This is a genomic window from Streptomyces sp. NPDC048523, assembly GCF_043199815.1.
Taxonomy (GTDB): Bacteria; Actinomycetota; Actinomycetes; order Streptomycetales; family Streptomycetaceae; genus Streptomyces.
This window is the reverse complement of sequence record NZ_JBICWQ010000001.1, coordinates 1,524,032-1,581,001: the sequence shown is the minus strand read 5'-3', so window position 1 is coordinate 1,581,001 and position 56,970 is coordinate 1,524,032. Positions and strand designations below refer to the sequence as shown.

Here is a 56,970-nt window from a genome sequence, read left to right as displayed (position 1 = left end):
ACGGCCAGGGGAGCGGAGCCAACCTGGCCGACATCCTGGAGCGTGTGCTGGACAAAGGCATCGTCATCGCGGGAGACATCCGCATCAACCTGCTCGACATCGAGCTGCTCACCATCAAACTGCGGCTCATCGTCGCCTCGGTCGACAAGGCCAAGGAGATGGGGATCGACTGGTGGGAGGACGACCCCGCGTTGTCCTCCCGCGCCCGTCGTGACGAACTCGCCCGGGAGAACAGCGAGTTGCGTGAGCGGCTCGCGCGTCTGGAGGAGCTGGAGCCCAGCCGCCGTGCCGAGGAGGAGAGTTCATGACCGGACTGCGGTACGTGTACGCCGTCTGCCATCCCTTCGGCACCCCCTTGCAGGCCCAGCTGGCCGGCGTGGCCGGCGATCCGCCCAGGCTGCTGCACCACCACGGCCTGGTGGCCGTCGTCAGCCATGTGCCGGAGCGGGACTTCGCCGAGGAGCCGCTCCGCAGGCATCTGGAGGACCTGGAGTGGCTGACCGGGACCGTGCGCGCGCACCAGAGCGTGATCGACGCGCTCACCGTCGTCACCACCCCACTGCCGCTCCGGCTCGGCACCGTCTTCCGTGACGACAGCGGCGTCCGGGTGATGATCGAGGAACGCGAGGAGAGCTTCCGGCGCACCCTCGACCGGCTTCACGACCGGGTGGAGTGGGGCGTCAAGGTGTACGCCGAGACAGCGGCCGCGGACCGTGCCGAGCCCGCCGCGACACCCGAGAAGCCCGTCTCTGGCCGGGACTACCTGCGGCAGCGCCGCCAACGGGTGCGTTCGCACGAGGAGATGTGGCAGCAGGCGGAGGCCTTCGCGACCCGGCTGCACGAAACGCTTTCCCGGTACGCGGAGGACGCGCGGCTGCACGCCCCGCAGAACCCCACCCTTTCCGGGGCCTCGGGGCAGAACATTCTGAATGCCGCCTATCTTGTGCCGCGCGGCGATTCCGAGGAATTCGTGGAAATGGTCGACCGTACCAAGGGTGAGGTTCCGGGAATGCGGGTGGAACTCACCGGACCCTGGGCGGCCTATTCCTTCGCGGGGGAGGAACAACAGCCGTGACCGTCATCGAACGCCGCGAGGTGGCCCTCGTCGACCTGCTCGACCGGCTGCTGGCCGGCGGGGTCGTCATCACGGGGGACATCACCCTGCGCATCGCGGACGTCGACCTCGTGCGCATCGACCTGAACGCGCTGATCAGCTCGGTCAACGCTCAAGTCCCCTCACCGTGGGAGGAGTTGCTGTGACGACCCGACGCAACCGGCTGGACCTGGAGCCCGACACGGTCGAGCGGGACCTGGTCAAGCTCGTCCTGACCGTCGTGGAGCTGCTGCGGCAGCTCATGGAGCGCCAGGCGCTGCGCCGGTTCGACGAGGGCGACCTGAGCGAGGAGCAGGAGGAGCGGATCGGGCTCACCCTCATGCTGCTCGACGACCGCATGACCGAGCTGCGCGAGCGGTACGGACTGCGGCCCGAGGACCTGAACCTGGACCTCGGGCCGCTGGGACCGCTGCTTCCCCGGGAATGAGATCCCGGGAAGGTCACCACCTGTACCAGCGACCCCTGCTTCCGCCCGACGTCGTCCCACGCATCAGGAACCCCAGCAACCACAGCACGAGCACAGCCAGTGCGATCCACCAGAGAATCTTCACTGCGAAACCGGCGCCGAAAAGAATCAGTACCAGAAGCAGCACGAGCAGGATGGCAATCATGATGAACCTCCTGCATTCCGGGTTTCCCGGAATCTGCGTTTCAGACTTCCTTTCGGCACAGAATTTCTCCGTGCAGCACACAGAACCAGCCGTCGTCCTGGGCGCCCCATTCCCGCCAGGCCTCCGAGACGGCCCGCAGCTGCTCCACTGTGGCGTGACCGCCCTCGGTGGCCCGCTCCGCGTACGCCGAGGCCAGTGTGCGGTCCGCCCACAGCCCGCTCCACCACTCCCGCTCCTCGGCGGTGGAGTAGGTCCAGGTGCCGGAGCTCGCGGTGATGTCCGTCAGGCCCGCCCGCAGCGCCCAGGACTTCAGCCGCCGGCCGGCGTCCGGCTCACCGCCGTTGGCCCGGGCCACCCGGCGGTACAGGTCCAGCCAGTCGTCCAGCCCCGCTGACGCCGGGTACCAGGTCATGGCCGCGTAGTCCGAGTCGCGGACCGCGATGTGTCCGCCGGGCCTGGTGACCCGCCTCATCTCGCGCAGGGCCCGCACCGGGTCCCCGACGTGCTGGAGCACCTGGTGGGCGTGGACCACGCAGAACGTGTCGTCCGGGAAGTCCAGCGCGTGCACGTCGGCAACCGCGAAGTCGACGTTGGTCAGACCTCGTGCGGCGGCCGTGGCGCGGGCCTGGTCCAGGATGCCGGGCGCGTGGTCGACGCCGGTGACCTGTCCGTCCGGGACCAGGGCCGCGAGGTCGGCGGTGATCGTGCCCGGCCCGCAGCCGATGTCCAGGATCCTCATGTGGGGCTTCAGCGATCTCAGCAGGTACGCCGCCGAGTTGGCCGCGGTGCGCCAGGTGTGCGAACGCAGGACGGACTCGTGGTGACCGTGCGTGTAGACGGCGGTCTCCCGCGGCTTGTCCTGCGGCGTCTCCTGCGATGTCGGCATGGCTGGGCTCCCCTTTGCGACAGATCCGTCGATACGTTGAACCGTACGCGCGCATGTCGCATGGTGAGACCTCAATATCACTATGTGGACTCGCCGCCCCGGGCCGGTTCCGGGACGCCGCGAGCACGAAGAGACGGGAGTCCCGCCGTGCGCGGGCTTGTTCGTCGGCATAAGCGTTTGCCCTGGTCCCGTCGTCGCGCGCACAATGCGGCCTCATGGGACATCTGGAAGCCGCACATCTCGAGTACTACCTCCCCGACGGGAGGGCGCTGCTCGGCGATGTGTCGTTCCGGGTGGGGGAGGGGGCCGTGGTGGCTCTCGTCGGGCCGAACGGCGCCGGCAAGACGACCCTGCTGCGGCTGATCTCCGGCGAGCTGAAACCGCACGGCGGGACGGTCACGGTCAGTGGCGGCCTGGGCGTGATGCGCCAGTTCGTGGGATCCGTACGGGACGAGACGACCGTACGCGATCTGCTCGTTTCGGTCGCGCCGCCCCGGATCCGGGAGGTCGCGCAGGCCGTGGACAGGGCCGAGCACCTGATCATGACCGTCGACGACGAGGCCGCGCAGCTGACCTACGCGCAGGCGCTGTCCGACTGGGCCGAGGTGCGCGGATACGAGTCCGAGACGCTCTGGGACATGTGCACCATGGCCGCGCTCGGGGTGCCCTACGACAAGGCGCAGTTCCGGCAGGTGCGGACCCTGTCCGGCGGTGAGCAGAAGCGGCTGGTGCTGGAGGCGCTGCTGCGCGGCACGGACGAGGTGCTCCTGCTCGACGAGCCGGACAACTACCTCGACGTGCCCGGCAAACGCTGGCTGGAGGAGCGGCTCAAGGAGACCCGAAAGACGGTTCTCTTCGTCTCCCACGACCGGGAACTGCTCTCGGCGGACCGCCAGCTGGTCCGGATCCTCACCGACCCACACCTCGCGGTGCGCGTCGGGCCCGTCCGGGCGGATCAGGAGTTCGTCGATACGGTGCTCACGCGCGGCCTCGACCAGCGCGGGAACGCCTTCCACGGCCCCCGGACGGCCGTCGTCACCCGGCACGCGGGCCGCGAGGAACCGTTCCAGCTCCCGCTCCGCGCGCTGCCGTACGTGCTCGGTACGGGCCCGCTCCACGTCCTCGTCGAGCAGCCGGCTCCCGGCGCCGTGCTCGGCCTCCACGACCCGGCCGTGCAGGTGCTTGGGCAGCCGCTCGTGCACCGCCCGCTTCTCCCGCTCGTCACCGACCAGGATCAGCAGGTCGGCACCGGTCTCCTCCTGGCAGGCGGCGAGCGCGTCGGCGATCTCGCCCGCGTTGTGCTCCCAGGTGTTCTCCACCCGCAGCTGGAAGTGCCGCTCCGACCAGTCGGCGCTGCTCGTCCGGTGGACGGGCCACTGCCTGCCGCTGACCGACCCGGCGGCCTGCCGGTCGAGCGCCCCGCGCAGCTCGAAGTCGGCGCCCTTGCGGTCGACGTACGCCACCACGCACACCGGGTCCTCGCCGGCCAGCTCCAGGAGGGGCGCGGTGTGCGGCAGCGGGGCCCACCGGACCAGGCTGCCGTCGGGGGACCTGGTCAGCGGTGGGTCGAGGACGACCTCGCCGGCCCGCGCGAAGACGGCCCGGCCGTGCGGTTCGGACGAGTGCCGCAGTTCCTCCAGCGCCTCTCGCACGGCCACGCAGGTCGCCTCGTCGGCGCCCTGGGTGGACAGCTCGCGGGAGACCGCGAGCGCCGCGAGATGCTGTTCGTGCGGGGTGTCCTCCGTATGCCGTGGGGTGTCGACGTACACGGAGGCCCACGGGCCCGGATGTTCGTAGAGTGGATGCAGGAAAGCGAGATCCATGTTCCCTCCCGGATGCCGCTCGGGGGCAGTGCGGTATTGCTCGCGGGGCGGGTACCCGAAGCACATGAACGAACACGACGAGCGGGACACCACCATGACCGGAGTCGATCCCAGCACCTTGGACGACCAGCAGCTCATGAAAGAGCTGGAGACGATCCATCGCACCCGGCACGAAACGCTGCTCCACGGCTCGAACGACGCGCTCGGTGCCCACAACGAGCGCATGGCCCGGCTGGAGGGCGAGTACCTGCGCCGCCACCCGCGCCGGACCGTGGCCGCGGGCCGTACCCGTGAGGGCGCCCGGGAGCGCGGGGCGGGGGAGTCGGCCACCCCGGCGCTGGACTGACCGGGCCGACCGCGCCCGGAACAGACGGTGACCTGCCGACCACATGGTCAGCAGGTCACGCCCACGAACGTGTCCAGGCGTCGCTCAGGCGGCCGTCTTGGAGAACACGTCGAGGAAGGTCTCGCAGAACGCCTTCAGGTCGTCCGGCTTACGGCTGGTGACCAGCTTGTTGTTCCCGTGGTCGCACACCTTCACCTGCTCGTCCACCCAGGTGCCGCCCGCGTTGCGGATGTCCGTCTGGAGACTCGGCCAGGAGGTGAGCACCCGGCCCCGTACGACGTCCGCCTCGACGAGCGTCCACGGCGCGTGGCAGATCGCGGCCACCGGACGCCCCTGGGTGAAGAAGTCCCGCACGAACGCCACGGCCTTCTCGTCCGTCCGCAGGAAGTCCGGGTTGGCCACCCCACCCGGCAGCACCAGCCCGTCGAAGGAGTCCGCGGACGTCTCGCCCACGACCTCCTGCACGGGGAACGTGTCCGCCTTGTCGAGGTGGTTGAACGCCTGGATCTTCCCGGACTCCGTCGACACGAGCACGGGCTCGTGCCCCGCGTCCACCGCCGCCTGCCACGGATCGGTGAGCTCGACCTGCTCGACGCCCTCGGGTGCGCTCAGAAACGCGATGCGCATGATGATTCAACGTCCTTTCCTGAAAAGCTCTTCTGTGGCTCCCGGATCCGCTGTTGTTCCCGGATCCGCCGCGACATCCGGATCCGCGCGGCTGATGTCGGCCAGCGCCGACCCCGGGTCCCGGGCCTCGGCGATGTCCGAGAGGCTCACGATCCCGACGGGCAGGCCGTCCTCGACGACCGGCAGCCGCCGTACGGCATGGGCCCGCATCAGCGCGACCGCCTGCGTCACCGGGTCGCCGGGGGCCACCGTCAGCGGATCCGGCGTGCACACCGACCGGGCGCTCACCGTCTGCGGGTCGATGCCGTCGGCGACGGCCCGGACCGTGATGTCCCGGTCGGTGAGCAGCCCCACCACCCGCTGACCGTCGGCCACGACGACATCGCCGATGTCCTGCGCGCGCATCAGCCGCGCCGCCTCGACCAGCGAGGCGTCCGGGCGGACGGCCACCACACCGGGCGTCATCACGTCCCTGACGAGGTCCGCCGTCACCGGGTGCCCTCCGTCCCGGTCAGCGCCCGCGCGAGCTCCTGGACATTGGTGTAGTTCTCCTTGCGCGGGAGTTCCTCCACCGCCTCGACGAGGGGGTCGGGTGCGTGCTCGTGGCGCAGCACCCGCACCAGCTCCACGGGGGTGGCGGGGAACGAGCTGCGGCCCAGGATCCGGGCCAGCTCCAGCCGGACGGTCTCCAGCGACGCCCCGTCGCTGCCCGGCGCCACGGGGCCGCCCCAGACCTGCGGATCGTCGTCGGCGGTCGGCTCCGGGTCGTTCCACTCCTCGCTGCGGGTGGGATGCCCGGAGCGGAGCAGACCCTGGAGTTCGTGCTTCATCTCGTCGTCGCGGTGGCGGCTCAGCCTGTCGCTGCCTCGCTGCATGACTCCCTCCAGATCTTCGGGTCCGCACCGCGTACCCGTGCACCGGGGGCCGACACCGGGTTTGCCGGACCGAAGCGGGGAGACCCGATCCGGACCCCCCGCGCACCTCCCCTGGGAAGGACATGGCGATGGTCGTCCTCGCCGCGCTCATACCGATCCTCATGCTCGCCGCGGTGCTCGCGCTCGGCCGGTACGAGGAACTGATGCTTTCGGAGCCGAAGGGCGACCGGCTCGAACCGGCCGCCCTCCCGGCGGTTACTTCTCCCGCCCCGGCAGGAACTCCTGCACCTTCGCCTTGAAGCCCTGCTTCACCATGGACGCCCGGTCGGCGTCGCCCTTGAGGACCGAGGCGGCCGTGGCCTCCATCTGCTCCCAGGTGGCGTGCGGCGGGATCGGCGGTACGGCCGGGTCGGTGAGGAACTCGAGGACCGCGGGCCCGTCCGCCTGCAGCCCGGCCCGCCAGGCCGCCTCGACGTCCTCCGGCTTCTCCACCCGGATCCCGGTCAGACCGAGGGAGCGGGCGAACGCGGCGTACTGCACGTCCGGGAGCTGCTGCGAGGGCAGGAACGACGGAGCGCCCTCCATGGCCCGCATCTCCCACGTGACCTGATTGAGGTCGTGGTTGTTCCAGATGGCGACGATCAGCCGCGGGTCCTCCCACAGATCCCGGTACTTGGCCGCGGTGATCAACTCCGCCATGCCGTTCATCTGCATCGCCCCGTCCCCGACCAGCGCGATCGCCGGCCGGTCCGGGTGCGCGAACTTCGCGCCGATGGCGTACGGCACTCCGGGGCCCATCGTCGCCAGCGTGCCGGACAGCGACGAGCGCATGCCGGGCCGCATGGTCAGGTGCCGGGCGTACCAGTTGGCGGTGGACCCGGAGTCCGAGGTGACGATCGCGTTGTCGGGCAGCAGCGGGTCGAGGACGTGGGCCACGTACTCCGGGTTGATCGGGTCGGCTGACAGCTGCGCCCGCCGCTCCATCACCTCGCGCCAGCGCTTGACGTTGCCGCACACCGTGTCGTGCCAGTCGCGCCCGCCGCGCTCCACGTCCAGCATCGGGATCAGCCGCTGGAGCGTCGCCTTCGCGTCGCCGACGAGGTTCACCTCGTACGGGTAGCGCATGCCGACCATGTGCGGGTCGATGTCGATCTGCACACCGCGCGCCTTGCCGAACTCCGGCAGGAACTGCGTGTACGGGAACGACGAGCCGATGGTGAGCAGGGTGTCGCAGTCCCGCATGAGTTCGTACGACGGGCGCGTGCCCAGCAGGCCGATCGAGCCGGTGACGTACGGGAGTTCGTCGCTCAGCGCGTCCTTGCCGAGCAGCGCCTTGGCGACGCCCGCGCCGAGCAGTTCGGCGATCCGCTCCACCTCGGGCCGTGCGCCGGCCGCCCCCTGCCCGATCAAAATGGCGGGCTTCTCACCGGAGTTGAGGATCTCCGCGGCCCGCTCCAGCGACTCCTGGGAGGGCACCGCCGTCCAGGCGCTGCGGTCCAGGCTGGAGGGCACCATCTTGAACTCGTGCGTGGGCGCGGAGTAGTCGAGCTCCTGGACATCGCCCGGGATGATGATCGCCGTGGGGCAGCGGCGGGCGTACGCGGTTCGGATCGCCCGGTCCAGGACGTTCGGCAGCTGCTCGGGGACCGTCACCGTCTCCACGAACTCCGAGGCGACGTCCTTGAACAGCGTGTGCAGGTCCACCTCCTGCTGATACGACCCGCCCATCGCGGTGCGGTGCGTCTGTCCGACGATCGCCAGCACCGGCACATGGTCCAGCTTGGCGTCGTACAACCCGTTGAGCAGGTGGATCGCGCCCGGCCCCGAGGTCGCCGCGCACACGCCGATGCGGCCACTGAACTTGGCGTAGCCGACCGCCTCGAACGCGGACATCTCCTCGTGCCGGGACTGCACGAACCGCGGCTGGTTCTCGGCCCGGCCCCAGGCCGCCAGCAGGCCGTTGATGCCGTCCCCCGGATAGCCGAAGACATGCTCCACACCCCACTCGCGCAGCCGCTCGAGGATGTGATCGGACACCTTGGTGCTCATGGGCTGACCTCCCGGACATGGATGGCACAGGCAGCAGCCCTACGAGTCACCCTGCACGCCACCGGAAAACCTGCCCCGGGTTTGTCCCGCGGGGCCGAGGGCAGGCGCACTCACAGTGCTTCGGACCGGAGGCACCTCCGTGAAAGCGGCGATCGACCGCCACGGCCGCGCGCGCCCGTCCGCACCCGGACGCGCTCCCCCCGTTGATCGTCCACCCGAGCACGATCCAGGGAGCTGCGACGCAGATGCCCACTCCAGTGAGCGCGAAGCACCATCCGCACGACGACGCACCCGACACCGCCGAAGCCTTCCGCAGGCTCGCCGAACTGCCCGCCGGACCCGAGCGCGACACCCTGCGCGGACAGGTCGTCGAGGCCTGGCTGCCCATGGCCGACCGGCTCGCCGGACGCTTCCGCAGCCGCGGCGAGAGCTTCGACGACCTGCGCCAGGTCGCCGCCCTCGGCCTGGTCAAGGCCGTCGACCGCTACGACCCCGCCCGCGGCAACGCCTTCGAGAGCTACGCCGTCCCCACCATCACCGGCGAGATCAAGCGGCACTTCCGCGACCACATGTGGACCCTGCACGTGCCGCGCCGGGTCCAGGAACTGCGCAACCGCGTCCGCCTCGCCTCCCAGGACCTCGCCCAGACCATCCCGGGACGCGGGCCCACCGTCGCCGAGATCGCCGAGCACGCGAGCCTGAGCGAGGAGGACGTCCTGGTGGGCCTGGAGGCCCTGGAGAGCTTCACCGCCCTCTCCCTCGACGCCGAACTGCCCGGCAGCGAGGACGGCTACTCGCTCGCCGACGCCCTCGGCTCCTTCGATCCCGCCCTGGAGACGGTCGTGGACCGCGAGTCCGTCAAGCCCCGGCTGGCCGCCCTTCCCGAGCGGGAGCGCGCCATCCTCTACATGCGCTTCTTCAACGACATGACCCAGAGCCGGATCGCCGAGCAGCTCGGCATCTCCCAGATGCACGTGTCCCGGCTGATCAACCGCTGCTGCGGTCGGCTGCGCGAGCAGATCATGCGCGACGCCGCGGGCAGCTGACGGCAGCGCCGGGGCAACGACACCTCCGGCGCCCGGACATCACCCACTCGGCCCTTCCCGTCCCGCCAATGGCCTCCGGCCGCGCGCGGGACGGGGAGGGCCGGGCTGTGATGGCCGTGGGTGCGACCGTCGTGCCCCCGGCCCAGTCGTCGAGACGCCGACGCCCGACGACGGGCCCCGCAGCCGTCGGCCGAAGGAGTCCATCCCATGCGCCGCACCGCCCGTCTCCGGGCCCTGTCCGTCGTCCTGCCCGCGCTCTGGATCACCCTGGGCGCCGCCGCGCCGAGCGCCTTCGCGGATCCGGCCGCGGAGGTCAGCCCGAGCAGTGTCCAGCCGGGCGGCAGTGTCACCGTGTCCGTCTCCTGCGATCCCGGCACCGGGACACCGCCCGCCACCCTCGACGCCACCTCCGAGGCCTTCGAGTCGCAGACCGTACGGCTGCAACTGGTGCCCGGCAACGACGACAAGGTCTCCGGCCCCGCCTACAGCGGCACCGCGCGCGTCGCCGCCGACCCGGCACCCGAGGACGGTGCCGGCAGTGTCGGACCCGACTCGGCGTGGACCGTCGACGGCACCTGCCCGACCGCGGACCGCGCACCGGGCAAGGCCTGGAGCGCCACCTTCACCATCACGAGCGGAGCCGGCACCGACAGCAGCCACCGCCCATGCACCGAGCCACGCACCGAGCCGCGCTCCCAGCCGCCCGTCGAGCCACGCACCGAGCCGCACACCGAGAGCTGCGGCACCGCGGTCATCCAGAGCCCCGTCCACGCCGGTGACGGCGGCAGCTTCACCGACTCCGTGCCCGCCCTGGTCGCCGGCGGTCTGCTGATCGCGGGGGCCGCCGCGGGCGCCGTGTACCGGCTGCGCCGCAAGGCCCCCGCGACGGATCTCTGAGGCCGAAACCTCAGGGCCGTGTGACAGGCGCAACCCGCCCGGCGCCCATGGGCCCGCGGCGCCGTGGGTACTCGGAGCGCGAGGAGCCGCAAGAAGCTGCGAGGAGCTGCAAGGAGCTGCAAGGAGCGCCCCCGGCGCGAGCGAACGAGACGGCGGACCGGACGAGCCACCGGACAGCGGCATACGGAGGTGACCATGCGGACCGACCCGGAGGGCCAGGGCCCCGTCCGCTACGGCCCTCCGCTGCCCGAGGACGGGCTGCCCGTACTGCCCGAACTCACCGCCGTCCTCGCCGCCGCGGCCGCCCGCTCCCACGCCGAACCGGTCGGCGGCGGCACCCCGCTCCTGACGGCCGCCTGCGCCTACGCGGCCCGGCGCGGCCTGCCCGCCGAACCCGACCACATGGCCGCCGCCCCCGGCGCCCCCGCCCTCCTGCTCGCCCTGACCGCCGCCCTCGGTGGCGACGTCCTGGTGCCCCGCCCCTGTGCCGCCTGGTGGGCGCCGTACGCACGCCTGTTGGGCCGACGCGTCTTCCACGTGGCGACACCGGCCGAGTGCGGCGGTGTCCCGGACCCCTACGCCCTCCTGGAGACCGTGCGCCGGGTGCGGGCGGAGGGCGGTGACCCACGGCTGCTGGTGCTGTCCGTCGCCGACGACCCCACCGCCACCGTCGCCCCGCCCGAGGTGCTGCACGAGACCGTCGAGGCCGCCGCGGGGGAGGGCCTGCACCTGGTCAGCGACGAGACCTGGCGCGACACCGTGCACGCCCCGCACGAGACGGTCTGGCTGAGCCCCGCCGAGATGCTGCCCGAGCGGGTCACCGTCGTCACCGACCTGGCCGGCAGCCTGCTCCCGACCGGCTGGCCGGCCGCCTTCGCCCGCTTCCCGGCCCACGGCGACGGCCTCCACGCGCGCGTGCTGGACATCCTGACGGCCCTCGGCGCCCGCATCGCCGCCCCGGTCGCCGCGGCCGCCGCCCACGCCCTCACCGAGCCCGAACCGGTCACCGCCCACCGCACCGCCGTAGGACACCTCCACGCGCGGGTGGCCGCCGCCGCGCACTCCGTGGTCGTCGGCGCGGGCGCGCTGTGTCGGCCCCCGCGGGCCGGCCGCCATCTCTACGTCGACCTCGGTCCCCTGCGTCCCGCGCTCAGCGCGCAGGGCGTCGGCGACGCCCAGGACCTGGAGGAGTTCCTCACCGCCCGGCTCGGCATGCCCGCTCCCGGCGGCCACCGCTTCGGCGACGACCTCGGCGCGCTGCGCGTACGGCTGTCCACCGGCCCCCTGCTCGGCGGTTCCGACGAGGAACGCGCGGAATGCCTCATGTCACCCGCGCCGTTGGAACTGCCACAGGTGCAACGCGCGTTGATCACCCTGGAGTCGGTCTTCGACGACCTCCGCGACGACGCTCAGCGATGGGAGCCTCCTCGATGACGCAGCAGTCCGAGTCGACCACCAGCACGCGAGTGGCCGACGAACCCCCGGCCCCCTCCTCGTTCGCGCCCCCGTCCCCGCCCCTGTCCCCGCCGCTCGCCGAACCCCGACCGCTGGGGGAGCGCAGAGTGTGGCCGAGGTCCTTCCACGACCGTCTGACCGCCCCGCTGCCCGGCCTGAAGGCCATGGCCCGCTTCGCCCGCGAGGGCGCCGTACGCCCCGGGCCCGAGGGCCTCGCCGACATCCCGAAGCTGCCCTACGCACCCGCCCCGCTCCCCGCCGTCGACACCCGCACGGTCGCCGTCTCCTGGGCGGGACACGCCAGTTGGGTGGTGCGGATCGGCGGCCTGACCGTCCTCACCGACCCGGTCTGGTCCCGTCGCATCCTCGGCACCCCGGCCCGCATCACCCCGGTCGGCTTCGACTGGAACGCCCTGCCGCCCGTCGACGCGGTCGTCATCAGCCACAACCACTACGACCACCTGGACGCCCCGACCCTGCGCCGACTGCCGCGCGACACCCCGGTCTTCGTCCCGGCCGGCCTGGCCCGCTGGTTCCACCGCCGCCGCTTCACCGCGGTGACCGAACTCGACTGGTGGGAGGCAGCCGAACTGGACGGCGTCCGCTTCGACTTCGTCCCCGCCCACCACTGGTCCAAGCGCTCGCTCACGGACACCTGCCGCACTCTGTGGGGCGGCTGGGTCCTCACCGCCCAGGACGGGCAGCGCGTCTACTTCGCGGGCGACACGGGCTACGGCCACTGGTTCTCCCGCATCGGCCACCGCTACCCCGGCATCGACCTCGCGCTGCTGCCCATCGGCGCCTACGACCCCCGCTGGTGGCTCAGCGACGTCCACTGCGACCCGGAGGACGCGGTGCGGGCGGCCCAGGACCTGGGCGCCCGCCGGATGGCCCCCATGCACTGGGCGACGTTCGTGCTGTCGGCGGAGCCGGTGCTGGAACCCCTGACGCGGGTGCGGGAGGCGTGGGCGAAGGCGGGCCTGGCCCGCGAGGACCTGTGGGACCTGCCGGTCGGCGGCTCACGGGTGCTGGAACATCCCCTGGAACATCCGGTGGAGCGTCCCTAGGGACGGACCCGCTTCCACACCGTCGGTGCCGCGCTCATCGCCACGGTGAGCGCGACCGCCGCGAGGACTCCCTCCCAGGGCTCCTTGAACAACGACCCGCCCAGGATCCCGATCAGCTGGTACGTCACGGCCCAGGCCAGACAGGCCGGCAGATTCCCCCGGACGAACCGCCGCAGCGGCCACTCCGCCATGAGGCAGGCCAGCATCACCGGAATCCGCCCCGCCGGCACCAGCCGGGACAGCACCAGGACGGCCACCCCGTGGTCGGCCAGCTTCCCCTGCGCCTGCGAGAGCCGCTCCTCCGGCGCCCGGGAGCGGAGCGCCTTCAGCCACCGCGAGCCGTTCTTCGACTTCATCCCGCGCCGCCCCAGCCAGTACAGGGCGATGTCCCCGAGGAACGCGGCGAGGGAGGCCGTGAGGAACACGAACAGCAGGGACAGGGGCGCCGTCTGATGGAACGCCACGACGGCCGCCGAACTCACCAGCGCGCCCGTGGGCACCACCGGCACAAGCGCCCCCAGAAACACCAGCAGGAACAGGGTCGGATACCCGATCGCCCCTCCCGCGGCCACGGGTGTCGCCCCCGTGGTGGCGGCCGCGAGCCAGGTCACCGCGCACCCCCCAGCCGCACGCTCTCCCCGTGCTCCAGCCGGTGCACATCCACCCCGGGCGCGAACTCCGCCGCCAGCCGCACGAACTCCGCGCCCGGCGCGTGGAACTCGTGCGGCCGCACCCCGTCCATCCCGATCGGCCAGTACGTCCCGTAGTGCACCGGCACCGCACTGCGCGGCTCCAGCCGGGCCAGCGCCTCGGCCGCGCGCCCCGCGTCGAGGTGCCCCTCCCCGAGATACGGCCCCCACCCGCCCACCGGCAACAGCGCCACGTCGACCGGCCCGACCTCCTTGGCCATGTCGTCGAACAGCCCGGTGTCCCCGGCGAAGTACGTCCGCGCCGAGCCCTCGACGACGAAACCGAGCGCGGGGGAGCGGTGCGGCCCGACCGGCAGCCGCCGTCCGTCGTGCCACGCGGGCACCACGCGTATCAGGAGGTCGCCGACGCGTCGCTCGTCGCCGGGGACCACCTCTTCCACCCGCAGGTCGGTGAGCCGGCGCAGCCCCGGCACCTGGCGTGGTGCGCCGCGGGGCACGAGCAGGCGCGTGCCCGGCTCCAGCCGCGCCAGCGAGGGAACGTGCAGATGGTCGGCGTGCAGATGGGAGACGAGGACCACGTCCGCACGCCGGGCCTCGGGCGGGGGTACCGCCCCGCGGCGCCGGCGCAGATGCGCGAGCCGGCGGGCGAACAGAGGGTCGGTGAGGACACGAACGTCCGAATCCGTGACCGTGCAGGTGGCGTGCCCCCACCAGGTGATCTCCACCGGCACCTCTTTGCCTCCTTCGCGCGACTCCCCGAAGCCTACGGGCTGGAGTATGGTCGGCGGCGAAACCCGGAGGTGAGGGGGACACCATGGGAGCGGTACGTGTGACGGCGATCGCGAGTCTGACGCCGCTGGAGGAACTCGACGCCGATCCCTTCCTGGTGGACTCCCGCAGCCAGCACGCGATGTGCGCGCGCTGGGCCGCGGAGCGGGGGTACACCGTGCGGCGGGAACTGCTGGTGCGCGGCCTGCGCGCCGACCACTGCGTGCTGTGGGACGGAGTCCGGGCGGGACGGGATCTCTTCGTCGCGCCCAGCCGCCGGGTCCTGGAGAGTGCCCTGTCCTCCGTGGAGGAGTTCACCGCCGAATGCGCCCGCCGCGGGGTCCGGGTCGAGACCGTGGGCTTCGCGGAACCCCTCTACGACGCCCAGATGAAGGCCAGGGTGCACCGCAGGCTGTCGATGCCGACAGCGGGATACGACGGCCGCTAGCCACCCGTGTGACACGCTGGTCCCAGCGCCCGCACCGACGACGGGCCAGGACGTGAGGTGTGCGGGGCGTGGGTGCGGGGCGTTGGCGACGGGTCGCCAGTCAGGTCGGGCGGAGCGTCACGGTATGGGTCGTCTCCACCCTGACCATGCTGGTGCTGGCCGGCATCCTGCCGGACTTCCGGCTCCAGTCCCCGACCGGTGACAGCGCGACCCGGATCGCCGTCACCGCGGCGTTCGGCGCCGGCGCCTTCGGTGTGCTGTCGGCCGTCGTGTGGCCCCTGCTCGTCCGGCTGTTCCTGCTGGTGCCGACGCTGGTGCTCGGGCTCCTCGTCTTCTTCCTCAACGGGGCGCTGCTGCTGCTCGCCCTGCGCCTGAACCCCGCCGAGCGCGGCGACGCCGCCCCGGAGACCGCGGTCGTCGTCGCCGCCGTGATGTCAGCGGTCGCCTCCGCCACCGGCGGCGCCCTCGCCGTACGCGACGACGACGCCTACCGGCGCCGCCTGTACCGTCTCGCCGACCGCCGCCGAAGAAGAGGCCCCGTCGGCCCGGCCACACCCGGCACCGTCTTCCTCCAGCTCGACGGCGTCGGCCACGACGTCCTGCTGGCCGCGGTCGGCCAGGGCCTGATGCCCACCGTCGCCCGCTGGATGGGACACAGCGACACCCCCGGCCGCGCGGTGCGCCCCACCCACCGGCTCACCTCCTGGCGCACCGACTGGTCCAGCCAGACCGGCGCCAGCCAGCTCGGCATCCTGCACGGCAGCAACCACGACGTCCCCGCCTTCCGCTGGTACGAGAAGGACCGCGGCGAGATCGTGGTCTGCAACCGCCCGACCAGCGCCGTCGAACTCCAGCAGCGGGCCGTGGAACAGGCCGGACACGGCGGACTGCTCACCGTGGACGGCGCGAGCCGCGGCAACCTCTTCTCCGGCGGCGCCGAGGAGCAGGCCCTCGTCCTGTCCATCGCCACCCGCCGTCGCAGCCGCGAGACCCGCTCCCGGGCCGGCTACTTCGCCTACTTCTCCGACCCCGCCAACGCCGTGCGCACCGCCCTGTCCTTCTTCGCCGAGGTCGGCCGCGAGATCGGCCAGTCGACCCGCACCCGGGCCCGCAAGGAGCGCCCGCGGGTGGGCCGCGGGGGCCTGTACCCGCTGGTGCGCGCCTTCGCGACCGTCGTCGAACGCGATGTCGTGGTCGCCGCCGTGATGGGCGACATGCTCGCGGGCCGCACGGCCGTCTACGCCGACCTCGTCGCCTATGACGAGGTCGCCCACCACTCCGGGCCGACCAGCCGCGATGCCGCGAAGGTCCTGGAGCGCCTGGACCGCTCGCTCGCGCTGATCGAGAACGTCGCCGAGCACGCCCCGCGCCCGTACCGGATCGTCGTCCTCTCCGACCACGGCCAGAGCCCCGGCGAGACCTTCCGCACCCGCTACGGGCTCACCCTCGGCGACCTGGTCCGGGCCGGCTGCGGGCTGCCCGTGTCGCGCAAGGCCGAGCGCACCCACAGCGGGGCCGAGGCCCGCGCCGCCGTCCGTGCGGCACTGCGCCGGCCGGGCAAGGAAGCGCGCGAGCAGTACCGGCCCGCGCGCGGCTCCGAGCCGATCGTGCTGGCCTCCGGCAACCTCGGCCTCGTCTCCTTCCCCGATGTGCACCACCGGATGACCAAGGAGGAACTGGACGCGCGGCACCCGGCGCTGCTGACCACCCTCGCCAACCATCCCGGCATCGGATTCCTCCTGGTGCGCAGCGAGGAGCACGGCGGGGTGGTGCTGGGACCGTTCGGCACGGAGATCCCGCTCGACCAACTGGACGACAACCCTGGCCCGTTGGCCGACTTCGGACCGGGTGCGGCCGACGCGGTACGCCGGACCCACTCCTTCCCGCACACCGCCGACATCATGGTCAACTCCTGGTACGACCCGGCCGAGGGCGAAGTGCTCGCGTTCGAGGAACAGATCGGGTCGCACGGTGGTCTCGGCGGGGCCCAGGCCAAGCCGTTTCTGCTGTCGCCGCTCGCCTTGTCGGCGCCGCCCGAGGGGCTTGCCGGGGCAGAGCGGGTGCACGACGTGCTGCGGGGGTGGCTCGACGAGGCCGGGGGTCCCCAAGTGCCCCTGGTGACCGGGGCGGACGAGTGGGCCGCCTGAAAATCGGCTGCGCCGACCGGGGCCCGCGCTCACACTGTTCGAGTCCCCCTCTCGAACACTTTCTGGAGCAACCGCTTTGCAGGCTGCCGTCACGGTTTCGCCCTCCCGCATCCCCGACCTCCTCCTCGGCCTCGCCACCGTGCGGCCCGTCTTCGTCTGGGGCGCCCCCGGTATCGGCAAGTCCTCCCTCGTCAGGGAGTTCGCCGCGTCGCTGGGCCTCGAGTGCGTGAGCCTGATCGGCACCCAGCTCGCCCCCGAGGACCTGATCGGGGTGCCGCAGATCCGGGACGGGCGCTCGGTGTTCTGCCCACCGGAGTCCATCGCCCGCGACGAGCCGTACTGCCTGTTCCTGGACGAGCTGAACGCGGCCACCCCGGACGTGCAGAAGGCGTTCTACTCGCTGATCCTGGACCGCCGTATCGGGGACTACGAGCTCCCCAAGGGATCCATCGTCATCGGTGCCGGAAACCGGGCCACCGACAACGCGCTGGCCCGGCCCATCTCCTCGGCCCTCGTCAACCGCCTCACCCACGTCCACCTGGAGGTGTCCGCGAAGGACTGGCTGGTCTGGGCCGCCGAACACGGCATCCACCCCTGGATCCTCGACCACCTCACCGACCGGCCCGACCACCTGTGGTCCAAGCCGCCGAAGACCGAGGAGCCCTTCTCCACGCCCCGCTCCTGGCACATGCTCTCCGACGCGCTGCACTCCTTCGGCCGCGACCTCGACGAGGAGACCCTGAAGGTGCTCGCGCACGGCACGCTGACGCCCCGGCACGCGACCGCGTTCTGCGGCTACGTCAAGATCGTGCGCAGCCGGTTCGGCATCGAGGCGATCATCAAGGGCGACGCCCGCTGGCCGAACCGCCTGGAGGACCGCGACCTGCTCTACTACCTCGCCGAGTCCTTCCGCGGCCGTCTGCTCAAGGAACTCCCGGTCAGCAAGGAGCACATGTCGGCGAACGGCCGCCAGACCGCGTACCGCGCCAAGTCGCTGCTGGTCCAGCTCGCCGAGATCTCCGTCGAGGTGGCCCAGACCGTCATCGCCGCAGACGACGACGGCAACCCCGTACTGCCCTCCTGGTTCCTCGTCGAGGCGGCCCGGGACATGCCCCGACTGGTGGAGGCGCGGCGGTGAGCCGCAGCCCCGAAAAGAAGAAGAAGCGCGACCTCGCGGGCGAGGCGTTCGCCGAGGGAATGCGGGTCATGCGGGCCAACCCGGCGCTCGCGGCCGTCGAGTTCGACGTCTGCCGCCGGGAGGAGTGCCGGTTCGCGCCCCGGGACGGGCTCGTGGTCGTCGACTCCGACGGCGACCTCCACGCGCACCCCGACCGGCTGGCCGAGCCCGCCGCCTGGGCCTGGGCGCTGGCCCACGCCGTCCTCCACCTGGGCTTCGGACACGTCCCGGCGGTCAAGGGCGAACGCACCCAGCCCGACCGCTTCGACCTCGCCGCCCGCTGCCTCGTCGTCAACCGCTTCCTGCTCGGCTTCCCCGTCGGCAGGGCCCCCGAGCACCTGCCCGCCTCCTACCCGGACGGCGACGAGGAGCAGCTCGCCGCGCGCTGGCGGCGCGACGGCATCCCGGCCGCCTACGAACACTGCGGTACGGCGGGCCCCGAGCCCGACCAACTGCTGCTCAGGTGGGCGGGCTGGTCCCAGCCGCCCGACTGGCAGCTGGCGTTCGCCACCGCACTGACCCGGACCATGTCCGCGGCGATGGACATGGCGGGCGGCCGCCGCGACTCGCTCAGCGGGGAAGTGACCCCGCAACGCCCCTGGCAGCAGGCCCTGAGCTGGTTCATCTCCTCCTACCCGCTGCTCGGCGGCATCGCGGCCGGCATCACCCTGGTCGCCGACGCCGAACTCGCCCGCGCGCACGGCATCGCGATCGCCGCCGTCAACGCCGAGGCCGCCGAGATCTACATCAACCCACTGCGCCGCTTCGACGACGAGGAATGGCGGTTCATCCTCGCCCACGAGATGCTGCACGCCGCCCTGCGCCACGGCGACCGCTGCGGCACCCGCGACCCCTACCTCTTCAACATCGCCTGCGACTACGTCATCAACGGCTGGCTCACCGAGATGCGCATCGGCACCATGCCCGAGGGCCTGCTGTACGACCCCGAGCTCACCGGCCTCTCCTCCGAGGAGGTCTACGACCGCATCGCCGGCGACCTGCGCCGCATGCGCCGCCTCGCCACCCTCCGCGGCAAGGGCGCCGGCGACATCCTCGGCGGCCCGCTCGGCTCACCGCGCGACTACGTCGACCTCGACGAGTTCTACCGCCGCGGCCTCGCCCGGGGCCTCGACCTGCACCAGCGGCAGGAGCGCGGCTTCCTGCCCGGCGGCCTGGTCGAGGAGATTCGCGCGCTCAGCCATCCGCCGCTGCCCTGGGACGCGCAACTCGCCCGCTGGTTCGACGAGTTCGTGCCCAGCCCCCAGCCCGTCAGGTCCTACGCCCGTCCCGCGCGCCGTCAGTCCTCCACCCCCGACATCCCGCGCGCGGGCCGCTACCTTCCGCCCGGGAGATCGCCCTCCCCCACGCTCGGCTTCGCTCGCGCGGGGGGACCCCCAACCTTCGGCGTGGTCCTGGACACCTCCGGGTCGATGAACCGCACCCTGCTCGGCAAGGCACTCGGCGCGATCGCCTCGTACGCCGAGGCCCGGGACGTACCCGCCGCCCGGGTCGTGTTCTGCGACGCGGCCCCGCACGACGCCGGCTATCTGCCCGTCACCGAGATCGCCGAACGGGTCCGGGTGCACGGCCGCGGCGGCACCGTCCTGCAGCCCGGCATCGACCTGCTGCACCGCGCCGACGACTTCCCCGCGAACGCGCCCGTGCTGGTCATCACCGACGGCTGGTGCGATGTGCTGCGGGTGCGGCGCGAGCACGCCTATCTGATCCCGCAGGGTGCCAGGCTGCCGTTCACCGCACGCGGGCCGGTCTTCCGCGTGAGCTGAGCGTAGTGTGATCGGATGGTTCCCGTACCCCCGTCAACGGGACCACACGAAAGGACTGAACGTGGCTACCACGCGCTCCGCACACACCGTCTGGGAAGGCAACCTCCTCGAGGGCAACGGTGTCGTCACCTTCGATTCCTCCGGTGCCATCGACGAGCAGCCGGTGACGTGGGCTGCCCGCACCCAGGAGGCGAACGGCAAGACCAGCCCCGAGGAGCTGATCGCGGCCGCCCACTCCAGCTGCTTCTCCATGGCGTTCTCGCACGCCCTGGCCGGGGCCGGCACCCCGCCCACCAAGCTCATCACCTCCGCCGACGTCACCTTCCAGCCGGGCGAGGGCATCACGGGCATCCACCTCACCGTCGAGGGCACCGTGCCGGGTCTCGACGAGGAGGGCTTCGTGGCCGCCGCCGAGCAGGCCAAGGTCAACTGCCCGGTCAGCCAGGCCCTGAAGGCCGTACCGATCACCCTGGACGCCAAGCTCGCCTGATCCCGAAGACACCAGGTCGCGCAGACCGCCCGTCCGGGGCGGTCTGCGCGGCACGTGGTTCGGGGGCCGGTCCGGTGGTGCGAAAGGCAACGCGATGACTGTGGGAACGGCCGGCGGTACGGCGGCACTCGACTCCGGCACCCGTGAACTCACCCGTGTCGTCGTGCTGTTCAGCCTCACCGGCCGACTCGACCCGGGGCGGCCCGTGCTGGGCAGCCTCGTCGACACCTTCGACTTCGGCCGCTTCGCCCTGCACCTGACGTCCAGCGAATCGGTCCTGCCCGTGCCGGTGCTCGTCGAGGACGTGGCACCCGAGGAGCTGCGGCTGCCGCACGGCGGCCACGGACTCGACCTCGCGTCCGTCGGGATCGCCGTCCTCGCCACCCCTCGCGGGGACATCACCCTGGCGCTGGACTGCGGATTCGCCGGACAGACACCTCCCGCCGCCCTCGCGGCGTGGCTCTCTGACACCTGCTTCGGCCGGGACCGGATCACGCTCGGCAGCACGGCCCTGCTCGACTCGCTGGGCGGCCTGCTCGCCCCGCGGGAGCCGCTCGCCTTCGGCCAGAACGTCCACCAACTGGTCTTTCCCGGCGGCGACTTGGAAAACAACCTGCTGGGTCCCGACGAGGCCGGCTCGCCCGCCCTGCTCAACGAGATCGTGTACCGCGGCCGGCTGTCCCTGTCCGAGCCGCCCCACCTCCACCGGCACGGCCGCACCCTCTCCGCGCACGGCCGCGGGGTCTCCGTCCACGCCGGCTGGGCAGGGCACGTGGAGAACGGCCTCATCCTGGTCGCCGTCGGCATCATCTCCGCGCTCGCCGTCCTGCAGCGCACCCGCCTGGCCGCCTTCGAGACCATGCGCGCCAACGAACAGGCCGCCGCCGAGTCGCCGTACGAGATCCGCAGGCTGATCTCCCGGCTCTCCGACGGGGTGAACGAACTCCAGCTGGACCTGGCCTTCGGCGTCGAGGCGTACGTCGACAGCCTGCTGATCCCCGAGACGGTCATGGAGACCTTCCAGTCCTCGCTGCGCGACGCCCTCGGCATCCCCGACAGCCTGGACAACTCCGCCAGGATGGTCGAGCGCCTGACCTCGGTGATCAGCGCCCGCTCGGCCGCGCTGCAGGCCCAGCTCGCCGAGCGCGACGACCGCAGGGACCGTACGGTGTCGGCGCTCGTCGCGGTGGCCACCGGCATCGCCCTGCCGCCGACGCTGCTGCTGGCGTTCTTCGGGGCCAACGCCTCGAACGTGGACAATCGGCGGTCCGTCTTCGACGCCCACTACCTCCCGGCCTACCTGCTGGCCTGGCTTCCCTTCATCGCCCTCGCCGTCGTCGGATACCTCCTGCTCAGGCGGGTCAGCAGGCGTTCCGGCGCGCTGCTGGCGACCCCGACGGCCGTCCCGGTGCCCGCCCCGCGGTCGCCGCTGCGTCCACCGTCCGGAAGCTGAGAGCCGTATGCCTCGACGTCCCGCCATCTCTGCCCACCGGGGCGGAACCGAGCGTGCCGGCGCCGCGACCTGGGAGGCCTACGAGGACGCGATCCGGTCCGGGGCGGAGTACGTCGAGTTCGACATCCGGCGTACGGCGGACGGGGTCCTCGTCGTCCACCACGACGCCCGGGCTGGGCGCACCGGTCCGCTCCTCAGCGAGATCACCCACGCCGAGCTCAGCGAACGGGCCGGTCGTCCCGTGCCGGTCGTCGACGAGGTGATGTCGCTGATCGCGGGGAAGCTGGTCGGTCATCTGGACCTGAAGGAGAGCGGCTACGAGCGCGAGCTGATCGACCGGGCGGTCGCCCTGCTCGGCACGGACGGCTTCGTCGCCACGACTCTGGAGGACCGTTCCGTAGCGGCCATCGCACGAGCCTTCCCCCGGGTGCGCACCGCGCTGTCCCTGGGCCGCGACCGCAGGGAGATCGCCCGGTCCCGCCTCGTCGGCACCCGGCTCACCGAGCTCCTGCCGATACGCCGGGTGCGCGCCTGCGGCGCGAGCGGGGTGGCCGTGCACCAGCGGCTGGCTCGGGCCAACGTGCTGCGCGAAGCGGCTCGGCACGACCTGTTCACCATGGTCTGGACGGTCAACGACGACACCGTCATGCGGGCGTTCCTCGACCATCCGCGCGTCGACGTCCTGATCACCGACCGGCCGCGCCGGGCCGTCGCGCTGCGCCGGGAACGGCACGAGGAGCGTTCGCCGGGGTACACGTCCTACTGAGCAGGTGGTGCAATTCCCTGATGGACCTCCCTGGCGGAAGGGGACAGCGATGGGACGTGCGGTCGGGATCGATCTCGGTACCACGAACTCGGTGGTGGCCGTGCTGGAGGGCGGTGAACCCTCGGTCGTCGCCAACGCGGAGGGAGCCAGGACCACACCGTCGGTCGTGGCCTTCGCCAAGAACGGCGAGGTGCTGGTGGGCGAGGTCGCCAAGCGACAGGCCGTGACCAACGTCGAGCGCACCGCGCGCTCCGTGAAACGGCACATGGGCGACACAGGCTGGCGCTTCCCGGACCAGGGCTCCATCGACGGCACCCGGTACCGGGCGCAGGAGCTGTCGGCGCGGGTCCTGCAGAAGCTGAAGCGGGACGCCGAGTCCTATCTCGGCGAGGACGTCACCGACGCCGTGATCACGGTGCCCGCGTACTTCGACGACACCCAGCGGCAGGCCACCAAGGAGGCCGGGGAGATCGCCGGCCTCAACGTGCTCAGGATCATCAACGAGCCCACGGCGGCGGCCCTGGCGTACGGCCTGGACCGGGGCGAGGAGCAGACGGTCCTGGTCTTCGACCTCGGCGGCGGCACCTTCGACGTGTCCCTGCTGGAGATCGGCGACGGGGTCATCGAGGTCAAGGCCACCAACGGCGACACGCATCTCGGTGGTGACGACTGGGACCACCGGATCGTGGAGCACCTGGTCAAACGCTTCAAGGGGCAGTACGGCGTCGACCTCGGCAACGACAAGATGGCGCTGCAGCGGCTGCGCGAGGGCGCCGAGAAGGCCAAGATCGAGCTGTCCTCGTCCTCCGAGACCACCATCAACCTGCCCTACATCACCGCCTCCGCCGAGGGGCCCCTGCACCTCGACGAGAAGCTGACCCGCGCGCAGTTCCAGGAGCTCACCGCGGATCTGCTCGACCGCTGCACGACCCCCTTCCACCAGGCGGTCAAGGACGCCGGCATCAAGCTCTCCGCGGTCGACCACGTCATCCTCGTCGGCGGCTCGACCCGGATGCCCGCGGTGACCGACCTGGTCAAGGAGCTCACGGGCAAGGACCCGCACAAGGGGGTCAACCCCGACGAGGTCGTGGCGGTCGGGGCGGCGCTCCAGGCGGGTGTCATCCGCGGCGACGTGAAGGACGTCCTGCTGCTCGACGTGACGCCGCTGTCCCTGGGCATCGAGACCAAGGGCGGCATCATGACCAAGCTCATCGAACGCAACACCACGATCCCCACCCGCCGTGCGGAGATCTTCACGACGGCCACCGACAACCAGCCCTCGGTGGGCATCCAGGTGTACCAGGGCGAACGCGAGATCGCCGCGTACAACAAGAAGCTCGGCGTCTTCGACCTCACGGGTCTGCCGCCGGCCCCGCGCGGTGTTCCCCAGATCGAGGTCGCGTTCGACATCGACGCCAACGGGATCATGCACGTCTCGGCGAAGGACCTCGCGACCGGGCGCGAACAGAAGATGACGGTGACGGGCGGCTCGGCGCTCCCCAAGGACGACATCGACCGCATGATGCGGGAGGCCGAGCAGTACGCCGAGGAGGACCGCAACCGCCGCGAGGCCGCCGAGACCCGCAACCAGGGCGAGCAACTCGTCTACCAGACCGAGAAGTTCGTCCGCGAGAACGGCGACAAGATCTCCGCCGACACGAAGACGGAGGTCGAGTCGGCGGTCTCCGAACTGAAGCAGCTCCTGGAGGAGAACGCCGACACCAGCACCCTCCGGGGCGGCGTCGAGAAACTCGCCTCCGTCAGCCAGAAGATGGGCCAGGAGATGTACGCCCAGGCTCAGCAGCAGTCCCCGCAGGACGAACCGGCCTCCCCGCCGCACGAGGAGGAGGGCGTGGTCGACGCGGAGATCGTGGACGACGAGAAGGACCGGAAGGAGTAGCGCCGTACGGGGTCAGACCTTGCGCGCGACCCCCGCGTACACCGGCACGATGCCCTCCGCCTGCGCCGCCACGTCCTCCGGGCCCGGACGCCAGCCCGACACCGGGATCACTCCGGGGCCGAGCAGTTCCAGGCCGGCGAAGAAGCGGGAGAACTCGGCGAGCGAGCGGGGGAAGAAGGGGGTGCCGCTGCGGCGGAACTGCTCGGCGGCCTTCTCGATGGCCTCGGGGCTCAGATCGGGCGTGACCTGCGAGAGGATCACGTAACTGCCCGGGGCGAGCTCGGCGACATAGCGTTCGAGCAGGCCGTACGCGTCGTCGCTCAGGTAGTGGGTGAGTGCCACCAGGGACAGCGCGACCGGCTGCGAGAAGTCCAGGGTCTCGGCGGCCAGGCGCAGGATGGTGTCCGGGTCGCGGACGTCGGCGTGGACGTAGTTCGTGGCGCCCTCGGGGGTGCTGTGCAGGAGGGCCTGGGCGTGCCTGAGGACGATCGGGTCGTTGTCCGCGTACACGACCTTCGACTCCGGGGCGACCTCCTGCGCCACCTGGTGCAGGTTGGGCTCGGTGGGAACGCCGGTGCCGATGTCGAGGAACTGGCGGATCCCGGCCTCGGCGGCCGTCCGCACCGCCCGCTGCATGAACCGACGGTTGGCGCGCGCCCCGCGCATCACCGTGCCGTCCACGGCGAGGATCCGGCGGGCCAGTTCCTCGTCCACCGGGTAGTTGTCCTTGCCGCCCAGCCACCAGTCGTACACCCTGGCCGGGTGCGGCCGGCTGGTGTCTATGGCGGGGGCTGCGGCGTCGGATCCGGTCATGCGGTGTCTTCTCCCCTGTGGTGAGACGTGTCCTGGGACGTGTGGTGCGGTGATGCCCGCTCAGAAGTCCTCGCGGCGCTCCCGCAGCAGCTTCTTGGTGCGCTCGGCCGACGCGGCCCGCGCCGACATGTGGTCCAGCACCTCCAGGTGCGTGGCGACCTCCTGGCGGGAGTCGAGGTACAGCGCGCCCGTCAGGTACTCGGTGAAGACCAGGTCGGGCAGCTCCGGCTCGGCGAAGCGGAACAGCGAGAAGGGCGCGTACGTCCCCGGGTGCGGGCCCTCCTGGAACTCGCACACCTGGAGCGTGATCCGGTCGCGCTCGGCGAACTCCAGCAGCTTGTCCAGCTGTTCGCGCATCACCTGGGAGCGAATGCTCACCGGGCGGCGCAGCACCGTCTCGTCCATGATCACCCACAGATGGGGCGCGTTCGGGCGCTCCAGCAGTTCCTGCCGGGCCATGCGCAGCGACACGTGCCGCTCCAGCGACTCGGCACCCGCGTGGCCGATCGTCCCGGCCTCCATGACGGCACGCGCGTAGTCCTCGGTCTGGAGCAGTCCCGGCACGAAGTGCGGCTCGTAGGAGCGGATGATGCCGGCCGCGCCCTCCAGGCTCACGTACAGGCTGAACCACTCGGGCAGCACGTCGTGGAACCGCTGCCACCAGCCCGGTTTGTTGGCCTCCTCGGCCAGCTGGACGAAGGCCCCGACCCGCTCCTCGGGCACCCCGTACGTCTCGAGCAGCACCTGGACGTACGGGATCTTCAGGGCGACCTCGGCCATTTCCATCCGCCGTACGGTCGCCGGGGCCACCCGCAGTACCTGCGCGGCCTCCTCACGCTTGAGGCCGGCCGCCTCCCGCAATTCCTGCAGCCGTCTGCCGAGCACCACCTGGCCCACGGTCGGCGCAGGTCGCCGCTCACTCACGCCACGCCTCCCCTACGCGTCGAAGCTTGCGTGCAGTGTGCCATGCCCGGAGCCGGTCTCACCGGTCAAGACCGCGAGTGAAGGTACTTGGCCGTCGCCGGGTCGGCAGGGAGGAACGTCTCGATGGCCAGTTCGGCGACGGTCACGTCCATGGGGGTGTTGAACGTGGACGTGGACGAGATGAACGACAGCGTCCGCCCTTCGTGCTCGATCCGCATCGGCAGCGCGAAGTAGGGGACCTGCTCGGCCGGTCGGTCGTCGTCGGACTCCTCCGGACCCGGCACCGGGTAGGCCGCGACTTCCTCGTACAGTTCCCGCAGCCGTTCCGAGCGGCGCAGGGCGATCTGCCGTCGCATCTGTTCCAGCAGATGGCCGCGCCACTCCCGCAGGTTGCGGATGCGCGGGGCGAGGCCCTGCGGGTGCAGGGTGAGCCGCATCGTGTTGAGCGGGGGCCGGAGCAGGGATTCCGGGACGCCGTCCAGAAGCATCATGATCCCCCGGTTCGCGGCCACGACGTGATACGCGGCGTCGAACACCAGGGCCGGATACGGCTCGTAGCCCTGGATCAGCCGCTCGATCCCCTCCCGCACGGTGTCCAGGGCCGGATCGTCCAGCGGGGTCTCCGGGAAGCGCGGGGCGTAACCGGCCGCGAGCAGCAGCGCGTTGCGCTCCCGCACCGGCACCTCCAGATGCTCGGCGAGCCGCAGCACCATCTCCTCGCTCGGGCGGGAACGTCCCGTCTCGACGAAGCTGATATGCCGGGCGCTGGAGTCCGCCCGCAGCGCCAACTCCAGCTGACTGACCCGCCGTTGCTCCCGCCAGGCGCGCAGGAGGGGGCCCACGCCCTGGCCGGGAGGGGTGGCTGTGGCGGAGTGGGCAGTGGTCATACGTACGACCGTAGTCGAGGGGCGGGCGTACACGGCCGAAGATGTCCCCCGTCCGGCCGCCGGGAACCCTCCTGACCAGGGCCTCGGCGGTACAACTGTGGGACGCTGAGAACACCCCCGACCCCCAGGAAGGAGCGAGGCCATGCCCGTCGAACCGCTGTCGCAGAAGGAGATCGAGGACCGGCTCGCGGAACTGCCGGGCTGGTCCGTCGACGACGGCCGCCTCACCCGCTCGTACCGCCTCGGCACCCACTTCGCCGCCACGGCGATGGTCGTCCACATCGCCCAGGTCCAGGAGGAACTCGACCACCACTCCGACCTCACCCTCGGCTACAACACGGTCGCACTGTCCGTGCACACGCACAGCGCGGGCGGCGCCCTCACGGAGAAGGACTTCGCGCTCGCACAACGGGTGGAGGCGCTCGCCGCCGGTCACGGAGCCCAGTGAGGCGGCGCTCGACCACGACAAGGAGGCCGACGCCTACGACGCCGTGGCCTGCGGCACCGGGATCGTCACCCCCGGGCTCGCCGCCGCCCGGCCCGCGACCCGGGGGACGGGCGCCGACCTGAGGTACGGCATGGCCCGGGACCGGCCCGAGACGTACGGGCCGTGGTCGCCGTGCGGTAGCCGTCGAGCAGGCGGTAGCCGCCGGCGTGGCTCGCGTCGCCGTACAGCGGGACCTCCGCGACCGGCTGTACCGGAGCGAGGCGCTCGTGCGGCCGGCGCCGGGCGGGCGGCTGTGCCGAGGGCGGCCCATGTCCGTACGGATCCCGCAGGTCGGACCCTCGCCCGGGTCCCCATCGAGTCCGTCGAGCACGCCCATGGCGAATTCCTGCGCCTGGGCGCCGACATCGAGGTGCTGGACCCCCCCGAGCTGCGCGAACGGATGGCGCGAACGGTCGCCGAACTGGCCGAAAGGTACGGCAACTCGGCTTCCCCGTGCGGCGACTGAGGGGTGGAACCCGTCCGTCCCCACAGCTTCGGAGGTTCACCCCGTGCAGCACCCGCACCCGCACCCCCACCGGCATCCTCACCCCCACCGCAGACGCCGGGCCCTCCTCTCGGCGACGACCGCCGCCGTGGCCCTCGTGGCCGCCGGTCTGACCGCGTTGTCGCACGGTACGGCCGAGGCCGCCACCGCCCGCCAGGTCGAGAAGCTCGACCGAGGTGTCGTCAGCGTGCACACCAGCAGTGGCAACCTGGTCAGCTGGCGCTGGCTGGGCACCGACCCGAACGACGTGTCCTTCAACGTCTACCGCGCCGGCACGAAGGTCAACTCGACCCCGGTCACCGGCTCCACGAACTACTTCCACTCCGGCGCGCCCGCCGAGGCCGACTACACCGTCCGGGCGGTCGTCGGCGGAGTCGAGCAGGCGGACTCGGTCCACGCGGTCCAACTCCGCAGCGGCTACAAGGACGTTCCCATCAGCCCGCCGTCCGGCGGCACAACCCCCGACGGCGTCGCCTACACCTACGAGGCCAACGACGCCTCGGTGGCCGACCTCGACGGCGACGGGGCACTGGACTTCGTCCTCAAGTGGCAGCCGACCAACGCCAAGGACAACTCCCAGTCCGGCTACACCGGCAACACGATCCTCGACGGCGTCAAGCTCGACGGCACCCGGCTGTGGCGGATCGACCTGGGCCGCAACATCCGCTCCGGCGCGCACTACACGCAGTTCCAGGCGTACGACTACGACGGCGACGGCAAGGCCGAGGTCGCCATCAAGACGGCGGACGGCACGGTCGACGGCACGGGCGCGGTGATCGGCAGCTCGTCGGCCGACTACCGCAACTCCAGCGGCTATGTCCTGTCCGGCCCCGAGTACCTGACCATGTTCAACGGACAGACCGGCAAGGCGATGCAGAGCGTCGACTACGTCCCCGCCCGGGGCACGGTGTCGTCGTGGGGCGACTCGTACGGCAACCGCGTCGACCGCTTCCTCGCGGGAACGGCGTACCTGGACGGCGCCCGCCCGTCGCTGATCATGGCCCGCGGCTACTACACCCGCACTGTGATCGCCGCCTGGGACTGGCGGGGCGGCGCCTTCACCCGCCGCTGGACCTTCGACACCAACTCCTCGACCAACAGCGGCAAGGGATACGACGGTCAGGGCTCGCACAGTCTGTCCGTCGGGGACGTCGACAACGACGGCAAGGACGAGATCGTCTACGGGGCGATGGCGGTCGACGACAACGGCAACGGGCTGTGGACCACGAAGACCGGGCACGGCGACGCCCAGCACCTCGGCGACCTCGACCCCTCCCACGCGGGTCTCGAGTACTTCAAGGTCTCCGAGTCGACCTCCCAGCCGGCGGAGCTCTACATCAACCCGGCGAACGGCACGGTGAACTGGAAACTGGCCGCGTGCTGCGACAACGGACGGGGGGTCGCCGGTGACATCTGGGCCGGCAACGACGGCGCCGAGGTCTGGTCGGCCTCCGACTCCTCGATCCGCGACGAGGCCGGCGCCACCAAGGGCCGCGAACCGTCCTCGGTGAACTTCCTGTCCTGGTGGGACGGCGACACGGTCCGTGAACTCCTCGACGGCACCCACATCGACAAGTACGGCACCTCGTCCGACACCCGCCTGCTGACCGGAGCGTCGGTCCACTCCAACAACAGCACCAAGGCGACCCCGTCCCTGTCCGGCGACATCCTGGGCGACTGGCGCGAGGAGGTCGTCTGGCCCACCTCGGACAACAAGGCGCTCCGCGTCTACTCCACGCCGTACGAGACGACGACGAAGATCACGACCCTCCTCCACGACACGATGTACCGCACTGCCCTGGCCTGGCAAAATACGGCCTACAACCAGCCCCCGCACCCGAGCTTCTTCATCGGCAACGGGATGCCGACGGCACCGAGGCCGACGGTGTACACGCCGTGACATGAGCGACAGGGCGGCTGCGGACAGCCGCCCTGTCGTCGGGTCAGGCCACCGTGCAGGCCTGGTCACCCAGCTTGAACGCGGCCGGTTTCGCGTTCGTCCCCGACCAGCTCCCCGTGAAGCCGAAGCTCACCGAGGAGCCCGCGGCCACGTTGGCGTTCCAGCCGACGTTCTTCGCCGTGACCGTCGAGCCCGACTGGGTGGACTCGGCGTTCCAGGTCTGGGAGACCGTCTGGGCGTTGGGGAAGGTCCAGCCGAGTGACCAGCCGGTCCAGGCACTGGAACCGGTGTTGCTCAGCTGGACGTCCGCCTGGAAACCGCCCGACCACTGGTTGGTGATCTTGTACGTCACCGCGCAGGCGCCGGTCGGAGTGGGATCGGGCGGGTCCGTCGGATCGGTGCCGCCGCCTCCGCCGGTGTCGGACGTGTCGCCGTAGATGACACCCCGCCCGTTGGTCGAGACGTACACCCGGCCGTACACCCGCGGATCACCGGTGATCGCCGCGCCGGTCCAACCGAACTGGTGGGCGTCGTCGTTGATGCGGGTCCAGCTCGCGCCCTTGTCCGTGGAGCGGAAGATGCCACGGACCCCGCCGATCTTCGCGCTGGTGTAGAGCGTCTGGTACGACGCCCCGGCGGCCGCCTTCCCGAAGCCGATCGTGTCGGCCTGGTCCACGTTCGAAAGCTTGGTCCAGCTCGTGCCGGCGTTCGTCGAGTGCCACAGACCGTACGCCCCGTCACTCGCCCCGCCCGCGAGCCAGACGTCGCCCTTCACGCCGGGCAGCGCCTTGAAGCGCACACTGTCCCCGGCGGGCAGTCCGGTCGCCGCGGACGCCGTGAACGTCGCCCCGCCGTCCGTACTGACGTAGAACTTCCCGGACTTGAAGCCGTAGAAGGTCCGAGGGTCGACCCGGTCGGACTCGACGATCGCGCCCGCCGGAATCCCGCTCGACGCCGACCAGGAGGAACCGAAGCCGGTCGTGTACTGCACACCCGCGCCGCCCGGGCTCCACACGAACCGGCTGCCGTCCGAGGCGGCGGCCACCGTACCGCCCCCGCTCACGCCCGAAGGGTCGCTCCCCGCGAACCAGTTGGCGCCGTTGTCCGTCGAGAACGCGATGTGCGGCCCGGAGTCCAGATCGCCGACCCGCACCACCGTGTTCGGGTTCGTCTCGGCGAAGTCCAGACTCGTGGTCGTGGTGAAGTTCGGGGAGGTGAACATCATCGACGGGACCTTGGTGAGGTCCGTGTGCCGGAAGCCGCCGATGTCACCGAGCGCGCTCAGCAGCGGGGCGCCCGAGGGCGGTGAGGCGAGGTCGTTGACCGCGGTCTCCTCCAGGCCCTGCACCATCGGCTTGATGGTGAACTGGCCGCCGGAGTCCCAGTTCGTGAGGTTCTCCGTGCCGTAGAGCGTCGCCCCCGTCCCGTACATCATCCGGTTCGAGTTGAACGGGTCGATCTCCAGCGACTCCGTCATCCACCCGAGCTTCGGCGCCTGTTCGGGCGGCGAGGGATTCGCGCCCCAGGTGAGCCACGGGGAGGAGGAGACGTCCATGGTGTAGCGGTTCGCGCGGTTGGGGTACGACGAGTAGTCCCACGCCTTCGTCCAGGTCGCCCCGCTGTCCGTGGAGCGGAAGATCTGGGTGTCCGGCCACCAGGAGCTGTAGGCGGTGGCCATGACCGTGCCGGGCTTCTGCCGGTCCACAGTCAACCCGCTGAAGCCGTAGTAGGTGTCGGCCTCCGCGACCGGGCTGATGTTCGTCCAGGTGCCGGTCGCCGTCGCGTACCGCCACACCTGGCCCTTGCCGCCGTCGTACGGCCCGCCCTTGTCGCTGTAGGAGAGGTACAGATAGCCGCCCGCCGCGTCCAGGACGCCCTTGTGGGCCAAATATCCGGTCGGCTGCCCGGCGAGCCTCGTCCAGGTCGCGCCCGCGTCCGTCGACCGGTACACCGAGTTCTGGAGGTCGGCGACCCCGACGTAGACCGTCTTCGTGGCGTTCCCGGACGTCCCCGTCGACTCGTCGAAGGTCACCCAGACGACGCCCTGGTTGTCGCTGGCGTAGCCGCTGGTGTCGCTCGGATCCTGCTGGTAGTTGCCGACGTTGGGGAAGTTCGCCACCTGCGACCAGCTGACACCCGAGTCAGTGGACCGCCACAGTCCCTTGCCGCTCGGCGCCCCGAGGTACAGCACGCTGTTCTTGTTGGGGTCGACCGCGAGCCGCTCACCCATGCCCCGCCCCGGCATGTTGCCGCCCAGCTTGAAGGGCAGATCGGTCTTCTGCCAGCTCGCGCCCCGGTTCGAGGAGCGCAGCACCGCGCCGTTGCCCGGGTCCCAGCTGTTGGTGTACGTCCCCACGGCCGCGTACACCTTGTTCGGGTCCACGGCGTCGGAAGCCAGGCTGACCACGCCGGTGTGCCCCCAGTCGGTCCAGCCGACCGAGTCCAGCAGGGGCGTCCAGGTCTTCGAGGACTCCTGCCAGCGGTAGGCGCCGCCGATGTCCGTACGGGCGTACGCCAGGTTCTTCTCCTTGCGGTTGAAGACGATGCCCGGCACGAAACCGCCGCCGTCGATCCGGGCGTTCTTCCAGGTGTACGTGTCGGCGGCGAGCGAGACCTTCGCGGTGCTGTCGGCCGCCAGTGCGGGTGGGGTGCCGGCGAGCAGCCCGGCCGCGAGCGCGAGCACGGCCGTGAGGATGCGGGTTCTTCGCACGGGGGGTCCTTTCCGGAAAGGGGGAGTGGGGGGTAAGCGCTTTCCATCTGGTGCGAGAGTTGCCGGGCGACCCCCAGTGCGGGAGGGGGCCGCCCGGCCGTTTCGGCCCCGCCGTCCGGTGGCGGAGCCTTATACGCGGAGCCTTTCAGGCGGTTCCGAGGAAGCGCCGTGCACTGTGGCGCCCCTCAAGGGGCGCGGGGAACTGCGCGACCAGCCACAACGGACCCGCAGTCAGAACACGGCGCAACCCGCGGAGCGCCCGGCGGGGGCTGGTTATTCGAGAAGCTCCGCGTACGACCCCATGGCCATGGCGATGTCCGCCTGGGCCCAGAACCGGTGGTACGTGAACGACGGCACCGCACCGCCCTTGAGGTAGGCCTCGATCTTCGACCAGGCCGGGTCGCTCTTGTAGAAGGAGCGGATGGACTCGAAGGTCGACGACGAGTTGATCGCGTCACCGTTCGGCATGGTCCCGGTCCAGCCGCTCGGGACGTACACCGAGTCGTCGAACCGGTTGTAGTCCGCCCGGTTCTCCGGCACCGCGATTCCCAGGCTGTCCTGGTAGTTGTTCCACATGCCGTCCAGCAGCGACTTGGCCGTGGAAGCGGCCTGGGTGTCACCACTGCGGTCCGCGTAGTACGTCAGGGTCTTGGCGTACGCGGCGGCCACGCCGACGTCGTTGGTGTAGTCGGCGACGGTGACGTGAAGTCCGCTGTTGGCACCGGGACTTGACGCGTTCCAGGTGTCGGGCTGGCCCGACCACTGAAGCGTCGACGGGATCTGGTACGTGCCGTCCGGGTTGATCGTGGTCTTGGACAGCGCCCACTTGACCCACTTGTCGAGGACCGCCTTGGCCTGCGCGTTCCCCGTCTGCTGGTAGTACTCGGCCACCCGCTCCATCGACCACGCCTGGAAGCCGAACCACTGGTTGGACGGCGGGTCGTGGTAGACGGGCTGCTGGTCGTAGTACATGCCGTAGAAGGTCGACTTGCCGGCCGGGGGAGTCGCGTAACGGCCCGCCCAGCTGTTCGTCGCACCGCCCGCGATGGCACCCTCGTCGGACTGCAGCCAGCGGTAGAACTCCAGCTGCCGGCCCAGCGAGGTGTTCCAGTCCGCCGCGCCCGTCGCCGACTTGGGCTTCAGGTCGGCATAGGAGCTCAGTGCGTACGCGGCCATCGGGTTCTGGTAGCCGCCGTGCGCGTGACTGGATCCGATGCGCCAGGCCCAGCCCGCCGAGGTGTCGGTGGCGCCGCCCCAGGCGTAGTACCAGGACAGCAGGTACATCGAGGCGTCCTTGCCGGTACCGGCCGCGCAGGTGGACGGACCGACACAGTTGCCGATCTTCTTGAAATACTTGTCGTACATGGCGTAGCGCAGATAGTCGCCCATCTTCGCGGCCTTGCCCACGGTCGTGGAGACGTCGGAGCCCTTGCCCTGCTCCTTGGCCCACTTGTCGGCCCAGTACGCGGCCTGCACCGCACGCGCGTCGGCGTCCGGGGCGTTGGTGAACTTCCACTGCTTCGAGTAGGAGGCGTCACCGGTGAAGAGGTCCAGGTACCCGTTCTTGCCACCGTACTTGAACTGGTCACAGGTCGGCTGCGGCACCGTCTCCCAAACCGACTCCTGCGCACCGCGCTGGAAGGTGTTGATGTACGACGGTCCGGTGTCCGTCGGTCCCGCCTCGCACTTGCCCGGCGAGTTGCCGTAGCCGTAGACGTTGTCGACGTCCTGGAGCCAGTGCATGCCGTAGATGTCGTCGGTGCCGTACGCGCTCTTCAGCTCACCCGCGATCGGGTCCGAGCCGGCCGGGACCGAGGAGTCCAGCTTCGCCGGGTACTCGTTCGGGGTGTCCAGCTCGGGCGCGTAGGTCGCCGGCTTGGAGGCGTTGTAGAAGGAGTTGGTCGGCTGGTCGGCATGCGTGGGGATCATGTACTTCTCCATGATGTCCCAGGCACCGTTGAACTTGGACCAGTCGCCCGTCACCTTGCCGTACATGGCCTGCAGCCACAGGAGGTAGCTGTACGCCTCCGAGGTGGTCTCGTGGCCCTGGTCCGGCGCCTCGACGATCAGCGTCTCGACCGAGTGGTAGGGGATGCCCTCGGGGGAGAAGTAGCCGTTCGCCGGGTTGGTGATCTTGCCGTACAGATCCAGGAAGCGGGCGTTGTACGTGCCCGTCGCCGCGATCTGGGTGACCGTCACCGAGGCCTTGGCGTGGCCGGTCGCCGTCGACTCGAAGGTCGCCGCGCCGGTGCCGGAGGCGTTGCCGGTGATCGTCACCGTCTGCGCGGTGTTCCAGTTCGACGGGGTGAAGGTCAGCGAGGCACCGCCCGTCACCGACAGACCCGAGTTGCCGCTCGTGCGGGCGGTCGTGACGGTCACGTTGGCCGAGGGCTGCGTCGACAGCTTCACGGTGTACGTGCCCGTCTTGCCCTGCTGGACGGCGAGTTGGGTGGCGGAGGCGACGACCGCGGGACCCGAGGCGACCGTGATGCCGACCGGCGTCGACTCCCCGGACGCGCCCAGGCTGTCGTACGCCTTCGCGAGCAGCGAATGACTGCCCACGGTCAAGCTGGAGACCGAGAGCGAGTACGGCGACGTCGTGTCCGTGCCCAGCAGCGTGGTGTTGTCGTAGAACTCCACCTTGCTGATGGTCGCGTTGTCCGCGGCGGCGGCCGTCGCGGCGAGCGGGACCGCGGTGCCCTGGGTGTAGACCGCTCCCGCGGCCGGGCTGGTCAGCACGGTGATCGGCGGCTGATGGGCGCCGGTGCACGAGGTGCCGTTGATCGCGAAGTTCGTCGGAGCCGCGTTGGCGCCGCTGTAGGTGAACTGCGCGCCGGTGGTGACCGCGGAGCCCGCGGCGATGTTCGCGTTGTACGAGGCGCTGTTGACCGTGACCGTCTGGCCGGACTGGGACCAGGTCCCGTTCCAGCCGTTGCTCAGCTTCTGGTTGCCCGCGTAGCTGTACGTCAGGGCCCAGCCGTTGATGGCGTCCGTGCCGCGGTTGGTGATCGTCAGATCCGCGGTGAAACCGGAGCCCCAGTCATTGGTCTTGTAGTCGACGCTGCACTGAACTGCAGCTGCTTGTGCGGGAGTTGAAGCCGCACTCAGCATCGCGAACGGCAGTGCCATGGCCGCCACGACAGCGGTCCACAATCGCCGGACGGTCCGGCGTCTCCTGGTGGGGGGCATTGCTGGTTCCTCCTTGTGCGGCTCGGAGAAGTCAAGGCTTGAACCAGTGGGAGCGCTCCCATAGTGAGGACGAGTGTTCAAGGGGTCAAGGTGCTTGAAGAGTCGAAAAGATTCGACGAACGGCGCTGAGGAAAAGTCAAGTAACCCCTCTGTTCTTTGCCGTCACTTGGCGCTACCTTCCTTGGCACCAGTGGGAGCGATTCCATCAGTCGACGCGTCTGTAACGGCCGCGCTGATCTGCAAGGAGTCGCTCATGCGACACCCCCCGCGTTCAGTACTTTTAGCGGTTGCCGGCGCGATTGCCCTTATCGGGTCCGTGACGGTGCCGGTGGTCACGGCGTCCGGCGCCGCCCCTGCCTGCTCGGTGGAGTACTCCGTCACCAGCCAGTGGGACAGCGGCTTCCAGGGGTCCGTGAGGATCACCAACAACATGGCCGCCGTGAGCAGTTGGAGTCTTGCCTTCGACTTCGCCGGCGGGCAGAAGCTCACTCAGGGCTGGAACGCGAAATGGTCCCAGTCCGGTACGACGGTCACCGCTGCCAACGAGAGCTACAACGGCTCGCTGGCCACCGGAGCGAGCGTCAGCGCCGGATTCATCGCGTCCTGGTCCGGGAGCAACACCGTCCCGACCTCGTTCAAGCTCAACGGCACCAGCTGCAACACGGCTGCCGAGCCCTCGCCCACGCCGGACCCGACGGACCCGACGGACCCGACGGACCCGGCCGAGGGAACACCCCCCGCTCTGCGGGTCTTGGGCAACAAGCTCGTGGACGCGGGCGGCACCACCCGTCGGCTGCTCGGAGTGAACCGGTCCGGCGGCGAGTTCATGTGCGTCCAGGGCCGCGGCATCTTCGACGGCCCGGTCGACGACGCCTCCGTCAAGGCGATCGCCGACTGGAAGGCCAACGCGGTCCGCATCCCTCTCAACGAGGAGTGCTGGCTGGGCCTGTCCACCATTGATCCGGCCTACGCCGGGGCGAACTACATCAACGCCGTCAAGGACCTGGTCGCCAAGGTCAAGGCCCACGGCATGACACCCGTGGTCGAACTGCACTGGACCTACGGCCAGTACACCGGCAACTCCGCCGGCTGCTCCGACGTACACGCAAGCTGCCAGAAGCCGATGCCCGACATGCAGTACACGCCGTCCTTCTGGGCCTCGGTGGCCAACACCTTCAAGAGCGACCGGACCGTCGTCTTCGACCTGTTCAACGAGCCCTACCCGGACCGCGCCACCTCCACGACCACCCAGGCGTGGCAGTGCTGGCGCGACGGCGGCACCTGCCCGGGCATCGGGTACGAGGTCGCCGGTATGCAGGATCTCGTCGACAGCGTCCGGGGCACCGGCGCGACCAACCTGATCCTGGCCGGCGGGATCGCCTACTCGAACGACCTCAGCCAGTGGCTGACGTACAGACCGGCCGACCCGGCGGGCAATCTCGCCGCCGCCTGGCACGTGTACAACTTCAACACCTGCTCCATCGAGAGCTGCTGGAACTCCACGCTCGCCCCGGTGGCCGCTCAAGTCCCCCTCGTGGCGGGGGAGATCGGCGAGAACACCTGCGCGCACGGTTTCATCGACCAGGTCATGAAGTGGTTCGACAGCCATGGCCTGTCGTACCTCGGCTGGACCTGGAACACCTGGGACTGCTCCACCGGACCGTCCCTGATCAGCAGCTACGACGGCACACCCACAGCGTTCGGCACCGGGCTGCGTGACCATCTGCGTGCCCTGAACGGATAGCACCCGCTCGACGCACAGCACCGCTCAACGGACAACACCCGCGAACGAGAAGGAAACCCGCACTCATGAGTCGTACGAGAACAGCGCTCCTCGCTGCCCTGGCGCTCGTCGCCGGGGCCTCCGGGACCGCGCTAGCCGTGGCCCCCGGGGACGTGGGCCTCGCCGCCGTCCCCTGCACTGTGGACTACAAGGTGCAGAACCAGTGGGACACCGGCTTCACCGCGGCCGTCACGATCACCAACAACAGCGCCGCCAAGTCGAGTTGGTCGCTGAAGTGGTCGTACGCCGGAAACCAGAAGGTCACCAGCGGCTGGAACGCCAAGATCAGCCAGAGCGGGACGGCCGTCACCGCGGCCAACGAGAGCTACAACGGCTCGCTCGGCACCGGCGGTTCGGCCAGCTTCGGCTTCCAGGGGAGCTACAGCGGCACCAACGCCGTCCCGACCACCTTCACCCTCGACGGCGTGACCTGCAACGTCGACGGCGGCGGCCCCACCGACCCGGGCCCGACGGACCCCGGTACCCCCGGCACCCGGGTCGACAACCCGTATGCGGGCGCCAAGGTGTACGTGAATCCCGAGTGGTCCGCCAACGCCGCCGCAGAGCCGGGCGGCAGCCGCATCTCCAACCAGCCCACCGGCGTGTGGCTGGACCGGATCGCCGCGATCAACGGCACCGGCGGCAAGATGGGCCTGCGCGCCCATCTCGACGAGGCGCTGAAGCAGAAGGGCTCGGGAGAGCTCGTCGTCCAGCTCGTCATCTACGACCTGCCCGGCCGCGACTGCTCGGCCCTCGCCTCCAACGGCGAACTGGGCCCGACGGAGATCGACAAGTACAAGACGCAGTACATCGACCCGATCGCAGCGATCCTCGCCGACCCCAAGTACGCCTCGCTGCGGATCGTCAACACGGTCGAGCTCGACTCCCTGCCGAACCTCGTCACCAACGTCACCCCGCGGCCCACCGCCACCGCGAACTGCGACACGATGAAGGCGAACGGCAACTACGTCAAAGGCGTCGGCTACGCGCTCAACAAGCTCGGTGACGCCGCCAACGTCTACAACTACGTGGACGCCGGGCACCACGGCTGGCTCGGCTGGGACGACAACTTCTCCGCGACCGTCCAGACGATCAAGCAGGCGGCCACCGCCGAGGGCGCAACCGTCAACGACGTACAGGGCTTCATCACCAACACCGCCAACTACAGCGCGCTGAAGGAGCAGAACTTCACCATCAACGACTCCGTGAACGGCAAGTCCGTGCGCGAGTCCAAGTGGGTCGACTGGAACCGGTACGTCGACGAGCTCTCCTACGCCCAGGCGTTCCGGCAGGAGGCCGTGAACCAGGGCTTCCCCTCGGGCGTCGGCATGCTGATCGACACCTCCCGCAACGGCTGGGGCGGCACCGCCCGGCCCACCGGCCCCGGTGCCATGACGGACGTGGACACCTACGTCAACGGCGGCAAGATCGACCGGCGTATCCACGTCGGCAACTGGTGCAACCAGTCGGGGGCCGGCCTCGGTGAGCGCCCGAAGGCCAGCCCGGCCGCAGGGATCGACGCCTACGTGTGGATCAAGCCTCCGGGTGAGTCCGACGGGTCCAGCTCCGCGATCTCGAACGACGAGGGCAAGGGCTTCGACCGGATGTGCGACCCGACGTACACCGGCAACCCGCGGAACAACAACAACATGTCCGGTGCGCTGCCGAACGCCCCGCTGTCGGGCCACTGGTTCTCGGCGCAGTTCCAGGAGCTCATGAAGAACGCGTACCCGGCGCTCTAGATCTGCCGAGTACGGCGCACGACACCCCGCCGGGGTCTGGTCAGCTCTCCTTGGCCAGGCCCCGGCGGATCGCGAACTCCACCACCGAGTAGTCACCGTCCGGGCGGTCCAGCTCGTACGGCTCGGCCGGTAGCAGCGGCGGCTGGGCCATGAAGCGGGGGAGCGTGCCGTGGTGGGGCTGGGCCGCGTGGACCAGGAAGGGGTGGCAGAGGTAGTAGACATCGCCAGGAAGGACGCGCCCTGTTCGCCGTACGGCTCCAGGACCGACGGTACGTCGAGATGGGAGCCCACCCGGATGCGGGTCGGGGTGTCGGTCCCGGTGACCTCGCTGAACAGGAACAGCATCAACAGGGCACGGTCCCTGGAGCGCAGGTTGGTGTGGTACATCCCGGCCGGCGCGCCGTCAGGGAGGTAGCCTGGGTCCCTTCCGTGCCCTCTTTTTGTGCGTCGTCCGGTTCCTCCCGTGTGCGGAAACCGCAAGGGGAAAGTGCCCAGTGAGTAGCGGGGCTGCCAGCGGTTCTCACCCACCAGCAGGTCGAACGCCTCGTGCAGGACCGGCGAGTCGGCGGCCGCCGCGAACGGGCCCTGTGCCATCCCGGGCACCCACACCACCGGGTCCTTCCAGGAGGCCGGGTCCTCCCGGTCGTAGCCCGTCTCACGAATCGTGGGGGACGGGCCGGGGTGCGCGCATCTCCTTTTCTTTGCGTCCGCTTTGCCGTATTTTTTGCCGTCGTGGCAACAACGCTGGCGTCTTCGCGGTGCGTCGGCGCACGCTGGCCGCATCCCGAGGAGAGGCTGACACCATGGCGCACGATCACGGCACCCACGGTCACCATCACCACGAGCACACCGACATCGACTGGTCCAGGATGGCCCAGCACCTGGAGACCCAGGCGGAGCTGTTCACGCCGCTGTACGAGCGGGCCCTGGCGTGGCTCGGGCACAAGCAGACCGAGCCGGGGCTGATCGTCGACGCGGGCAGTGGGCCCGGGGTGCTGTCCTGTCTGCTCGCCGAGGCGTTTCCGGGGGCCCGGGTGGTCGCCGTAGACGGGGCCGAGCCGCTGCTGGAGCGGGCGCGGGCTCGGGCCGAGCGGCTCGGTGTCGCCGACCGCTTCGGCACCCTCGCCGGTGAACTGCCCGGAGCCCTCGACGAGTTGGACTATCCCGTCGACCTGCTCTGGGCCAGCCGGAGCCTGCACCACCTGGGGGACCAGCGGGCCGGGATCGCCGCTTTCGCCTCGCGGCTGGCCCGGGGCGGCACGCTGGCGTTGCTGGAGGGCGGGCTGCCGGCGCGCTTTCTGCCCCGGGACATCGGGATCGGACGGCCCGGCTTGCAGGCCCGGCTCGACGCGCTGGAGGAGGAGTGGTTCGCGCAGATGCGGTCGGATCTTCCCGACTCCGTCGCCGAGGTCGAGGACTGGCCCGCGCTGATGGCCGCCGCGGGGCTGCGGCACACCGGTACCCGCAGCTTCATGCTCGATCTGCCGGCGCCGACGACCGATCGGGCCCGTGCGTACATCGCCGCGTCGCTGGGGCGGCTGCGGGAGGTGTTCGGGGAACACCTGGAATCCGGCGACCGGGACACTCTCGACCGGCTGCTCGATCCCGAGGACGCGGCGAGTGTGCACCGGCGGGCGGATGTGTTCGTGCTGGCGGCGCACACCGTGCACACGGCTGTGCGGACCGGTTGAGTTCAGTTCCGCCGCTGGATGTGCCGCCGTGTGTCCTCGGGCGGCTGCGGGCCGTCGGTGGCTTGTCGCGCAGTTCTTCGCGCCCCTGAAGGGGCGCGGGTGTACTCGGTGATCAGTGCGCCCTGTACCTGTCGGACACGGGTGGGCACGAAGGACTCGGCCAGTACGTGTCGCTTGACCTCCTCCTGTGGTGTCCGGTCCAGAGGCTGCCCCGCCGGATCCGCTACGGTGACGATCCGTTCCGTGGCCAGCATGCGGGCCCGGATCACCGGGGCCGGGACCTCGGTGCCGTACAGGGTTCCCGAAGCCGCCGGGCCGCGGTCCAGGGCCAGGTCGCGCGGGCGCCGGGCCGAATCGGGGGCCGGGTCCAGCAGTGACCACACGCGGCGCCGGGACGGCAGGTAGAGGACACCCTCGGCGTGCGCGCCGCTCATCGCCCGGCTGATCGCCGTCGCGTCGTCGGTGCGGCTCTGCGGGGTGCGCAACTGGAGGGTGACCGGCAGCAGCGCGAGCACGGCCGTGGCCACGGCGAGGGTGCGGGTCCGGCCCAGGCGCTCGAGGGCCGCGCCGATCAGGAGGGCCGTGCCCGCGTGGCCGTAGAGGACATAGCGGTCCACGTAGAGCGGCTTCAGCGGGGTCAGGAGGATCAGGGTCAGCCCGGGCAGGACCGTCAGGGGCAGGGCCAGGCGGGGCAGGGGCCCGTGTCGGAGCGGGACGGCGCAGGCCAGGGCCAGTGCGCTCACAGCGGCGAAGCCGAGCAGCGCGCCTGCCCCCGGGCCGCCGATCCACGAGACCTGGTCCGACTGGCGTGTGCTCAGGGCGGCCAGGGGAGCCAGGCCGGCGCAGACCACGAGGGCCACCCGCAGGGCGGGGCGGTGGGCCGGGCGCGGGAGGGCCGCCAGATGCGCGGGCACGGCCAGGACCGCGAACTCGTGCAGCCAGCACGCGGCGAGCAGGACCGTGCCGTACGCCGTCCAGGCACCGGGCGTACGGCGGCCCGTCGCCCGCACCAGCAGGTACGTCGCCCAGACGAGCAGCGCGCAGACGACGGCATAGGAGCGGCCCTCCTGCGCGTACCGCTGGACCGGCGGCAGCACCGAGAAGGCGAGACCGGCCAGCAGGCCCGCGCGCGGTCCGGCGAGACGGTGGCCCAGCAGGGCGAGACCGGCGGCCGCCGCCGCGGTCGCCAGGACCGAGGGAAGGCGGAGCACCAGCAGCGGATCCGCCCCCCGGAACACCCGGAACAGGGCGTGCATGAACAGGTAGTACAGACCGTGCACGGCGTCGGCGTTCCCCAGCGCCGTCCACAGGTCGGGCAGCGAGCGCCTCGCCATGTCGTACGTCACCACCTCGTCCCGCCATACGCTGCCGTCGCGCCGGACGCCCCACAGGTCGAGGGCGAGGGAGAACGCGGCCGGGACGAGCGCGTGCCGGGGGAGCCGGGCGCAGGGCGTGGTTCCGGACGGGGTGGAGGGCAACCGGACCGGCCGTGACAGGGGTCCTGGTGAGTGTGTGGTGGTGATGGCTGACTCCGGTGCGTGGCGGGAGCGCGGGGCCCGACGAGCGGGCGTGCACCGATGAGTTCAGGCGCCGGCGGATTGTTGGGCAGCCCCCGTTCGGCGGGCCAATCAATGCGCGAGGGCGGTGGCCGGCCGGTGGGAAGGCCGCGAGTGAAGGGGGAGTGGCCCATGGGGCGCCGGGAGAAGCCGCTCGATCCGGGGGCGGGGGTCGTGCAGCGGTTCGCGTACGAACTGCGCAAGCTGCGCGACGAGGCGGGCACCCCGACCTACCGGGCCATGGCCGCCGGTGCGGGCTATTCCGCGCCCACCCTGTCCGCCGCCGCGGCCGGTGAACGGCTGCCGACACTGCCGGTGCTCCTCGCCTATGTCACCGCGTGCGGGGGTGACCCGGGGGAGTGGGAGGGGCGTTGGCGGAAGGTCTTCGCCGAGTCGGCCGACGCGCGGGTGATCGAGGACGCCGACGACGAGGACAGTCCCTATCCGGGACTCGCCCGCTTCGAGACGGGGGACGGGGAGCACTTCCACGGCCGCGACGACCTGATCGCCGAACTCGCCGGACTCACCGCCACGAAGAGGTTCGTGGGGGTGACCGGGGCGAGTGGAAGCGGCAAGTCCTCCTTGCTGCGGGCCGGGTTGATACCGGTGCTGCGGTCATCCTCGGCCGCGCGCGGTCCCCACCTCGCCACCATCCGCCTCCTCACCCCCGGCTCCCATCCCCTGCGCACCCACCGGGCCCTGTTCACCCCGCACGACGGTCCCGGCGACACCCTCCTCGTCGTCGACCAGTTCGAGGAGGTCTTCACGCTCTGCGCCGATGCCGGGGAACGCGCCGGATTCCTCGGGCAGTTGCTTACGGCCGCCGACCCGGCGTCGCGGCTGCGGGCGGTGATCGCCGTACGGGCCGACTTCTACGGCCGGTGCGCCGAGCACGGGCCGCTCGCCGAGGCGCTCAGGGACTCCACGCTGCTCGTCGGACCGATGCGGCCGGCCGCGCTGCGGGAGGCCGTGGTGCGCCCCGCCGCCGCTCAACGGCTGGTCGTGGAACGGGCGTTGACCGCGCGGATCGTCGCGGACGTGACCGGTGAACCGGGCGGGCTGCCGCTGATGGCCCACGCGGTGCGCGAAGTGTGGCGCCGGCGCACCGGCAGGACACTCACCCTCGCCGCCTACGAGGCCGTCGGCGGGGTCCGCGGTGCCGTCGCGCACACCGCGGAGGCCGTCCACGCCCGGTGCACCCCCGCCGAGGCCGCGGCACTTCGCCGCCTGCTGCTGCGGATGGTGCACCCCGGTGACGGTACCGAGGACACCCGGCGGCCCGTGGACCGCGCGGAGCTCGACGCGGACGGGACAACGGCCCACGTCCTGGAACTGCTGGTCCGCAAACGGCTCCTGACGGTCGACGGCACCACCGTCGACCTCGCCCACGAGGCGCTCCTCGGCGCCTGGCCGAGGCTGCGGGGCTGGCTGGACGAGGACCGTGAACGGCTGCGCCTGCACCGCGGACTCACCGAAGCAGCCCTCACCTGGGACGAGTGGGGGCGGGACGCGGGCGCCCTGTACCGGGGCACCCGGCTGACACGGGCCCGGGAGACCTTCGGTGACGGCCCTGACGCTGGTGACGTCGGTGAACTGAACCGGCTCGAACGGGACTTCCTGGCGGCAAGCGTGGAGACCTACGAACGCGGCCGGCGGGCCGCCGCCCGGGCCGCCCGCCGCCTGCGCGCCCTGACCGCGGCGCTCGCCGTGCTGCTGTGTCTGGCCGTGGTCGCGGGCGTCGCCGCCTGGCGGCAGAGCGGGGTCAGCGCCCGGCAGCGGGACGAGGCCGAGGCCCGCGGCGCGGCCGAACTGACGGACACCCTCAGGCAGAGCGATCCGCGCACCGCGGCGCACCTCGCCCTGGCCGCGTGGAAGGTCGCCGACCTGCCCGAGACCCGCCGGGCCCTGCGGACGGCCGCCGCGCAGAGCGAACGGGACGTGTTCGCCGCGCCCGAGGAGGGCGGTCGCGCCCTCGACGCCCCGACGTGGCTCGGCAACAACGGCCGTATCCTGACAACTCTCGTACGTGACAAGGTCGTTCAGTGGGACGTGACGACCCACCGGCGCATCCGCTCCGTCGAGTGGCCCGGCCTGTCCGAGGACGTGGTCGCCGTCAGCGAGGACGGCCGGCTGGTCGCCAGGCGGGGGCCGGGCGGCACGGATCTGGTGGTCGGCTCACCGGCGGACGGCACTGCACACCGGTTCGCGACCGGCCCGGCGACCGACACCGACGCCGCGTTCGGACCGGACGGACGCACACTGCTCGTACGGCGGCTGGTGCCGGGCGGCGACGAGCGGGCGACGCTGACCCGGTGGGACGTACGCCGGCAGCGGGTGCTGTTCCGGTACGAACGGGGCACCGGTGACGGCGCGTTGCCCGCGCAGAGCCGCGACGGCCGCTATCTCGCCTGGTGCACGGACTCCGGCGGGCAGCCGCGGATCCTGGACACAACCGCCGGACACCTCGTGACCACCCCCGTGCCCACGGCGACCGGGCGCGCGCTGTGCCGGGGGGACGAGCTCACCTTCACCGCCGACAGCCGGGCCGTGGCGACCGCCACCTCCACGGGCGTCGTGACGTGGGACATCCGGACCGGCCGGGAACGGCCCCGGCTGCCCCTGCCCGATGCCCTGCGCGTCGAGTTCGCCGGTGACTACGCCGTGACCTGGGCCCTGGGCTCCCTCGCACTGTGGCGCCTCGACCTGCCCGCCGACGCGGACGACAGCCCGCGCGAACCGCTGCTCACCTTTCCCGTCGACACCTCGGCCGTGGGCGACCTGCGCCTGGACCCCGGCGCGGGCGTGCTGCGCTACCGGGAACAGGGGCGCACCGCCTCCGTGCACACCCTCTCGCTCCAGGGGCTGACGGGCGGAGCGTGGCGGGACCGGGCGGCGCGAGCCGCTGCCTTCGACATCAGGGGCCGGCCGGCCCGGGTGAAGGCGCCCGTGACCGTGAACGGCGAGGAGACCGTGACCGTCGACCCGGCCGGCCGCACCGCGCTGACCTCCGAGGGCACCCTCGTGGACGTCTCGACGGGCAGGCCGCCTAAGGGCCGAGCCGGGGTGCAGGGTGAGGACTACCTCACCGAAGGGGCCTTCAGCCCCGACGGCCGGTACCTGGCCGCCGCCGACGTCCAGGGCCGCGTCACCCTGTGGGACGCGCATCATTGGCGCAGGCTGGCCGTTCTGAGGAGTGGCGGCTCCAACCGGCACCAACCCACGCTCGGCTTCTCGGCCGACGGCTCACTGGTGGCCGCCAGTGAGCCGGACGGGTCCGTGCACGTGTGGGAGACCGCCACCCCCGCCCTCCCGGCCGCCACCCTGCCCGTGGGGGACTCTCCGGTACTCGCCCTCGGATTCACCCCGGACGGCGTGGAGTTGCACGTGGCCACACCCCATCTGGCCGACAGGACCTACCCGTTGGAGCCCGACCGTGCCGCCCGCACGGTGTGCGCCCGGACGCCCGCGGAACTCACCCGGACACAGTGGCGGCGCTGGTTCCCCTCGGCCGATCACCGCCAGGCCTGCGGTACTTGACTTCGAGAACGCTCCAACTGATGTACTCCCCGACATCCACGAGATGACGGAAGAACACAGGGGGAAGCCATGTCCGACTCACCGGTCGCGCTCATCACCGGCGGCGGCAGCGGTATCGGCGCCGCGGTCGCACGGCGACTGCTCGACGCGGGCCACCGGGTGGCCGTCACCGGGCGGGGCGAGCCGCGCCTGCGTGCCTTCGCCGAGGAACTGGGCGACCCGGAGGGGCTGTTGACGTTCGTCGGCAACGCCGCCGAGTACGGCGACATCCAGGCCGCCGTCGACGGCACGCTCAAGGAGTTCGGCCGGCTGGACACGGTCGTGGCCAACGCGGGCTTCGCCACCCATGACACCGTGGCCGCGGGAGACCCCGCCGGCTGGAGCGAGATGGTGCTGACCAACGTGCTCGGCCCCGCCCTCCTGATCCGCGCCTCCATCGACGCCCTCAAGGAGACCCGCGGCCGGATCGTCCTGATCGGCAGCGTCGCCGGGTTCATCCACGGGCCCGGCAACCTGTACGGGGCGACGAAGTGGGCGGTGACCGGGCTCGCCGAGAACGCCCGCCGTGAGGTGACCGAGTTCGGCGTCGGCGTCACCCTGGTGGCCCCCGGCCGCGTGGAGACACCGTTCTGGGACGGCAACGGCAGCCTGCCGCCCGGCCACCTGCTCACCGCCGACCAGATCGCCGACTCGGTCGTGTGGGCCGTACGGCAGCCGGAGGGCGTCGACGTCAACACCGTGGTCGTACGGCCGATCGGGCAGCCCGTCTGACGCGCGGAGCAGATCGGCTGACGCCGGACGCACGACGGCCGGCGGTGGGCCCCCTACGACAGGGGGCCCACCGCCGGCCGAACCGCTGTGCTGTCAGGCGGCGTTGAACGTCGACGGGTCCGGGCCCAGGCGCCGGTCCTCGTCGAGCGCGCTGATCGCCGCCAGGTCCTCGGCGTCCAGACTGAAGTCGAAGACCTCGATGTTCTCCTTGATCCGGGACGGCGTCACGGACTTGGGGATCACCACGTTGCCGAGCTGGAGGTGCCAGCGCAGCACGATCTGGGCCGGGGTGCGGTCGTGCTTGCGGGCGATGGCCACGACGGCCGGGACCTCCAGGAGGCCCTTGCCGGAGCCGAGCGGCGACCACGCCTCGGTGGCGATGCCGTGCTCCGCGTGGTACTCACGGGCCGCCTGCTGCTGGAGGTGCGGGTGCAGCTCGATCTGGTCGACGGCGGGGACGACCGACGTCTCGGCGATCAGCCGCTCCAGGTGGTCGGGTTCGAAGTTGGAGACTCCGATGGCCCGGATCCGGCCGTCCGCGTGCAGCTTCTCGAACGCCTTGTACGAGTCGACGTACAGGTCGCGGGAGGGCGTGGGCCAGTGGATCAGGTACAGGTCCACGTAGTCCAGGCCGAGCTTGTCCAGCGAGGTGTCGAAAGCGCGCAGGGTCGCGTCGTAGCCCTGGTCGCTGTTCCAGAGCTTGGTGGTGACGAAGATGTCCTCACGGGCCACTCCGGAGGCGGCGATGGCCTTTCCGGTGCCCACTTCATTGCCGTAGATCGCCGCTGTGTCGATGCTGCGGTACCCGGCCTCGAGCGCCGTGGCGACGGCGCGCTCGGCCTCGTCGTCCGGAACCTGCCAGACGCCGAAACCCAGCTGGGGCATCTCGACGCCGTTGTTGAGGGTGATCGGGGGGACCTTGCTGCTCACGAGCTCTTGATCCTTACGGTTGTCGTCAGGTGGTACCACCATCGTCAACGATCACGAGCCGTGATGCATTCCTGACGGGAGAATCCATCTGGTCTCTTTAGTCCGGACCATTGACCGTCAACTGCCCTGCGGCGACCCTGGATTGCGTCACTGAACGTCGTGCATGAATGTGAACGCCCCATAGTGAGGTGATCTTTGTCATGAGCACATCCAGAAGAACTCTGCTGGGCGCCGCGCTCGCCGGTGCGGCCGGAACCGTGGCCGGTCTGCCGGCCGCCACCACCGCCCACGCCGCCTCCTGGCAGCAGAAGTGGGCCCCGACCGCGAGTGGCGACGGCCTCGGCGCCTTCGAGACCGTCGAGGACGACCGCGCCGACTCGCACCCCGGCGGACAGCCCCATATCTACGCCACCGGCGACAACTGGCGCTTCAACATGCACATGGCCGACCGCGACACCTCGACCGACCGCCAGCGCCAGGAGGTCACCGGGCTGCGCACCAGCGGCAGCAGCTACCTGAAGTGGACGCAGGGCCAGACCTGGCGGGTCACGTACTCGATGTACATCCCGAGCTCGCTGAAGGCCACCACCAGCTTCACCCACATCATGCAGATGAAGCAGCCGGGCACCGGCACCTCGCCGATCGTCGTGCAGTCCCTGCGCAGGGTGAACGGCGCGCAGACCATCGAACTGAAGCTGCTCGACAGCGACACCCTCGTGGGCCGCACGAGCCTGGACCCGCTGCACGACAGATGGACCGACGTCGACTTCCAGATCAAGGTGGGCAACGGCTCGGCGGGCTCGGTCCGCTGGATCCTCAAGACCGGCGGCTCGACGGTGATCGACGCGTCGAGGACCGGGGTCGACACCTTCCTGGCGGACCGGGTGCGCCCCAAGTGGGGTATCTACCGCTCCCTCGGCGACACCTCGGGGTCCCTCCAGGACACCTATCTCCTGCTGACGAACCTGCGCGGCTACCAGCTCGTGTGAGGCGGGGCTCAGGCCCGGTACAGGGCGTCGACCTCGCCCGCGTACGCCGTCTCGATCGCCTTGCGCTTCAGCTTCAGCGACGGGGTCAGCAGCCCGTGCTCCTCGGTGAAGGGCTGCGCCAGGATGCGGAACGTACGAATCGACTCGGCCTGCGAGACCAGGGTGTTGGCGGCGACCACCGCTCGCCGCACCTCGGTCTCCAGGTCGGCGTCGCGCACCAGCTCGGCGGGGGACATCCGGGGTTTGTCGCGCATCCCCAGCCAGTGCTCGACGGCCTCCTGGTCGAGGGTGACCAGGGCGGCGATGTAGGGGCGGTCGTTGCCCACGACGATGCACTGCGAGACCAGGGGATGATCGCGCACCCTCTCCTCCAGCACACCGGGGGAGACGCTCTTGCCGCCGGAGGTGACGAGGATCTCCTTCTTGCGGCCGGTGATGGTGAGATAGCCGTCCTCGTCGAGGGAGCCGAGGTCCCCGGTGGCCAGCCAGCCGTCGTGCAGGGACTCGTCGGTGGCCTTCTCGTTGTTGAGGTAGCCCTGGAAGACGTTGGGGCCGTACAGCCAGATCTCGCCGTCGTCCGCGATGTGCACGGTCATGCCGGGGATGGGTTGGCCGACCGTGCCGTAGCGGGTGCGCTCGGGCGGGTTGGCGGTCGCAGCCGCGGTCGTCTCGGTGAGGCCGTACCCCTCGTAGATGTGCACGCCCGCGCCGGCGAAGAACAGCCCGAGCTTGCGGTCCATGCCCGAGCCGCCGGTCATGGCCTGCTTGATGCGGCCGCCCATGGCCGCCCGCATCTTGGAGTAGACGAGCTTGTCGAAGAGCTGGTGCTGCATCCGCAGCCCCGCCGACGGGCCGGGCCCGATCCCCCAGGCCTTGGCCTCCATGGCTTCCGCGTATTTCACCGCCACGTCGACGGCCTTCTCGAACGGGCCGGCCTTGCCCTCCTTCTCCGCCTTGCGGCGGGAGGCGTTGAAGACCTTCTCGAAGATGTACGGCACCCCGAGGAAGAACGTCGGCTTGAACGCGGCGAGGTCGGGCAGCAGGGCGGCCGCGTTCATCTGCGGCTGGTGGCCGAAGCGGACCCGGCCACGGATCGCGGCGACCTGCACCATCCGCCCGAAGACGTGCGCGAGCGGCAGAAACAGCAGGGTCGCCGCCTCGTCGCCCTTCTTGGAGTGGAACACCGGCTCCCAGCGCTCGATGACGGTGTCCGCCTCGTACATGAAGTTGCCGTGGGTGATCACACAGCCCTTGGGGCGGCCGGTGGTGCCCGAGGTGTAGATGATCGTCGCGACCGAGTCCGGGGTCACGGCCTGCCGGTGGCGGTGCACCACCTCGTCCTCGATGGCGGCGCCCGCGTCGTACAGCTCCCGCACCGCGCCGGAGTCCAGCTGCCACAGCCGGTGCAGCTGCGGCAGCCGGTCGATGACGGTGGCGATCGTCATCGCGTGGTCCTCGTGCTCCACGATCGCGGCCGTGCACTCGGAGTCGTACAGCGCCCAGAAACACTGCTCGGCGGAGGAGGTCGGGTAGACCGGCACCACCTGCGCGCCGATCGTCCACAGGGCGAAGTCGAACAGCGTCCACTCATAGCGGGTACGGGACATGATCGCGACCCGGTCGCCGAAGCGGATGCCCTGGGCGAGCAGTCCCTTGGCGAGGGCCAGGACCTCGTCGCGGAACTCCGCGGACGTCACGTCCCGCCACTGTCCCTTCTCGTCCTTGCGGCCGAGGGCGATGTGCACGGGGTCGTTCTGGGCATGCTCGAAGACGACGTCGGCCAGTCCGCCCACCGGGGGTGCCAACGCCAACGGAGGGTTGGTGAACTCGCGCAAACCCCGCTCCCGCTCTCCCTGGCGCTCTGTGAAGCTCCGCACAGCGCCGTGAAAGCTACCCCACCCCGACATCCGGCGGGAGGGGGGCCGAAGCCGAGCGGTGCTCACGTATGGCCTGGTCAGTACCGGAAAATACCCTCACATGGGGAAGGGTCGGACAGAAAACTGACGGTTGCGTAAGTTTCCAGGCCGCCAATCTCCACTGAATCTGTACGTCCTGGGTACGGCTCGCGGCCTTGGTGAAACGGTTGTCCGCGGGATGCCGTCCTCTTCTTCCCTCAGCGCCGTCAGCACGGAATGTGTCACTCCGGCCGAGGAGTCTCACTGCCTGTGCAGCCGGTCCCCGCCCGCCAGGATCGCGGCGGCGAGCGCTTCGGCCGCCCCCTGCGCGGCCGTCCGGCGACGGCCGTGGACCAGCACGAAGTCCACCCGCCCCAGCTCCGGCAGCCCGGACCGGTCGGGCACCCGCACCAGCCCCGGCGGCACCAGGCCCCGGGAGTGGGCCATTACCCCCAGCCCGGCCCGCGCGGCGGCGATCAGTCCGTTGAGACTCCCGCTGGTGCACACGATCCGCCACTCCCGCCCCTGCCGCTCCAGCGCCTCCAGGGCCAGCGTCCGAGTGATCCCCGGCGGCGGATACACGATCAGCGGCACCGGACGGTCCGCGTCCAGGCGGAGCCGCTCCGCGCCGATCCACACCAGCCGGTCGTGCCACACCAGCTCACCCCGGGGGTCCTCCGGCCGCCGCTTGGCGAGTACGAGGTCCAGCTTCCCGGCGGCCAGCTGCTCGTGCAGGGTGCCCGACAGCTCCACCGTGAGCTCCAGGTCCACCTCGGGGTGGTCGTACCGGAAGCCCTCCAGGATCTCCGGCAGCCGGGTCAGGACGAAGTCCTCCGACGCCCCGAACCGCAGCCGCCCCCGCAGTCGCGTGCCCGTGAAGAACGCCGTCGCCTGGTCGTGCACCTCCAGGATCCGCCGCGCGAACCCCAGCATCGCCTCGCCGTCCTCCGTCAGCTCCACGGAGTGGGTGTCCCGGGTGAACAGCTGCCGCCCCGCGGCCTCCTCCAGACGCCGCACGTGCTGGCTCACGGTCGACTGACGCAGCCCCAGCCGCCGGGCGGCCTGCGTGAAGCTCAGGGTCTGCGCCACCGCCAGGAACGTACGCAACTGCGACGGGTCGTACATGCCGGAAGCTTATCGCGGAACGTGATGACAGTCAGAGCGGTATACGGGATTCCCGATCAAGCGGTTAAGGAGGACGATGGAGGGGGTCCTTCCGCCCCGAGGGAGGTACCCGTCATACGGCCGTACCGTCGTCGAACACGAGTAAGTGGAGCACCGTGAAGCGCCTGAAGTGGCCGGCCTGGATGCCGGTCGACCCGTACATCCTGTTGCTGCTCGGCACGGTGGGCCTCGCGGCCCTCGTACCGGCACGCGGGACCTCCGCGGACGTGGCCTCCGGAGCCTCCACGGCGGCGATCGCCTTCCTCTTCTTCCTGTACGGCGCCCGCCTGTCCACTCGAGAGGCCCTCGACGGCCTCAAGCACTGGCGGCTCCACGTCACGGTCCTCGCCTGCACGTTCGTGATCTTCCCGCTGCTGGGCCTGGCCGCCCGCGGACTCGTCCCGGTCTTCCTGACCGACCCGCTCTACCAGGGCCTGCTCTTCCTCACCCTGGTCCCCTCCACCATCCAGTCCTCGATCGCCTTCACGTCGATGGCCCGCGGCAACGTGCCCGCCGCGATCTGCGCCGGTTCCTTCTCCTCCCTGGTCGGCATCGTCCTCACCCCGCTCCTCGCGGCCGCCCTGCTCGGCAGCAGCGGCGGGTTCTCCGCCGACTCGCTCCTGGAGATCGTGCTCCAACTGCTCGTGCCGTTCCTGGCGGGCCAGGTGACGCGCCGCTGGATCGGCGGCTTCATCACCCGCCACAAGAAGGTCCTCGGCCTCGTCGACCGCGGGTCGATCCTGCTGGTCGTCTACACCGCGTTCAGCGAGGGCATGATCCAGGGCATCTGGCACCAGGTGAGCCCGCTCAGGCTCGGCGGGCTCCTGATCGTCGAGGCCGTTCTGCTCGCCCTGATGCTCGCCCTGACCTGGTACGGCGCCAAGGGGCTCCGCTTCGGCCGCGAGGACCGCATCGCCATCCAGTTCGCCGGCTCGAAGAAGTCCCTCGCCTCCGGACTCCCCATGGCCAGCGTCCTGTTCGGCGCGCACGCCTCACTCGCCGTGCTGCCGCTGATGCTCTTCCACCAGATGCAGCTGATGGTCTGCGCGGTGATCGCCAAGCGCCGCTCGCACGACCCCGTCCCGGAGGAGACCCGGGAGGTCAGCGCGCCGGGGTCAGCCGCAGCGTCACGAACCGCGGTCGGTACAACGACACGTTCCGGTTGAGCTGGGCCGAAGCGACCGCCGTCTCCAGCCAGTTGACGTCGTAGCTCAGCACCAGCCGCCCCCCGCCGCTCATTTCGAGGTGCGCCTGCGGGTTGTAGGCGGCGACCTGGCCCGGGGGCAGGGACGGGGTGAAGTCCTTCTCCGGACCGTGCCACGGCCCGGTGGGGGAACAGGACCAGTACGAGGTCACGGCCGCGAGCCCCTTCGTCCCCGCGGCCATGGTGAACAGCACGTACGTCCCGTCCTGCCGTACGACGGAGAAGGCGCTGCCCACTCCGGTGCGCCGCCCGTCCCCGAGCACCGGGTGCGGACGGGCGCCGGTCGTCCACGCCGAGCCGTCCCAGTACTCCCAGGCACCCGGCTCGGCGAGCCCGCCCTTCGGCACCCGGGCCACGTACGCCGAGGAGGCGGACCGGGACGCGGCCCGGCCGTCGTCGCCGCCGAAGACGTACGTCCACTCGCCGTCCTCGACCAGCGTCGTGCCGAACAGCACCCGCCGGGAGGGGTCCTCGACCCGCTGCTCGTCGAGGACCTTCGTGATCGACTCGACGCGCAGGTCGGGCAACGAGAGCGTGGCGACCTCGGTGGCGGTGGGGACGCCGTAGATCCAGGGGTACTGGCCCGCCGTCCGCACCCACAGCAGCACCCTGACGACCTGTTCGTCCGAGCCGGGGGAGCGTGGTTCGACGCGGGCCGCGACCGGCCAGCGCCACTGGTTCGGGGCCGGGTCCGGGAACAGGGGCGCCGGGAGGGTGGACTCCAGGCGGCCGTCGCGCATCAGCACCGCCGAATTGCGCACCAGCGGGGCGGTGGTGTCGCGCCACGCGTACGACTCGCCGAACGGGTTGGGCGGGCCGTACACCTGGCCGAGATAGGTGTCGGAGAACAGCCACAGCAGCCGTCCGTCGGGCAGCCGCACCGAGTGGGTGCCGTCGCCGCCGGTCCAGTCGTCGCCGCGGGCGCCGTCGTCGCCGTAGCGGGCGAACTCGGCGGTGAGGCGGTCGTTGGCCGACCAGGAGCCGACGGTGAGCGGTGTGCAGTCGCCGGAGTCCCGCCCGTCGCCGTCCGGGAGGGCGGAGATCAGCACGGCTCCGAGCACCAGCGCCAGCAGCAGACCGACGCCGGTGCCGGTTCGCCGTCGTGCTCGTGCGTCCTCGGGCACGGTTCGCGACGTTAGCGGCTGTGGCCCGCCGAGGAAAGGTGACCTTCGGTGCGCGGACGGTGGTTCCCCACCCCGCGCCTCACAAGAACCGCGCGCCTGTCCCGTCAGGGACGGAGTACGACCTTTCCGAGGTTGCGCCGCGACTCGATCACCTCGTGCGCCTTCGCCGCGTCCTCCAGGGCGAACTCCCCGTGCACGGCGGGCCGCAGCGTGCCGTCCAGGAACATCCGCCACAGTTCCCGGCGCCACCGTTCGTACAACTCCGGGCGCTCACGGGCGATCCGCGCCATCTGGAAGCCCGTCACGGACTTGGCGCCCACGAGAAGGTCGTACGCCTGGATCGTCCCGCCGCCCGAGCTGTACGCCACCAGCCGCCCGCCCGGGGCCAGCGCGGCCAGCGCCGGGGTGAGCAGCTCGCCGCCGACCGCGTCGAGGACGTAGTCGACGGGTTCACCCCAACTGCCGTCCGAGTAAAGGGCGGTGGCGTCGGCGCCGAGTGCGCGCACGAAGGCCGCCTTCGCCGGGTCGGAGACCGCGCCCACGACCCGGGACGCCCCCCGGACCCGTGCGAGCTGCACCGCGAGGTGGCCGACCCCGCTCGCCGCCGCCGTGATCAGCGCCGTCTCTCCCGGCTCGGGGTGCGCGGCCTCCAGCGCGCCGAGTGCGACCAGCCCGCTGCGGACCAGGGCGACCGCGTCGACCGCCGAAGCGCTGTCGGGGACCGGGGAGGCCATGGCCTCGTGCAGCAGCGCGGAGTCGGCGTAACCGTGGCCGAAGCACAGCCCCGTGACACGTTCGCCGGGCCGGAAGCGGGTGACGCCGGTGCCGGCGGCCACCACCGCGCCGGCGAGCTCGCCCCCGAGCGGCACCGGCTGTGCGGCCTCGCTGACCTTGCGGACGACCGGGAGGGTGACCCCGACCGCCTCGCAGCGCACCAGGAGCTCGCCCGGGCCCGGCTCGGGGACGGGCACCTCCTCCAGGAACAGCGGGCCACCCGTGGACGCGTACCGGACGCGACGCATCGCACCGACCTCCCGTGAATTCATTGGTGCTCCCAACGATAGAGAGGTAGTCGTTGGGAAGTCCAATGAATAATGGCTAGGCTGGCCGCATGGCCGAAGCACCCCTGCCCGCGATCCGCTCCCTCCCCAGCTGGCTCCTCGGCCGTGCCGCCGCCCGCGGACGGGCCCTGGTGGCCGAGGCGCTGGCCGCCGAGGGCCTGAAGATGTGGCACCACGTGGTGCTCTCCGCCGTTCGCGATCTCGCCCCCGTCGCCCAGGCCGACCTCGGCCGCGGGGTGCGGCTCGACCCCAAGGACCTGGTCGGCATCCTGAACGACCTCCAGTCCGCCGGTCTCGTCGTGCGCGAACCGGACCCCCGGGACCGCCGCAAGAACGCGGTGTCCCTCACGGGCGAGGGGGCGCGGCTGCTGAAACGCTGCGAGCAGGCGGCCCGCAAGGCCAACGACGAACTGCTGTCCCCGCTCTCGACGGCCGAACGCGCCCAGTTCATGGGCCTGTTGATCCGGATCTCCGAAACGGAGGGCTGATGGCGGACGACGTTCCGTCGTGACCGGCCGCGGTCAGCTCTGGGGTGCTGTGGCGGTCTCCAGGGTGAGCCGGTGTTCTCCCGCGTACACGTTCATGGAGCGGCCGCGCAGGAAGCCGACCAGGGTCAGGCCGGTCTCGGTGGCGAGGTCGACGGCCAGGGAGGAGGGCGCGGACACGGCGGCCAGCACGGGGATGCCGGCCATGACGGCCTTCTGCGCCAGCTCGAAGGAGGCCCGGCCGGAGACCAGCAGGATCACCCGGGACAGGGGGAGGTTCGCGTTCTGCAGGGCGCGGCCGACGAGTTTGTCGACGGCGTTGTGGCGGCCGACGTCCTCGCGTACGTCGAGGAGTTCGCCGTCCTCGGTGAACAGGGCGGCGGCGTGCAGCCCGCCGGTGCGGTCGAAGACCTGCTGGGCCGCACGGAGCCGGTCGGGCAGGCTCGCGAGGAGATCGGGGTCGATGCGGAGCGGGGGCGCGTCGTCGATCGGCCAGCGAGTGGTGGTGCGCACCGCGTCGAGGCTGGCTTTGCCGCACAGGCCGCAGGAGGAGGTCGTGTAGACGTTGCGTTCGAGGGTGATGTCGGGGATGGCCACGCCGGGGGCCGTCTTCACGTCGACGACGTTGTAGGTGTTCGAACCGTCCGCGGTGGCTCCCGCGCAGTAGACGATGTTCAGCAGGTCGCTCTGCCGGGCGAGGACCCCCTCGCTGACCAGGAAGCCGGCGGCGAGGGCGAAGTCGTCGCCGGGGGTGCGCATGGTGATGGCGAGGGGTTTGCCGTTGAGGCGGATCTCCAGCGGTTCCTCGGTGACCAGGGTGTCCGGTCGGGACGAGATCGCCCCGTCGCGGATACGGATCACCTTGCGTCGTTCCGTGACTCGTCCCATATGTGTCTCAGTCCCGGTTCTGTACGTGCTGGTAGCCGAAACGGCCCTTGCTGCATCTGCTGCCCATTGTCCTGCACCGTCGATCGTCGATCCCGTACACCTGACGACATATTGTCTACAGTATGGGCTGGAGTCGAAGGGTGGCAACAGTGCGAAGGTGGCCCAACCCACCCTGCGCACCGGCCCGTTCGACCGTTCGTCGCGTGCTGGATACCGCTCATCGCATACGGTCGACGCGCCGCCTTTTCAACCATCTCGTTTGTTCCTACCGTCCGGGATCATGAGTCCCCCTGTCGCGCCCCCGGGGTGGAGCCGCTGGCTCGTCCCCCCGGCCGCTCTCTCGGTCCATCTCTCCA

49 protein-coding genes and 3 pseudogenes (2 of these 52 only partly in view) are annotated in these 56,970 nt (G+C 71.0%); 30 read left to right on the top strand and 22 right to left on the bottom strand.

Features of this window, described 5'->3' with window-relative positions; genetic code table 11:
* The 4 genes in view from ACGFWE_RS07205 to ACGFWE_RS07190 are tightly spaced (each overlapping or abutting the next) and all read left to right on the top strand, a layout consistent with a single transcriptional unit that may run on beyond the window.
* A protein-coding gene (locus ACGFWE_RS07205; RefSeq protein ID WP_007385866.1) for a gas vesicle protein crosses the window boundary here: on the top strand, positions 1–308 show its 3' portion. The gene continues 31 nt to the left of window position 1, outside the view; only the last 308 of its 339 coding nucleotides appear in the window; its start codon lies off the left edge, out of view; the stop codon is at positions 306–308.
* Positions 305–1,075, top strand: coding sequence for a GvpL/GvpF family gas vesicle protein (locus ACGFWE_RS07200; RefSeq protein ID WP_352381314.1), 771 nt, complete (start codon positions 305–307; stop codon positions 1,073–1,075). Before ACGFWE_RS07205 ends, ACGFWE_RS07200 begins: the two co-directional genes overlap by 4 nt.
* Complete coding sequence (locus ACGFWE_RS07195) at positions 1,072–1,260, top strand: gas vesicle protein (protein WP_007385868.1); 189 nt, start codon at positions 1,072–1,074, stop codon at positions 1,258–1,260. Before ACGFWE_RS07200 ends, ACGFWE_RS07195 begins: the two co-directional genes overlap by 4 nt.
* Positions 1,257–1,541 (top strand): gas vesicle protein K, encoded by a 285-nt coding sequence (locus ACGFWE_RS07190; protein ID WP_266391822.1) that lies wholly within the window; start codon positions 1,257–1,259, stop codon positions 1,539–1,541. Before ACGFWE_RS07195 ends, ACGFWE_RS07190 begins: the two co-directional genes overlap by 4 nt.
* 13 nt (positions 1,542–1,554) lie before the next feature.
* On the opposite strand, the gene ACGFWE_RS07185 is transcribed toward ACGFWE_RS07190, so the two are convergent.
* Positions 1,555–1,725 carry a hydrophobic protein gene (locus ACGFWE_RS07185; protein WP_069760366.1) on the bottom strand — a complete coding sequence of 57 codons (171 nt, stop codon included), beginning with the start codon at positions 1,723–1,725 and terminating at the stop codon, positions 1,555–1,557.
* A 40-nt stretch (positions 1,726–1,765) separates the two neighbouring features.
* Complete coding sequence (locus ACGFWE_RS07180) at positions 1,766–2,611, bottom strand: class I SAM-dependent methyltransferase (RefSeq protein WP_393598480.1); 846 nt, start codon at positions 2,609–2,611, stop codon at positions 1,766–1,768.
* Positions 2,612–2,826: 215 nt separating this feature from the next.
* Here ACGFWE_RS07180 and ACGFWE_RS07175 point away from each other — a divergent pair.
* Positions 2,827–3,567: pseudogene (locus ACGFWE_RS07175) on the top strand (ATP-binding cassette domain-containing protein); the annotation flags it as partial.
* On the opposite strand, the pseudogene ACGFWE_RS07170 reads toward ACGFWE_RS07175, so the two are convergent.
* Positions 3,489–4,434: pseudogene (locus ACGFWE_RS07170) on the bottom strand (Vms1/Ankzf1 family peptidyl-tRNA hydrolase); the annotation flags it as partial. The pseudogenes ACGFWE_RS07175 and ACGFWE_RS07170 sit on opposite strands and share 79 nt — an antisense overlap.
* Positions 4,435–4,498: 64 nt before the next feature.
* Here ACGFWE_RS07170 and ACGFWE_RS07165 point away from each other — a divergent pair.
* Positions 4,499–4,780, top strand: a complete 282-nt coding sequence (locus ACGFWE_RS07165) for a DUF6158 family protein (RefSeq protein ID WP_352381305.1) — start codon at positions 4,499–4,501, stop codon at positions 4,778–4,780.
* A gap of 84 nt (positions 4,781–4,864) precedes the next feature.
* On the opposite strand, the gene ACGFWE_RS07160 is transcribed toward ACGFWE_RS07165, so the two are convergent.
* The 4 genes from ACGFWE_RS07160 to ACGFWE_RS07145 form a co-directional block, all read right to left on the bottom strand.
* Positions 4,865–5,407, bottom strand: coding sequence for a type 1 glutamine amidotransferase domain-containing protein (locus ACGFWE_RS07160; RefSeq protein ID WP_352381303.1), 543 nt, complete (start codon positions 5,405–5,407; stop codon positions 4,865–4,867).
* 6 nt (positions 5,408–5,413) lie between these two features.
* Positions 5,414–5,899, bottom strand: coding sequence for a CBS domain-containing protein (locus tag ACGFWE_RS07155; protein WP_352381302.1), 486 nt, complete (start codon positions 5,897–5,899; stop codon positions 5,414–5,416).
* The gene (locus tag ACGFWE_RS07150; protein ID WP_352381300.1) at positions 5,896–6,282 is read right to left on the bottom strand and encodes a DUF2795 domain-containing protein; all 387 of its coding nucleotides are present in this window, start codon (positions 6,280–6,282) and stop codon (positions 5,896–5,898) included. The genes ACGFWE_RS07155 and ACGFWE_RS07150 overlap by 4 nt, the downstream gene beginning before the upstream one ends.
* 255 nt (positions 6,283–6,537) lie before the next feature.
* Positions 6,538–8,331, bottom strand: coding sequence for a thiamine pyrophosphate-requiring protein (locus ACGFWE_RS07145; protein WP_393598477.1), 1,794 nt, complete (start codon positions 8,329–8,331; stop codon positions 6,538–6,540).
* A gap of 245 nt (positions 8,332–8,576) precedes the next feature.
* On the opposite strand from ACGFWE_RS07145, the gene ACGFWE_RS07140 reads away from it, so the two are divergent.
* From ACGFWE_RS07140 to ACGFWE_RS07125, 4 genes are all read left to right on the top strand, one after another.
* Positions 8,577–9,377 (top strand): RNA polymerase sigma factor SigF, encoded by an 801-nt coding sequence (locus ACGFWE_RS07140; protein ID WP_393598475.1) that lies wholly within the window; start codon positions 8,577–8,579, stop codon positions 9,375–9,377.
* Between the two features lie 207 nt (positions 9,378–9,584).
* Positions 9,585–10,274 carry a hypothetical protein gene (locus ACGFWE_RS07135; protein WP_393598473.1) on the top strand — a complete coding sequence of 230 codons (690 nt, stop codon included), beginning with the start codon at positions 9,585–9,587 and terminating at the stop codon, positions 10,272–10,274.
* A gap of 195 nt (positions 10,275–10,469) precedes the next feature.
* Positions 10,470–11,708 carry an aminotransferase class I/II-fold pyridoxal phosphate-dependent enzyme gene (locus ACGFWE_RS07130; protein WP_352381293.1) on the top strand — a complete coding sequence of 413 codons (1,239 nt, stop codon included), beginning with the start codon at positions 10,470–10,472 and terminating at the stop codon, positions 11,706–11,708.
* Positions 11,705–12,796 (top strand): MBL fold metallo-hydrolase, encoded by a 1,092-nt coding sequence (locus ACGFWE_RS07125; protein WP_393598471.1) that lies wholly within the window; start codon positions 11,705–11,707, stop codon positions 12,794–12,796. Before ACGFWE_RS07130 ends, ACGFWE_RS07125 begins: the two co-directional genes overlap by 4 nt.
* Here ACGFWE_RS07125 and ACGFWE_RS07120 read toward each other — a convergent pair.
* Together ACGFWE_RS07120 and ACGFWE_RS07115 are read right to left on the bottom strand one after the other, a co-directional pair.
* A complete protein-coding gene (locus tag ACGFWE_RS07120) occupies positions 12,793–13,407 on the bottom strand; it encodes a DedA family protein (RefSeq protein WP_393598469.1) in 615 nt (204 codons plus the stop codon). The two genes, ACGFWE_RS07125 and ACGFWE_RS07120, sit on opposite strands and share 4 nt — an antisense overlap.
* A complete protein-coding gene (locus tag ACGFWE_RS07115) occupies positions 13,404–14,177 on the bottom strand; it encodes an MBL fold metallo-hydrolase (protein ID WP_393598467.1) in 774 nt (257 codons plus the stop codon). The genes ACGFWE_RS07120 and ACGFWE_RS07115 overlap by 4 nt, the downstream gene beginning before the upstream one ends.
* Before the next feature lie 83 nt (positions 14,178–14,260).
* On the opposite strand from ACGFWE_RS07115, the gene ACGFWE_RS07110 reads away from it, so the two are divergent.
* The 8 genes from ACGFWE_RS07110 to dnaK all read left to right on the top strand — a co-directional run bounded on the left by ACGFWE_RS07110 (position 14,261) and on the right by dnaK (position 24,379).
* Entirely contained in the window at positions 14,261–14,662 is a 402-nt protein-coding gene (locus ACGFWE_RS07110; RefSeq protein WP_007385884.1) for a hypothetical protein, read from the top strand.
* Between the two features lie 59 nt (positions 14,663–14,721).
* Positions 14,722–16,809, top strand: coding sequence for a phage holin family protein (locus ACGFWE_RS07105; RefSeq protein WP_393598465.1), 2,088 nt, complete (start codon positions 14,722–14,724; stop codon positions 16,807–16,809).
* 76 nt (positions 16,810–16,885) lie between these two features.
* Positions 16,886–17,947, top strand: a complete 1,062-nt coding sequence (locus tag ACGFWE_RS07100) for an AAA family ATPase (RefSeq protein WP_393598463.1) — start codon at positions 16,886–16,888, stop codon at positions 17,945–17,947.
* Between the two features lie 59 nt (positions 17,948–18,006).
* Entirely contained in the window at positions 18,007–19,770 is a 1,764-nt protein-coding gene (locus ACGFWE_RS07095; protein ID WP_393598962.1) for a hypothetical protein, read from the top strand.
* Positions 19,771–19,831: 61 nt separating this feature from the next.
* Positions 19,832–20,260: an OsmC family protein gene (locus ACGFWE_RS07090; protein ID WP_280861541.1), complete on the top strand. Its 429-nt coding sequence runs from the start codon at positions 19,832–19,834 to the stop codon at positions 20,258–20,260.
* 94 nt (positions 20,261–20,354) lie between these two features.
* A complete protein-coding gene (locus ACGFWE_RS07085; RefSeq protein WP_393598461.1) occupies positions 20,355–21,713 on the top strand; it encodes a hypothetical protein in 1,359 nt (452 codons plus the stop codon).
* A 7-nt stretch (positions 21,714–21,720) separates the two neighbouring features.
* Positions 21,721–22,479, top strand: coding sequence for a glycerophosphodiester phosphodiesterase family protein (locus tag ACGFWE_RS07080; protein WP_393598459.1), 759 nt, complete (start codon positions 21,721–21,723; stop codon positions 22,477–22,479).
* 49 nt (positions 22,480–22,528) lie between these two features.
* Positions 22,529–24,379 carry a molecular chaperone DnaK gene (gene dnaK / locus ACGFWE_RS07075; RefSeq protein WP_393598457.1) on the top strand — a complete coding sequence of 617 codons (1,851 nt, stop codon included), beginning with the start codon at positions 22,529–22,531 and terminating at the stop codon, positions 24,377–24,379.
* A gap of 12 nt (positions 24,380–24,391) precedes the next feature.
* Here the strand turns inward: dnaK and ACGFWE_RS07070 are convergent, their stop codons facing one another.
* The 3 genes from ACGFWE_RS07070 to ACGFWE_RS07060 all read right to left on the bottom strand — a co-directional run bounded on the left by ACGFWE_RS07070 (position 24,392) and on the right by ACGFWE_RS07060 (position 27,003).
* Positions 24,392–25,192, bottom strand: coding sequence for an SAM-dependent methyltransferase (locus ACGFWE_RS07070; RefSeq protein ID WP_393598455.1), 801 nt, complete (start codon positions 25,190–25,192; stop codon positions 24,392–24,394).
* Positions 25,193–25,252: 60 nt separating this feature from the next.
* Complete coding sequence (locus ACGFWE_RS07065) at positions 25,253–26,116, bottom strand: helix-turn-helix domain-containing protein (protein ID WP_393598453.1); 864 nt, start codon at positions 26,114–26,116, stop codon at positions 25,253–25,255.
* Between the two features lie 65 nt (positions 26,117–26,181).
* Positions 26,182–27,003 (bottom strand): helix-turn-helix domain-containing protein, encoded by an 822-nt coding sequence (locus tag ACGFWE_RS07060; RefSeq protein ID WP_393598451.1) that lies wholly within the window; start codon positions 27,001–27,003, stop codon positions 26,182–26,184.
* A 142-nt stretch (positions 27,004–27,145) separates the two neighbouring features.
* Here ACGFWE_RS07060 and ACGFWE_RS07055 point away from each other — a divergent pair, with 142 nt between their 5' ends.
* From ACGFWE_RS07055 to ACGFWE_RS07045, 3 genes are all read left to right on the top strand, one after another.
* Positions 27,146–27,451: a 4a-hydroxytetrahydrobiopterin dehydratase gene (locus ACGFWE_RS07055; RefSeq protein ID WP_352381269.1), complete on the top strand. Its 306-nt coding sequence runs from the start codon at positions 27,146–27,148 to the stop codon at positions 27,449–27,451.
* A gap of 292 nt (positions 27,452–27,743) precedes the next feature.
* Positions 27,744–27,956: a WYL domain-containing protein gene (locus tag ACGFWE_RS07050; RefSeq protein WP_393598449.1), complete on the top strand. Its 213-nt coding sequence runs from the start codon at positions 27,744–27,746 to the stop codon at positions 27,954–27,956.
* Between the two features lie 43 nt (positions 27,957–27,999).
* Complete coding sequence (locus tag ACGFWE_RS07045; protein ID WP_393598447.1) at positions 28,000–29,895, top strand: rhamnogalacturonan lyase; 1,896 nt, start codon at positions 28,000–28,002, stop codon at positions 29,893–29,895.
* Positions 29,896–29,938: 43 nt separating this feature from the next.
* On the opposite strand, the gene ACGFWE_RS07040 is transcribed toward ACGFWE_RS07045, so the two are convergent.
* Positions 29,939–32,605: a cellulose binding domain-containing protein gene (locus ACGFWE_RS07040; protein WP_393598445.1), complete on the bottom strand. Its 2,667-nt coding sequence runs from the start codon at positions 32,603–32,605 to the stop codon at positions 29,939–29,941.
* A 273-nt stretch (positions 32,606–32,878) separates the two neighbouring features.
* Entirely contained in the window at positions 32,879–35,794 is a 2,916-nt protein-coding gene (locus ACGFWE_RS07035; RefSeq protein ID WP_393598443.1) for a glycoside hydrolase family 48 protein, read from the bottom strand.
* A 253-nt stretch (positions 35,795–36,047) separates the two neighbouring features.
* Between ACGFWE_RS07035 and ACGFWE_RS07030 the strand changes: the two genes are divergently transcribed.
* Positions 36,048–37,538, top strand: a complete 1,491-nt coding sequence (locus tag ACGFWE_RS07030; protein ID WP_352381262.1) for a cellulose binding domain-containing protein — start codon at positions 36,048–36,050, stop codon at positions 37,536–37,538.
* Positions 37,539–37,603: 65 nt separating this feature from the next.
* Complete coding sequence (locus ACGFWE_RS07025) at positions 37,604–39,319, top strand: glycoside hydrolase family 6 protein (protein ID WP_393598441.1); 1,716 nt, start codon at positions 37,604–37,606, stop codon at positions 39,317–39,319.
* A 40-nt stretch (positions 39,320–39,359) separates the two neighbouring features.
* Here the strand turns inward: ACGFWE_RS07025 and ACGFWE_RS07020 are convergent.
* A pseudogene (locus ACGFWE_RS07020) lies at positions 39,360–39,979 on the bottom strand (phytanoyl-CoA dioxygenase); the annotation flags it as partial.
* 143 nt (positions 39,980–40,122) lie between these two features.
* Here ACGFWE_RS07020 and ACGFWE_RS07015 point away from each other — a divergent pair.
* A complete protein-coding gene (locus ACGFWE_RS07015) occupies positions 40,123–41,010 on the top strand; it encodes a class I SAM-dependent methyltransferase (protein ID WP_393598439.1) in 888 nt (295 codons plus the stop codon).
* Between the two features lie 2 nt (positions 41,011–41,012).
* Here the strand turns inward: ACGFWE_RS07015 and ACGFWE_RS07010 are convergent, their stop codons facing one another.
* A complete protein-coding gene (locus tag ACGFWE_RS07010) occupies positions 41,013–42,488 on the bottom strand; it encodes a glycosyltransferase family 39 protein (protein ID WP_393598437.1) in 1,476 nt (491 codons plus the stop codon).
* Between the two features lie 210 nt (positions 42,489–42,698).
* On the opposite strand from ACGFWE_RS07010, the gene ACGFWE_RS07005 reads away from it, so the two are divergent.
* The gene (locus tag ACGFWE_RS07005; protein WP_393598435.1) at positions 42,699–46,103 is read left to right on the top strand and encodes a hypothetical protein; all 3,405 of its coding nucleotides are present in this window, start codon (positions 42,699–42,701) and stop codon (positions 46,101–46,103) included.
* A gap of 69 nt (positions 46,104–46,172) precedes the next feature.
* Positions 46,173–46,874 (top strand): SDR family oxidoreductase, encoded by a 702-nt coding sequence (locus ACGFWE_RS07000; RefSeq protein WP_393598433.1) that lies wholly within the window; start codon positions 46,173–46,175, stop codon positions 46,872–46,874.
* A gap of 93 nt (positions 46,875–46,967) precedes the next feature.
* On the opposite strand, the gene ACGFWE_RS06995 is transcribed toward ACGFWE_RS07000, so the two are convergent.
* On the bottom strand, positions 46,968–47,804 hold the full coding sequence (locus ACGFWE_RS06995) for an aldo/keto reductase (RefSeq protein ID WP_352381251.1): 837 nt from the start codon (positions 47,802–47,804) through the stop codon (positions 46,968–46,970).
* 200 nt (positions 47,805–48,004) lie between these two features.
* Between ACGFWE_RS06995 and ACGFWE_RS06990 the strand changes: the two genes are divergently transcribed.
* A complete protein-coding gene (locus ACGFWE_RS06990; protein WP_393598431.1) occupies positions 48,005–48,793 on the top strand; it encodes a heparin lyase I family protein in 789 nt (262 codons plus the stop codon).
* An 8-nt stretch (positions 48,794–48,801) separates the two neighbouring features.
* Here ACGFWE_RS06990 and ACGFWE_RS06985 read toward each other — a convergent pair whose 3' ends face one another.
* On the bottom strand, positions 48,802–50,628 hold the full coding sequence (locus ACGFWE_RS06985) for an AMP-dependent synthetase/ligase (protein ID WP_393598429.1): 1,827 nt from the start codon (positions 50,626–50,628) through the stop codon (positions 48,802–48,804).
* A gap of 321 nt (positions 50,629–50,949) precedes the next feature.
* The gene (locus ACGFWE_RS06980) at positions 50,950–51,813 is read right to left on the bottom strand and encodes a LysR substrate-binding domain-containing protein (protein ID WP_393598427.1); all 864 of its coding nucleotides are present in this window, start codon (positions 51,811–51,813) and stop codon (positions 50,950–50,952) included.
* Between the two features lie 182 nt (positions 51,814–51,995).
* Here ACGFWE_RS06980 and ACGFWE_RS06975 point away from each other — a divergent pair, with 182 nt between their 5' ends.
* Positions 51,996–53,018: a bile acid:sodium symporter family protein gene (locus tag ACGFWE_RS06975; protein ID WP_393598960.1), complete on the top strand. Its 1,023-nt coding sequence runs from the start codon at positions 51,996–51,998 to the stop codon at positions 53,016–53,018.
* Here the strand turns inward: ACGFWE_RS06975 and ACGFWE_RS06970 are convergent.
* Together ACGFWE_RS06970 and ACGFWE_RS06965 are read right to left on the bottom strand one after the other, a co-directional pair.
* Positions 52,954–54,180 carry a DUF4185 domain-containing protein gene (locus ACGFWE_RS06970; RefSeq protein ID WP_352381244.1) on the bottom strand — a complete coding sequence of 409 codons (1,227 nt, stop codon included), beginning with the start codon at positions 54,178–54,180 and terminating at the stop codon, positions 52,954–52,956. The genes ACGFWE_RS06975 and ACGFWE_RS06970 overlap by 65 nt on opposite strands.
* A 104-nt stretch (positions 54,181–54,284) precedes the next feature.
* A complete protein-coding gene (locus ACGFWE_RS06965) occupies positions 54,285–55,202 on the bottom strand; it encodes a zinc-binding alcohol dehydrogenase family protein (RefSeq protein WP_393598425.1) in 918 nt (305 codons plus the stop codon).
* Between the two features lie 89 nt (positions 55,203–55,291).
* On the opposite strand from ACGFWE_RS06965, the gene ACGFWE_RS06960 reads away from it, so the two are divergent.
* Entirely contained in the window at positions 55,292–55,729 is a 438-nt protein-coding gene (locus tag ACGFWE_RS06960) for a MarR family winged helix-turn-helix transcriptional regulator (RefSeq protein ID WP_393598423.1), read from the top strand.
* 33 nt (positions 55,730–55,762) lie between these two features.
* Here ACGFWE_RS06960 and fdhD read toward each other — a convergent pair whose 3' ends face one another.
* Positions 55,763–56,614, bottom strand: a complete 852-nt coding sequence (gene fdhD / locus ACGFWE_RS06955; protein ID WP_393598421.1) for a formate dehydrogenase accessory sulfurtransferase FdhD — start codon at positions 56,612–56,614, stop codon at positions 55,763–55,765.
* Between the two features lie 280 nt (positions 56,615–56,894).
* Here fdhD and ACGFWE_RS06950 point away from each other — a divergent pair, with 280 nt between their 5' ends.
* Positions 56,895–56,970, top strand: partial view of an OFA family MFS transporter gene (locus ACGFWE_RS06950; protein ID WP_352381237.1) — the 5' portion only. The gene runs 1,259 nt beyond the window's last position; the window shows 76 of its 1,335 coding nt (coding positions 1–76); its start codon is at positions 56,895–56,897; the stop codon falls past the right edge of the window.

Coding starts and splice junctions, on each gene's coding strand:
- ACGFWE_RS07145 (WP_393598477.1), bottom strand. CDS start 8,331: ATGAGCACCAAGGTGTCCGATCACATCCTCGAGCGGCTGCGCGAGTGG.
- ACGFWE_RS07125 (WP_393598471.1), top strand. CDS start 11,705: ATGACGCAGCAGTCCGAGTCGACCACCAGCACGCGAGTGGCCGACGAA.
- ACGFWE_RS07200 (WP_352381314.1), top strand. CDS start 305: ATGACCGGACTGCGGTACGTGTACGCCGTCTGCCATCCCTTCGGCACC.
- ACGFWE_RS07060 (WP_393598451.1), bottom strand. CDS start 27,003: ATGACCACTGCCCACTCCGCCACAGCCACCCCTCCCGGCCAGGGCGTG.
- ACGFWE_RS07070 (WP_393598455.1), bottom strand. CDS start 25,192: ATGACCGGATCCGACGCCGCAGCCCCCGCCATAGACACCAGCCGGCCG.
- ACGFWE_RS07085 (WP_393598461.1), top strand. CDS start 20,355: ATGACTGTGGGAACGGCCGGCGGTACGGCGGCACTCGACTCCGGCACC.
- ACGFWE_RS06960 (WP_393598423.1), top strand. CDS start 55,292: ATGGCCGAAGCACCCCTGCCCGCGATCCGCTCCCTCCCCAGCTGGCTC.
- fdhD (WP_393598421.1), bottom strand. CDS start 56,614: ATGGGACGAGTCACGGAACGACGCAAGGTGATCCGTATCCGCGACGGG.
- ACGFWE_RS07150 (WP_352381300.1), bottom strand. CDS start 6,282: ATGCAGCGAGGCAGCGACAGGCTGAGCCGCCACCGCGACGACGAGATG.
- ACGFWE_RS07135 (WP_393598473.1), top strand. CDS start 9,585: ATGCGCCGCACCGCCCGTCTCCGGGCCCTGTCCGTCGTCCTGCCCGCG.
- ACGFWE_RS07130 (WP_352381293.1), top strand. CDS start 10,470: ATGCGGACCGACCCGGAGGGCCAGGGCCCCGTCCGCTACGGCCCTCCG.
- ACGFWE_RS06965 (WP_393598425.1), bottom strand. CDS start 55,202: ATGCGTCGCGTCCGGTACGCGTCCACGGGTGGCCCGCTGTTCCTGGAG.
- ACGFWE_RS07055 (WP_352381269.1), top strand. CDS start 27,146: ATGCCCGTCGAACCGCTGTCGCAGAAGGAGATCGAGGACCGGCTCGCG.
- ACGFWE_RS07000 (WP_393598433.1), top strand. CDS start 46,173: ATGTCCGACTCACCGGTCGCGCTCATCACCGGCGGCGGCAGCGGTATC.
- ACGFWE_RS07185 (WP_069760366.1), bottom strand. CDS start 1,725: ATGATTGCCATCCTGCTCGTGCTGCTTCTGGTACTGATTCTTTTCGGC.
- ACGFWE_RS06990 (WP_393598431.1), top strand. CDS start 48,005: ATGAGCACATCCAGAAGAACTCTGCTGGGCGCCGCGCTCGCCGGTGCG.
- ACGFWE_RS07165 (WP_352381305.1), top strand. CDS start 4,499: ATGAACGAACACGACGAGCGGGACACCACCATGACCGGAGTCGATCCC.
- ACGFWE_RS06975 (WP_393598960.1), top strand. CDS start 51,996: ATGCCGGTCGACCCGTACATCCTGTTGCTGCTCGGCACGGTGGGCCTC.
- ACGFWE_RS07180 (WP_393598480.1), bottom strand. CDS start 2,611: ATGCCGACATCGCAGGAGACGCCGCAGGACAAGCCGCGGGAGACCGCC.
- ACGFWE_RS07140 (WP_393598475.1), top strand. CDS start 8,577: ATGCCCACTCCAGTGAGCGCGAAGCACCATCCGCACGACGACGCACCC.
- ACGFWE_RS07110 (WP_007385884.1), top strand. CDS start 14,261: ATGGGAGCGGTACGTGTGACGGCGATCGCGAGTCTGACGCCGCTGGAG.
- ACGFWE_RS07035 (WP_393598443.1), bottom strand. CDS start 35,794: ATGCCCCCCACCAGGAGACGCCGGACCGTCCGGCGATTGTGGACCGCT.
- ACGFWE_RS06980 (WP_393598427.1), bottom strand. CDS start 51,813: ATGTACGACCCGTCGCAGTTGCGTACGTTCCTGGCGGTGGCGCAGACC.
- ACGFWE_RS07030 (WP_352381262.1), top strand. CDS start 36,048: ATGCGACACCCCCCGCGTTCAGTACTTTTAGCGGTTGCCGGCGCGATT.
- ACGFWE_RS07095 (WP_393598962.1), top strand. CDS start 18,007: ATGCGGGTCATGCGGGCCAACCCGGCGCTCGCGGCCGTCGAGTTCGAC.
- ACGFWE_RS07025 (WP_393598441.1), top strand. CDS start 37,604: ATGAGTCGTACGAGAACAGCGCTCCTCGCTGCCCTGGCGCTCGTCGCC.
- ACGFWE_RS07005 (WP_393598435.1), top strand. CDS start 42,699: ATGGGGCGCCGGGAGAAGCCGCTCGATCCGGGGGCGGGGGTCGTGCAG.
- ACGFWE_RS07015 (WP_393598439.1), top strand. CDS start 40,123: ATGGCGCACGATCACGGCACCCACGGTCACCATCACCACGAGCACACC.
- ACGFWE_RS07160 (WP_352381303.1), bottom strand. CDS start 5,407: ATGCGCATCGCGTTTCTGAGCGCACCCGAGGGCGTCGAGCAGGTCGAG.
- ACGFWE_RS07080 (WP_393598459.1), top strand. CDS start 21,721: ATGCCTCGACGTCCCGCCATCTCTGCCCACCGGGGCGGAACCGAGCGT.
- dnaK (WP_393598457.1), top strand. CDS start 22,529: ATGGGACGTGCGGTCGGGATCGATCTCGGTACCACGAACTCGGTGGTG.